The 57671-nt window shown below is 41.0% G+C and carries 36 protein-coding genes, 4 tRNA genes, 3 rRNA genes, 1 pseudogene and 1 riboswitch (2 of these 45 only partly in view); of the genes and pseudogenes, 14 read left to right on the top strand and 30 right to left on the bottom strand.

Annotated features, from left to right (window positions below; all coding sequences use genetic code 11):
- From ACDG22_RS03210 to ACDG22_RS03185, 6 genes are all read right to left on the bottom strand, one after another.
- Positions 1–1939, bottom strand: the 5' portion of a protein-coding gene (locus ACDG22_RS03210) for a SusC/RagA family TonB-linked outer membrane protein (RefSeq protein WP_270230508.1). The gene continues 1259 nt to the left of window position 1, outside the view; 1939 of the gene's 3198 nt are visible here — the first part of the coding sequence; its start codon is at positions 1937–1939; the stop codon falls past the left edge of the window.
- A gap of 985 nt (positions 1940–2924) precedes the next feature.
- Positions 2925–3033, bottom strand: a 5S ribosomal RNA gene (rrf, locus tag ACDG22_RS03205).
- Positions 3034–3119: 86 nt separating this feature from the next.
- Positions 3120–5999, bottom strand: a 23S ribosomal RNA gene (locus ACDG22_RS03200).
- 104 nt (positions 6000–6103) lie between these two features.
- Positions 6104–6180, bottom strand: a tRNA-Ala gene (locus ACDG22_RS03195).
- Between the two features lie 81 nt (positions 6181–6261).
- Positions 6262–6335, bottom strand: a tRNA-Ile gene (locus tag ACDG22_RS03190).
- Between the two features lie 124 nt (positions 6336–6459).
- Positions 6460–7987: ribosomal RNA gene (locus tag ACDG22_RS03185) — 16S ribosomal RNA — on the bottom strand.
- The 16S, 23S and 5S rRNA genes sit together here with 2 tRNA genes alongside, the layout of an rRNA operon.
- A gap of 1021 nt (positions 7988–9008) precedes the next feature.
- Between ACDG22_RS03185 and ACDG22_RS03180 the strand changes: the two genes are divergently transcribed.
- Positions 9009–10298, top strand: a complete 1290-nt coding sequence (locus ACDG22_RS03180) for a ligand-binding sensor domain-containing protein (RefSeq protein ID WP_270231150.1) — start codon at positions 9009–9011, stop codon at positions 10296–10298.
- 43 nt (positions 10299–10341) lie between these two features.
- On the opposite strand, the gene istB is transcribed toward ACDG22_RS03180, so the two are convergent.
- A complete protein-coding gene (gene istB / locus ACDG22_RS03175) occupies positions 10342–11064 on the bottom strand; it encodes an IS21-like element helper ATPase IstB (protein ID WP_040311749.1) in 723 nt (240 codons plus the stop codon).
- Positions 11065–11070: 6 nt separating this feature from the next.
- Positions 11071–12678, bottom strand: coding sequence for an IS21 family transposase (istA, locus tag ACDG22_RS03170; RefSeq protein ID WP_007566682.1), 1608 nt, complete (start codon positions 12676–12678; stop codon positions 11071–11073).
- Between the two features lie 304 nt (positions 12679–12982).
- On the opposite strand from istA, the gene ACDG22_RS03165 reads away from it, so the two are divergent.
- On the top strand, positions 12983–15799 hold the full coding sequence (locus ACDG22_RS03165) for a sensor histidine kinase (protein ID WP_370858770.1): 2817 nt from the start codon (positions 12983–12985) through the stop codon (positions 15797–15799).
- 7 nt (positions 15800–15806) lie between these two features.
- On the opposite strand, the gene tnpC is transcribed toward ACDG22_RS03165, so the two are convergent.
- From tnpC to ACDG22_RS03150, 3 genes are all read right to left on the bottom strand, one after another.
- Complete coding sequence (gene tnpC, locus ACDG22_RS03160; protein WP_143723011.1) at positions 15807–17567, bottom strand: IS66 family transposase; 1761 nt, start codon at positions 17565–17567, stop codon at positions 15807–15809.
- Between the two features lie 88 nt (positions 17568–17655).
- Entirely contained in the window at positions 17656–18000 is a 345-nt protein-coding gene (tnpB, locus tag ACDG22_RS03155; RefSeq protein WP_007567398.1) for an IS66 family insertion sequence element accessory protein TnpB, read from the bottom strand.
- Between the two features lies 1 nt (position 18001).
- Entirely contained in the window at positions 18002–18370 is a 369-nt protein-coding gene (locus tag ACDG22_RS03150; protein WP_009131422.1) for a hypothetical protein, read from the bottom strand.
- 150 nt (positions 18371–18520) lie between these two features.
- Between ACDG22_RS03150 and ACDG22_RS03145 the strand changes: the two genes are divergently transcribed.
- Positions 18521–18937, top strand: coding sequence for a helix-turn-helix domain-containing protein (locus ACDG22_RS03145; protein WP_370858769.1), 417 nt, complete (start codon positions 18521–18523; stop codon positions 18935–18937).
- Between the two features lie 77 nt (positions 18938–19014).
- Here ACDG22_RS03145 and ACDG22_RS03140 read toward each other — a convergent pair whose 3' ends face one another.
- From ACDG22_RS03140 to nadA, 6 genes are all read right to left on the bottom strand, one after another.
- A complete protein-coding gene (locus ACDG22_RS03140; protein ID WP_270231038.1) occupies positions 19015–19965 on the bottom strand; it encodes a pectinesterase family protein in 951 nt (316 codons plus the stop codon).
- A gap of 64 nt (positions 19966–20029) precedes the next feature.
- Complete coding sequence (locus ACDG22_RS03135) at positions 20030–21562, bottom strand: RagB/SusD family nutrient uptake outer membrane protein (RefSeq protein ID WP_040312155.1); 1533 nt, start codon at positions 21560–21562, stop codon at positions 20030–20032.
- Between the two features lie 23 nt (positions 21563–21585).
- Positions 21586–24219: a SusC/RagA family TonB-linked outer membrane protein gene (locus tag ACDG22_RS03130; protein ID WP_270231036.1), complete on the bottom strand. Its 2634-nt coding sequence runs from the start codon at positions 24217–24219 to the stop codon at positions 21586–21588.
- A 565-nt stretch (positions 24220–24784) separates the two neighbouring features.
- On the bottom strand, positions 24785–25738 hold the full coding sequence (locus ACDG22_RS03125) for an IS110 family RNA-guided transposase (protein WP_007566304.1): 954 nt from the start codon (positions 25736–25738) through the stop codon (positions 24785–24787).
- An 81-nt stretch (positions 25739–25819) separates the two neighbouring features.
- Positions 25820–26188 carry a carboxypeptidase-like regulatory domain-containing protein gene (locus tag ACDG22_RS03120; RefSeq protein WP_270230852.1) on the bottom strand — a complete coding sequence of 123 codons (369 nt, stop codon included), beginning with the start codon at positions 26186–26188 and terminating at the stop codon, positions 25820–25822.
- A 299-nt stretch (positions 26189–26487) separates the two neighbouring features.
- Positions 26488–27480, bottom strand: coding sequence for a quinolinate synthase NadA (nadA, locus tag ACDG22_RS03115; protein ID WP_007570703.1), 993 nt, complete (start codon positions 27478–27480; stop codon positions 26488–26490).
- 455 nt (positions 27481–27935) lie between these two features.
- On the opposite strand from nadA, the gene ACDG22_RS03110 reads away from it, so the two are divergent.
- Complete coding sequence (locus ACDG22_RS03110) at positions 27936–28469, top strand: RNA methyltransferase (protein ID WP_040312161.1); 534 nt, start codon at positions 27936–27938, stop codon at positions 28467–28469.
- A gap of 94 nt (positions 28470–28563) precedes the next feature.
- On the opposite strand, the gene ACDG22_RS03105 is transcribed toward ACDG22_RS03110, so the two are convergent.
- Complete coding sequence (locus tag ACDG22_RS03105; protein WP_177593262.1) at positions 28564–29166, bottom strand: DUF4294 domain-containing protein; 603 nt, start codon at positions 29164–29166, stop codon at positions 28564–28566.
- A gap of 86 nt (positions 29167–29252) precedes the next feature.
- On the opposite strand from ACDG22_RS03105, the gene ACDG22_RS03100 reads away from it, so the two are divergent.
- Positions 29253–31304 (top strand): helix-hairpin-helix domain-containing protein, encoded by a 2052-nt coding sequence (locus ACDG22_RS03100; RefSeq protein ID WP_302452043.1) that lies wholly within the window; start codon positions 29253–29255, stop codon positions 31302–31304.
- A 49-nt stretch (positions 31305–31353) separates the two neighbouring features.
- Positions 31354–32133 carry a radical SAM protein gene (locus ACDG22_RS03095; protein ID WP_118483457.1) on the top strand — a complete coding sequence of 260 codons (780 nt, stop codon included), beginning with the start codon at positions 31354–31356 and terminating at the stop codon, positions 32131–32133.
- Positions 32134–32408: 275 nt separating this feature from the next.
- On the opposite strand, the gene ACDG22_RS03090 is transcribed toward ACDG22_RS03095, so the two are convergent.
- Positions 32409–34109 carry a SulP family inorganic anion transporter gene (locus ACDG22_RS03090; protein ID WP_270213150.1) on the bottom strand — a complete coding sequence of 567 codons (1701 nt, stop codon included), beginning with the start codon at positions 34107–34109 and terminating at the stop codon, positions 32409–32411.
- A gap of 218 nt (positions 34110–34327) precedes the next feature.
- On the opposite strand from ACDG22_RS03090, the gene rbr reads away from it, so the two are divergent.
- From rbr to ACDG22_RS03075, 3 genes are all read left to right on the top strand, one after another.
- A complete protein-coding gene (gene rbr / locus ACDG22_RS03085; RefSeq protein ID WP_007570715.1) occupies positions 34328–34906 on the top strand; it encodes a rubrerythrin in 579 nt (192 codons plus the stop codon).
- Positions 34907–35064: 158 nt separating this feature from the next.
- Positions 35065–36345, top strand: a complete 1281-nt coding sequence (gene eno / locus ACDG22_RS03080; protein WP_040312163.1) for a phosphopyruvate hydratase — start codon at positions 35065–35067, stop codon at positions 36343–36345.
- Positions 36346–36727: 382 nt separating this feature from the next.
- A tRNA-Asp gene (locus ACDG22_RS03075) sits at positions 36728–36801 on the top strand.
- A 214-nt stretch (positions 36802–37015) separates the two neighbouring features.
- Here the strand turns inward: ACDG22_RS03075 and ACDG22_RS03070 are convergent.
- The 7 genes and pseudogenes from ACDG22_RS03070 to ACDG22_RS03040 all read right to left on the bottom strand — a co-directional run bounded on the left by ACDG22_RS03070 (position 37016) and on the right by ACDG22_RS03040 (position 45289).
- A complete protein-coding gene (locus ACDG22_RS03070) occupies positions 37016–38245 on the bottom strand; it encodes a DUF5074 domain-containing protein (protein ID WP_270672768.1) in 1230 nt (409 codons plus the stop codon).
- A gap of 62 nt (positions 38246–38307) precedes the next feature.
- Positions 38308–39765 carry a DUF5074 domain-containing protein gene (locus tag ACDG22_RS03065; protein WP_270669107.1) on the bottom strand — a complete coding sequence of 486 codons (1458 nt, stop codon included), beginning with the start codon at positions 39763–39765 and terminating at the stop codon, positions 38308–38310.
- 28 nt (positions 39766–39793) lie between these two features.
- Complete coding sequence (locus ACDG22_RS03060) at positions 39794–40822, bottom strand: PKD domain-containing protein (protein WP_270669108.1); 1029 nt, start codon at positions 40820–40822, stop codon at positions 39794–39796.
- Between the two features lie 28 nt (positions 40823–40850).
- Positions 40851–41999, bottom strand: a complete 1149-nt coding sequence (locus ACDG22_RS03055; protein ID WP_270243669.1) for a YncE family protein — start codon at positions 41997–41999, stop codon at positions 40851–40853.
- Between the two features lie 11 nt (positions 42000–42010).
- A pseudogene (locus ACDG22_RS03050) lies at positions 42011–43961 on the bottom strand (TonB-dependent receptor).
- Positions 43945–44937, bottom strand: a complete 993-nt coding sequence (locus tag ACDG22_RS03045) for an ISAon1 family transposase (protein WP_155162804.1) — start codon at positions 44935–44937, stop codon at positions 43945–43947. Before ACDG22_RS03045 ends, ACDG22_RS03050 begins: the two are co-directional and overlap by 17 nt.
- Complete coding sequence (locus tag ACDG22_RS03040) at positions 44903–45289, bottom strand: ISAon1 family transposase N-terminal region protein (RefSeq protein ID WP_007565224.1); 387 nt, start codon at positions 45287–45289, stop codon at positions 44903–44905. The genes ACDG22_RS03045 and ACDG22_RS03040 overlap by 35 nt, the downstream gene beginning before the upstream one ends.
- Before the next feature lie 198 nt (positions 45290–45487).
- Positions 45488–45687, bottom strand: a riboswitch (cobalamin riboswitch).
- Between the two features lie 126 nt (positions 45688–45813).
- Between ACDG22_RS03040 and ACDG22_RS03035 the strand changes: the two genes are divergently transcribed.
- A complete protein-coding gene (locus ACDG22_RS03035; RefSeq protein ID WP_007570732.1) occupies positions 45814–46323 on the top strand; it encodes a flavin reductase family protein in 510 nt (169 codons plus the stop codon).
- Between the two features lie 12 nt (positions 46324–46335).
- Here ACDG22_RS03035 and ACDG22_RS03030 read toward each other — a convergent pair whose 3' ends face one another.
- Positions 46336–48075: a tetratricopeptide repeat protein gene (locus ACDG22_RS03030; protein ID WP_270243670.1), complete on the bottom strand. Its 1740-nt coding sequence runs from the start codon at positions 48073–48075 to the stop codon at positions 46336–46338.
- A 324-nt stretch (positions 48076–48399) separates the two neighbouring features.
- Between ACDG22_RS03030 and ACDG22_RS03025 the strand changes: the two genes are divergently transcribed.
- From ACDG22_RS03025 to ACDG22_RS03015, 3 genes are all read left to right on the top strand, one after another.
- Positions 48400–49053: an outer membrane beta-barrel protein gene (locus tag ACDG22_RS03025; protein WP_270243672.1), complete on the top strand. Its 654-nt coding sequence runs from the start codon at positions 48400–48402 to the stop codon at positions 49051–49053.
- Between the two features lie 553 nt (positions 49054–49606).
- Positions 49607–49978, top strand: a complete 372-nt coding sequence (locus tag ACDG22_RS03020; protein ID WP_270212580.1) for a hypothetical protein — start codon at positions 49607–49609, stop codon at positions 49976–49978.
- 54 nt (positions 49979–50032) lie between these two features.
- Entirely contained in the window at positions 50033–50482 is a 450-nt protein-coding gene (locus ACDG22_RS03015; protein WP_007565689.1) for a hypothetical protein, read from the top strand.
- 109 nt (positions 50483–50591) lie between these two features.
- On the opposite strand, the gene mutS is transcribed toward ACDG22_RS03015, so the two are convergent.
- Positions 50592–53183 carry a DNA mismatch repair protein MutS gene (gene mutS / locus ACDG22_RS03010; protein ID WP_022126178.1) on the bottom strand — a complete coding sequence of 864 codons (2592 nt, stop codon included), beginning with the start codon at positions 53181–53183 and terminating at the stop codon, positions 50592–50594.
- 174 nt (positions 53184–53357) lie between these two features.
- Positions 53358–53428: transfer RNA gene (locus tag ACDG22_RS03005), tRNA-Gln, on the bottom strand.
- Positions 53429–53560: 132 nt separating this feature from the next.
- Between ACDG22_RS03005 and ACDG22_RS03000 the strand changes: the two genes are divergently transcribed.
- Positions 53561–56818, top strand: coding sequence for a S41 family peptidase (locus tag ACDG22_RS03000; protein WP_270212581.1), 3258 nt, complete (start codon positions 53561–53563; stop codon positions 56816–56818).
- A 64-nt stretch (positions 56819–56882) separates the two neighbouring features.
- Here the strand turns inward: ACDG22_RS03000 and ACDG22_RS02995 are convergent, their stop codons facing one another.
- A protein-coding gene (locus tag ACDG22_RS02995; protein WP_007565692.1) for a Ppx/GppA phosphatase family protein crosses the window boundary here: on the bottom strand, positions 56883–57671 show its 3' portion. Its footprint extends 132 nt past the window's final position; the window shows 789 of its 921 coding nt (coding positions 133–921); its start codon lies beyond the right edge, outside the window; its stop codon occupies positions 56883–56885.

Raw genomic sequence — 57671 nt, 5'->3', positions numbered from 1 at the left:
AAAGTCTCCATCCTAATGAAGCAGAAGGGAAAAAGCCCCAACGATGACCTGGACGGAATTTCCATGATCCATCCCAACGACCAATAAATTCTACTAAATATCGATCAGCATAATTATAATTGACTCGTGCCAAATACCCCATACGGGCTTCTGTACCTTTTCCTGTATCATTAAATTCTACAATCTCATTTAGACGAATCAAATCCATAGCATCTGATGTTGGAGTAGAATGAATCCACATTTTAGGACGATTACGCTTAGTTGCCTCAAAGCCAGCAACAACATTTATTGCGTGTTTCCCAAATTTTTTATCATAATTTAATTGGATATTGCTCGTCAGATCTTCTACTCTATCACGATTTCTTTCTCTATAAGGATTTGTCATACGATCGGTTACATAGTACTCCCCTGTTTTTTCATCGTATGCATACAAATTAAATTTATATTCCTGATTTTCAAGTTCTTGAAGACCAAAATAATATCCTAACATAGCTTTTGCCTTCAAGCCATCCAGTATTTCATATTCAGCATTACCATTCAATTGAATTACTCGCCAAACATCAGAAACACGTCCACTTGTATTGTAATTCAGCAATGCAAAGTTTGTTTCAGGTTGGTCAGATACCTTTTGTGGATAATTAGGATTATCATTAGCAAAAGGACGTTTAGTTGGCTGATTTTTCAAAGTTGCAAAACGAGGCAGCCACGTATCATCTACACCTGGCACTCCAGGATGACGCCGATCTTCGATACGTCCATTCATACTAGCCCCAATTTTAAACTTCTCATTTACATTCATTTCAATATTTATCTGGGCATTCGTTCTACGGAATCCACCATAGTTCCGAATAGTAGCATCCTGATTAATATGTGAAACAGCTACATAATAATTTGCCTTATCAGTTCCTCCTGAAAAATTAGTATTAATATAATACTGAGGAGCACTAATCCATATATAATCTCCCCAATCCCATCCTTGATAAGCCGGTGTTGCACCTGCCATCCATTTATCATATTCTTCTCTGCTATAACGTCTGTTTCCATCCGTTCTTCCTGAAAAAGTTTCAGCTGTAGTATAAGCATGAACATACTCTTTTACATCAGCTGGATCTACAAATTTTGAATTTTTCTGCCAACCATAATATGCATCAACAGATACTGTATTTCGCGTATTTCTTTGACCTTTCTTAGTTGTAACAACTATTACACCATTTGCCGCACGTACTCCATATAAAGCAGCAGAAGCATCCTTTAGAATAGATATATTTTCTATATCATTAAAGTCCATATTATTGAACTGACCTTCATCAGAAACAACACCATCAATTACAAACAAAGGAGTACCCATATTACGAATCTGTAAAGCGGTTGTTGCTCCCGGTGCACCTCCTTGCTGACGTGAATTTAAACCAGCAATTTTACCAACCAATGCACCACTGGCTGTCACAGCAGAAGATCTTTCTATATCTGTTGATTTTACAGAAGATACCGCTCCTGTCAAAGTAGCTTTTTTCTGAGCCATACCAAAACCAGTAACTACCACTTCATTTAAGACCTCTGTTTCCTCTTTTAATGTAATCTGTATAGAAGAAGAGGAATTTAATTTTACTTTTTGCGTAGAATAACCTATATAAGAAACTTCAAGTACAGATTTTGAGTCAACATTTAATTCGAATTTTCCATCCATATCGGAAATAGTTCCATTAGTTGTACCTAAAATCTTAATAGTCGCACCTATAATAGGAATACCATTCTCATCAACTACAATTCCTCTGACAGTGCGTTGCTGTTGTAAAGTTTCAACCGGAGTATTAACTGCCATAACATTAGCTTCAGCATAGCAATTACCTTTAGGAAACAATGTAAATGCAGCAATACATAAAGGTATTCGCCACATATTGCCATGCAACAAAAGATTAAATTTGTCTTCTTTACTCATAGTAACTAAATTTTATTGGTCAAAAATTTATTGTTTAATATTAATTTTTAAGACTTTTCAAAACTAGTAACCAATGAATATTTTTATAGATAAAAACTATCCAAAAAACGGTAATAACTATTCAAAAGAAACAATCAAATCAATTTATAATTATATAAGGCCTTTAAATTATTTCTTATTCCTAGATATCACATTATTTAAAAACAATAGACTATATATCATTCATAAATTTCAAACGGATATTCAAAAATGGTAATCAAACAGTTTCCTATTTTTCTCCATCACTATGTGAAAAACTTCTGCGAGATAAAAGTCTAACAATACTTTCTGTGCTAATAAAAATCTCTTTGAAAAGCAATATCACAATAACATGAGTTGAAAGTTACTTTATCACATAGAAAAATAGATTCTCTCTGAAAGAAATATCAACATATTTGCAAAAATTGAAAAAGTATATCTGTTCATGTATAAACTGTATAAGATTCTTGTATATAAAAAGAAAAGAGTACAAAAGATATTGTTATTATAAACACTGATACAAAAATTTTCTTTTCAGCCTGATTACAGTTAATCATTAAGCAAAATAAGTCATTATAAAGACCTATATTCAATGATACCGCATTGATAAGGTTTGCAAAATGGATATAACAAGATAGATAAGTCATCCATACTTATAGAAGAGTGGCAGGATTCATACAAACATAGTCTAGAAATCAAACTTCTTCCTCTGAGAGGTATTTCACAGATGCTACATAAATCTTTTAATGCCTCAAAAGAACTTTCGTTCACTGTTTAGAGGAAGTAAAATAAGACTTTCTTTTTTATTCAGACTGGCAAAAATTTATATTTCTCAGCTTTTACATCAAGTCGGCATCGACTCGTCGAAGGGCACTCTCCAGAAGGGCAAGAGCCGGCGGCGTTTTTTCTGCCCTCATGCAAAAAAAGAAAGCCCCGCGGCACTTGTGATGCTGCAGGGCTTCTCCTAAGACGGCGACTACCTACTCTCCCACTTGCGCAGTACCATCGGCGTGACGAAGCTTAACTTCTCTGTTCGGAATGGGAAGAGGTGGAACCTTCGTGCAATAGTCACCTGAATATCCTTTATGTATTCATGACTAACAAGCAGGTAATTCAAGCACTTCTCAAGAAGCTGAAAGTATATATCACCCATCCTTCCTGACAAGGAAAGCATACGGGCAATTAGTAATGCTCGGCTTTGGTATCTCTACCTTTACACCTGCATCCTATCAACGTCATCGTCTTTGACGACCCTGAGAAATCTAATCTTGTGGCCGGCTTCGTACTTAGATGCTTTCAGCACTTATCCGATCCCGACTTAGATACCCGGCGATGCACCTGGCGGCACAACCGGTAAACCAGAGGTCGGTCCAACACGGTCCTCTCGTACTAGTGTCAGAGCCACGCAAATTTCATACGCCCACGATAGATAGAGACCGAACTGTCTCACGACGTTCTGAACCCAGCTCGCGTGCCACTTTAATGGGCGAACAGCCCAACCCTTGGGACCTTCTCCAGCCCCAGGATGTGACGAGCCGACATCGAGGTGCCAAACCACTCCGTCGATATGAGCTCTTGGGAGGGATCAGCCTGTTATCCCCGGAGTACCTTTTATCCTTTGAGCGATGTCCCTTCCATACGGAAACACCGGATCACTATGCTCTAGTTTCCTACCTGCTCGACTTGTCTGTCTCCCAGTCAAGCGCCCTTCTGCCATTACACTCTGCGGACGGTTACCGATCGTCCTGAGGGCACCTTTAGAAGCCTCCGTTACGCTTTTGGAGGCGACCACCCCAGTCAAACTACCCACCAAGCAATGTCCTCTTACCAAGAGTTAGAATTCAAACAAACAAAGGGTCGTATTTCAACAGCGGCTCCACAAACACTGGCGTGACTGCTTCAAAGCCTCCGACCTATCCTACACATCGCGTGCCCAAATTCAATGCTAAGCTATAGTAAAGGTTCACGGGGTCTTTTCGTCCCATCGCGGGTAATCGGCATCTTCACCGATACTACAATTTCACTGGGCTCACGGTTGAGACAGCGTCCGGATCATTACACCATTCGTGCAGGTCGGAACTTACCCGACAAGGAATTTCGCTACCTTAGGACCGTTATAGTTACGGCCGCCGTTTACTGGGGCTTCAATTCAATGCTTCTCTTGCGATGACATCTCCTCTTAACCTTCCAGCACCGGGCAGGTGTCAGGCTGTATACTTCTACTTTCATATTCGCACAGCCCTGTGTTTTTGTTAAACAGTTGCCTGGACCTATTCTCTGCGCCCTCTCTTGCGAGGAGGGACCCTTTATCCCGAAGTTACAGGGTCAGTTTGCCTAGTTCCTTAACCGTGATTCACCCAAGCGCCTTAGTATATTCAACCCGACTACGTGTGTCCGTTTGCGGTACGGGTACCTCTGAAGTTATGTTTAGCGGATTTTCTCGGCAGTCTGATTACCTGCGCTGTTGGATTGTCCCGAAGGACGCTCCATACTGTCAAGTTCGGCTCTTTCCGTGGATTTGCCTGCGGAAATCAACGCCTACACTCTTTAACGGGCTATTCCGTCAGCCCGCGGCAGTGTCACTACTGCTTCCCCACGTCACCCTCAAAGGTAGTAACGGAATATTAACCGTTTCTGCCATCGGCCTCGCCGTTCGGCTGAGCCTTAGGACCCGACTGACCCTGATCCGATTAGCGTTGATCAGGAAACCTTAGTCTTTCGGCGAGGGGGTTTCTCACCCCCTTTATCGTTACTTATACCTACATTTGCTTTTCCATACGCTCCAGAATGGCTCACGCCACGCCTTCGACGCGGAATGGAATGCTCCCCTACCGATCATTGCTGATCCCACGGCTTCGGTAGACAACTTCATACCCGATTATTATCCACGCCCGATTCCTCGACTAGTGAGCTGTTACGCACTCTTTAAATGAATGGCTGCTTCCAAGCCAACATCCTAGCTGTCTTAGCAATCAGACTTCGTTAGTTTAACTTAGCTGTCATTTCGGGACCTTAGCCGGTGGTCCGGATTCTTCTCCTCTCGGGCACGGACCTTAGCACCCATGCCCTCACTCCTGCGGTAGAACTGATGCGCATTCGGAGTTTGTCAGGACTTGATAGGCGGTGAAGCCCTCGCATCCAATCAGTCGCTCTACCTCACATCAGTAACCCGCAAGGCTGCACCTAAATGCATTTCGGGGAGTACGAGCTATCTCCAAGTTTGATTAGCCTTTCACCCCTACCCTCAGCTCATCCAGAAGCTTTTCAACGCTTATTGGTGCGGACCTCCATCTGGTGTTACCCAGACTTCATCCTGGCCAAGGGTAGATCACTTGGTTTCGCGTCTGCCGCCGCTGACTTGACGCCCTGTTCAGACTCGCTTTCGCTTCGGCTGCGGGACTCATGTCCCTTAACCTTGCCAAAGACGGCAACTCGTAGGTTCATTATGCAAAAGGCACGCCGTCACACTTTCGTGCTCCGACCGCTTGTAGGCGCACGGTTTCAGGTACTATTTCACTCTTCTGTTCGAAGTGCTTTTCACCTTTCCCTCACGGTACTGGTCCACTATCGGTCTCTCGGGAGTATTTAGCCTTACCGGATGGTCCCGGCAGATTCACGCAGAATTCCTCGTGTTCCGCGCTACTCAGGATACCGCTATGCTTCGTCTTGCTTAGAATACCGGGCTGTCACCGTCTTCGGCCGAACTTTCCAGATCGTTCTTCTCGCAAAATTTCTTGCAACGACGCGGTCCTACAACCCCGTCCATGCCGTAACATGAACGGTTTGGGCTCTTCCCCGTTCGCTCGCCACTACTGGGGGAATCATTGTTATTTTCTTTTCCTGCAGGTACTAAGATGTTTCAGTTCCCTGCGTTAGCCTCCATCATTGATGGATGTTACCTCTTCAAGGTAACGGGTTGTCCCATTCGGAGATTCACGGATCAAGGGTTATTTGCACCTCCCCGTGACTTATCGCAGCTTATCACGTCCTTCATCGCCTCCGAGAGCCAAGGCATCCGCCATGCGCCCTTTCCTACTTTCCTTATCACGTGCACACTATATATTATAGTGCGGGATGATATATACTTTTAGCTTTCGTACTAAAATTACTTTTTGCTTGTTACATCATGTCATAGACCTATCTTTATGGTGGAGAATAACGGATTCGAACCGTTGACCCCCTGCGTGCAAAGCAGGTGCTCTAGCCAGCTGAGCTAATCCCCCGTTTTTTGCGGCTGCAAAGGTAAGCGTTTTCCTTCGTTACTGCAAATTTTTAAGGAAGTTTTTTTCTTCCTTCCTTTCGGGTAGTCCCAGGCAGAGTTGAACTGCCGACCTCTACATTATCAGTGTAGCGCTCTAACCAACTGAGCTATAGGACTAGCTTTTGTGATTCAGTTCAACCTAGTCTGTTACCGACTCGGCTTCATCTTTCTCTCTTCTATATCGTTAAACAAACTCCCATGCAGCACAAGGGACAAAACCCTTATTCAGGTCACGCTCCAGAAAGGAGGTGTTCCAGCCGCACCTTCCGGTACGGCTACCTTGTTACGACTTAGCCCCAATTACCGGTTTTACCCTAGGGCGCTCCTTGCGGTTACGCACTTCAGGTACCCCCGGCTTTCATGGCTTGACGGGCGGTGTGTACAAGGCCCGGGAACGTATTCACCGCGCCGTGGCTGATGCGCGATTACTAGCGAATCCAGCTTCGTGGAGTCGGGTTGCAGACTCCAGTCCGAACTGAGAGAGGTTTTGGGGATTGGCATCCCGTTGCCGGGTAGCAGCCTTCTGTACCTCCCATTGTAACACGTGTGTAGCCCCGGACGTAAGGGCCGTGCTGATTTGACGTCATCCCCACCTTCCTCACATCTTACGATGGCAGTCTGGCCAGAGTCCTCAGCTTAACCTGTTAGTAACTGACCACGAGGGTTGCGCTCGTTATGGCACTTAAGCCGACACCTCACGGCACGAGCTGACGACAACCATGCAGCACCTTCACAGACGCCTTGCGGCTTACAAGTTTCCTCGTAATTCGTCTGCAATTTAAGCCCGGGTAAGGTTCCTCGCGTATCATCGAATTAAACCACATGTTCCTCCGCTTGTGCGGGCCCCCGTCAATTCCTTTGAGTTTCACCGTTGCCGGCGTACTCCCCAGGTGGGATACTTAATGCTTTCGCTTGGCCGCTGACAGTATATCGCCAACAGCGAGTATCCATCGTTTACCGTGTGGACTACCAGGGTATCTAATCCTGTTTGATACCCACACTTTCGAGCATGAACGTCAGTTACAGTTTAGCAAGCTGCCTTCGCAATCGGGGTTCTTCGTGATATCTAAGCATTTCACCGCTACACCACGAATTCCGCCTGCCTCAACTGCACTCAAGGAAACCAGTATCAACTGCAATTTTACGGTTGAGCCGCAAACTTTCACAACTGACTTAATCTCCCGTCTGCGCTCCCTTTAAACCCAATAAATCCGGATAACGCTCGCATCCTCCGTATTACCGCGGCTGCTGGCACGGAGTTAGCCGATGCTTATTCATACGGTACATACAAAATCCTACACGTAGGAAACTTTATTCCCGTATAAAAGAAGTTTACAATCCGTAGGACCTTCATCCTTCACGCTACTTGGCTGGTTCAGGCTCTCGCCCATTGACCAATATTCCTCACTGCTGCCTCCCGTAGGAGTTTGGACCGTGTCTCAGTTCCAATGTGGGGGACCTTCCTCTCAGAACCCCTATCCATCGCAGGCTAGGTGGGCCGTTACCCCGCCTACCACCTAATGGAACGCATCCCCATCGTTTACCAATAAATCTTTAATGGTGCCATCATGCAATCTCACCATACTATCAGGTATTAATCTTTCTTTCGAAAGGCTATCCCTGAGTAAACGGAAGGTTGGATACGTGTTACTCACCCGTGCGCCGGTCGCCATCAAACTTAGCAAGCTAAGTTCATGCTGCCCCTCGACTTGCATGTGTTAAGCCTGTAGCTAGCGTTCATCCTGAGCCAGGATCAAACTCTTCATTGTAAAATATCTTTTTCACTCTTGCGAGTACTTTTTGTCTCTGTTCAGGTGACCGAATGTTTCTTGATTATTTAATCAGATTGACGGTTTTATCACTTCATCACGGATACACATTATATATATCACATGACTACTGCTTGTACTACATTTCGTTTGTTTATCCAAAGTCTTTCAAAGAACTATCTCTTATTTCTAAGCTTCCGTTTGTTAGCGAAAGCGTTTGCAAAGGTAAGAGGTTTTTTCTTAACCACCAAATTTTTTCGAAGTTTTTTCGAAAAAATTTTCCAGCGGTCAGAAACCGGAACCGCAAGCCCTTCTCGCTCCCTTAGCACCGCTAAGGTAAGATACAAGGCAACAACCGATAAACCGGAAACCTCACGTTCACTCTGTCAATGCTTCAGCGCGTTTCTCTCTCGAAAGCGGGTGCAAAATTACGCACTTTTTCGCAAACTCCAACTTTTACACGACTTTTTTTTGACCGTTTCCCAAAGTTTTTTCGTAAGACACTGGAAAACAGCTATGTTACGCGGCATATTTTTTTACCGGACGCAGAAGGAGGAGGAAAACATGCACAATAATATTTATTGCGCGGGCGGGCGCATGTGCGCGAAGAAAAATACACCGCATTATCCGCAAAAAGCGACACGGCGCCAAAACAACGCCTTCTCTTCATCAAAACAACGGCATCTTTTCACTAAAAATACACCTTCTTTTTTAAAAATTACAGCATATTTTTTTCAGCATAACGAACAGACTGATTATCAGTACCGACGGAAATGCACAAAGCGGCACTGTTTCTTCAAGTAAAAATATACCATTCATGTCCGATGAATATGCAAAAAAACAAGTATGTATTTAAGAATCTCGTGTCGCTCTAAACCGGAATTCTACAAATAAACATGACGAACACGCAATAAAAAACAAAAGATAAAAATCTTCATATTATCAATAAATTCAAGAAATATCATTCATGTTAATTAAAAAATTAACTTTGCAATGATAAACACAAACACTATAAAAACACATGAAAAATATAAAATTTATCTATCTTTTAATTTTGTTATGCTGTACTATTTGTAAAATAGATGCACAACCTCCTCATACTTTTACACAATATAAGACATCCGATGGATTATATCAAAAAACGATTATGCATATTCTCCAAGACACCAAAGGATTTATTTGGTTTGCCACTTGGGATGGAATTTATAAATTTGATGGTTATCATTTTAAAAATTACAAAAACAGAAAAGGAAATAATAATGGATTCAATAACAGCCGAATAGACTATTTAGCGGAAGGAGAACAGTCATATCTATGGATGATAAGCTACGATTTACAAGTATACCGCTTCGATATGGAAAACGAAATTTTCTTGTCATTACCATATTCTAACTATCAGGCAGAATCAATTCATCCATCCCACTACGGCCATACATGGATTATAACAAACAAAGGAGACCTTATTGAAGCTTATAATTCTACAGATAGAAAAACATTACGTGCTTATAATTTTTTCGATAAAAACCATTTATCCAAAAGCAAAGTATATAACTTATTGGAAGATGATAAAAACAATTTATGGATTCTTTCACAAGCAGGAATCTATAAATTAATATTCAACAAGAATCATTTATATACCATTCATTACTACAAATTACCTAATTCTGTGTACGATGCAACTGAAACAGATACAGATATTTACTTCTCTGGAAGCAAAGGTCGCATCTGGCAGTATAATAAGAAAAATAATAAATTTACATTATTTTATACTGCAACCCAAAGTAATATAAACATTATACGCAACATAGGTTCCAATAAATTATTTCTCGGTACAAAAGACGACGGAATATTAATATATGAAATATCCCAAGGAACTACTGCACATTTCACAGCTCAAACAAACAAAGAACTTAAAAATAACTACATTAAAGAAGTCTTTATAGATAGCAGGAATGAAGTTTGGATACGTTCCGCAAATACATTGGGAATAACTCATCTTTCTTTTAATCCAGTTCCACAACTGAAACACTTTACCATTAAAGATAGGTATAATGAGCAGACAGTCAACTCCCGACCTGAAATGTACGTGTGTGAAGACATAAATCACAATCTATGGATACATCCTTCAGGAGGAGGATTAGGATATTATGAAAGAAAAACAAATATACTTAAGCCATTTTTCAATACTGAACGCCAATCAGGATGGGATTCAGAAAATAAAGTCACAGCTATATTCTCTGACAGACAGGGAAATCTTTGGCTTGGCTCTTATTGCATATTCCGGCGGATACCCGTTCAGCATTTCCGGTGATATCCGTTCAGTCCCCAGTTAGTATTCAGTGTTGTTGGCAAAGTTAATACTTCTTTCTTAGGCTCTCTCCTTTAAGGTCAAATTTTATTGCCTTATGCACGATTCTGTCCAGACAGGCTTCCGCAATGAGCTCGCTTTGGAACACATCATACCAGTCTGCAACGGGAAGCTGGCTGGCCAGGATGAGTGCCTTCCGGTTGTACCGGTCATCTATGATCTGTTCAAAGTCATGCTGTATCTGGCCGTCCAGCTTGACCATCCCAAAGTCATCGATAATCAGCAGGTCATGTGCGTTCAGCTTCCGGAAGAAGTTTGTTTCCCGTCCTTCCAGATGTGCAAGCTTCAGGTTCTCGATGAGCATGTTCATCGTGAAGTACAGTACCTTCCGGCCGTTCCTGCATGCCCTGTCACCCAGGGCACAGGCAAAGTAGGACTTCCCGGTTCCTGCCGGTCCGGTAATGATGACCGTCATTCCGCCCGTGATGTAATTTCCGGTTGCAAGGTCGGCTGCAGAGCAGGTCTGTATGCCCCTTGCCGTGTCCGTTTCAAGTTCTTCCATCGAGGCTCTCAGACGGAAGCCGGCATTCTTTATAAGACGCTGGATGCGGTTGTTCCCTCTCGTGTCACGTTCGTACTGGAGCATGATCTGCATGCCTTCACGCAGGGTAAGCTTGTCCAACTGATGTGTTTCTTCCAGAGAGCTCCAGCAGCTTGCCATTCCCGGAAGCTTCAGCTCGTGCAGTGTTCTTTCTGTTTCGTTGCTCATAATCATTTATTGTTGTTGGTTTATGTCATTTCCTGTAAAATAGTCTTTTCCGCGCATGTTCCCGTGGTTTGACGGTGTAGGCGCATGGAAGATTACCGTCTCGTCTGCGGATGCATTCATGCCGTTACGTCTGAGTATGGCTTCAAACTTGCTGTAGGAGTAAATACCGTACTCCATGCACTGACGGCAGGTAAGGTCAAACGTGGCAAGGTCATACTTCCTTCTGAGGCTGACTATGGAGTTGCACAGCTTGTAATACACCTCTTCAGGCTGTGCGGTACGTTTGGGGTCAAAGATTCTTTTTACATATTCATGGCAGTCAGGTGATATATCTTTTGCTTTCTCCACATAATAGGCTGCCGAACGCTCCATAATCACCCTGCAGCTGGATGCGAGATGTTCCCTGACTGTGGTATAGCCGTATGTATGGCTGCGGATATGTGAGGCCACCAGTTTCTGCTCCACATAGACCTTGACCCATGAACGCGTAAAGACTACTCTTGCCTGTTTTCCTACATGGATATAGGGGACGGAGTAAAAATGGGTCACCTTGTCCTGTCTCAGCTCCACATGGCAGTTTGCCTGTACTTTCAGATCGGCATACAGGCGCATCTCATAGGGTTCCGGTTTCAAGGGTTTCAGCAGCTCCTTCTCCATGGCATGAAAACGCTCCTCACGGCTGTAGGGACGCTTCTGCATACGGGTCTGGTTGTGCCTTTCCATCAGCTCCCATACGGCACGGTTCAGTTCCAGGAGTGAATGGAAGGTACGGTTACGCAATCTGGCATAGACACGGTTATATGTAATCCTTACGGAGTCCTCTACCAGAGCCTTCTGTGTCGGCGATGCCGGGTCGCATGGCAGTACCACGAAATGGTAGTAGTTGCCCATGTCCTCAAGAGCCTTGTTCAGCTTCGGCTCATGCCGGTCATTGCTGATTACAGCCGATTTGAGGTTGTCAGGAGTCAGTATGGAAGGTACACCGCCCAGATGTTCCAGACACATCCTTATGGCATACAGAAAGTCCTCCGTCTTCTGCGAAGGTACACATACCACATAGGTATAGTCGCTGTAAGGCATGCAGGCGACAAACACCTCCACCTTGACAATTTCTCCGGTTTCGGCATCCACATAGCTGAGCTTGTCACCGGCAAAGTCCACCATGAGCTTTTCACCCGGTTTGTAGGTGTTGGCCAGTACGGCCGTAACATCCTTCTTCGCAACGAGATTCTGCTTCAGATGGTAATAGAACTGTGACTTGCCGTAACCATCGGGATGAGTCGCACGGTATTCATCGAACAGGACCTGACGGCTTACATGGGATTTGGGGTCCGCCAGCAGTTCCCTGTATCTGGGTAGCAGGATCAGAAACTCTTCCATTCTCCTGTCCGTATATGCCGGAGAACCAGCATGGAACATCCGTTCCAACTCGGGATCGTCAATCTCAAGGAGGTCGCTGATGTTCCATCCGTTGGCTTTTACTGTATTCACATAACCGTTGACGGTTTCCTTGTCAATCGGTAACTTGCGGCTTACACCGCGGTTGGATTCTCCGGCCTGCTTGAGCTGGAGTACTTGTTTTATCAGACTCATATCCTTTGTTGTTCCTGCCATGACTGTGCTGTTTCTTGTTAGCTTACCAGCACAAAGGAAACTGAAACCGGGGAAAGAATGAACGGATATGCTCCGGAAACGAAGATATACGCTCACAATTCCATGCACGGCTGAACGGATATACTCCGGAAAATCTGAAAGCATACGTCTAAAGTGAACGGGTATGCTCCGGAAAAAGGGTGCTACAACCTGCAATTCTCGGAGGTGAACGGATATGCTCCGGAAAAATTGAGATTTTAATGTCTGGTTATCCATTTTTTCATCCTTTTAGGGGATGAACGGATAAAAATTACGCTTTTAAGGTATGGTTTTATACCCTAATAAGCTGCCGGAAAGTGAACGGGTATGCTCCGGAATATGTAGCTCTTATAATAATGGATTAGAAAAAGTCACATTTAATACTAACCCATTTCATCTATATCAAAATGTCCCTTCAGATAATGAATCACTTGAAAATTACACACGTGCAAATTTCCAAGATAGCAAAGGAAATATATGGATGGGAATAAAGGACCAAACCATACGAATATATGACAATAACTTACATTTTAAAGGATTTCTCACCAAAGATGGTTCTATATCACCTTTTCAAAAAGATAAAATTGGAACAGCATATTGTTTTACAGAGGACCATAAAGGGCGTATCTGGATAGGAACAAAAGGAGATGGAATAATTATAGCAACTCCTCTGCAAAAAAATAAGTACGCATTAAATTATCACATGCATGAAACGACAAATTTGCATAGTTTAAGTGACAACAATGTATATAGCATGTGTGAGGATAAATACAAACGTATGTGGATAGCCACTTTTGGAGGAGGAGTCAATTATGTAAATTTAAATACTAATGACTATATATTCTATCATTCTGCCAACTCTCTAAAAAAATATCCAATAAATCTTTGCAGTCGTGCTCGATATGTAATAAGCGATAGCATAGGAAGAATATGGATAGGAACAACCAACGGATTACTACTTACAGATGTAACCTCAACTCGTGCAGAAGATATAACCTTCAAACATTATACATACGATGATACAAATCCCAATAGTCTTAGCAACAATAATATACACCAAATTTTATTTAGTAAAATAAATGGAAATATTTATCTTGCAACTTTTGGAGGAGGACTAAACAAAGCAATACAAGATAATAATGGGAACCTGCTTTTTCAAGCATATACTACCCAAAATCATTTACCTGCAAATGTTATTTTATCCATAGAGGAAGATAATAAAGGCAACCTATGGTTAGCTACAGAAGAAGAATTATGTAAATTCAACCCTTCTACTAAAGAAGTTATAACATACTCATCCTGGGATCTTCCCACTTATTTTAAATTTAATGAAGGAGAAGCATTACATACTCCAAACAACTATTTACTATTCAATACATTCAAAGGTGCACTCTATTTTCACCCCGACTCAATTCGAAATAGTGAATATATTCCTCCTATTGTATTTACCCAATTTCAATCAGGAGAGAAAATCATAACACCTTCTGATAGTAGCTTGATTCATAAAAACATAGATGATATCTATCAAATAACATTACCATATCACCAAAATGCATTCAACATTCAGTTTGCTGCATTAGACATGAAAAATCACGATAATCTGTTTTATGCCTATAGACTGGATGGATTCGAAACAAACTGGAACTATATAGGACAAGAACGTTCGGCCAACTACACCAATCTCCCTAAAGGTCATTATATTCTAAAAGTCCGCTCTACAAACAGTGACGGTATTTGGGTAGATAATACTCGAAGCATAGACATAACAGTTTTACCCTCATTTTGGGAAACACCATGGGCATATCTACTATATACACTTCTTATTTCAGTAATAATATTTATTACTTCCTATATTTTATTTGTTATCTATCGACTAAAACATAAGGTTTCTATCGAACAAGAAATATCTGATATCAAATTACGTTTTTTTACAAATATATCTCACGAACTTCGTACTCCACTTACACTAATAACGGGACCGGTAGAACAGTTACTAAACAATAAAACCATAGAAGATAAAGCTCGTGAACAATTACTTATCATAGAACGAAATGCCAATCGAATGCTTCGTTTGGTCAATCAAATTCTTGATTTCAGAAAAATACAAAATAAAAAGATGAAAATGCATGTACAGCAATTTGATCTCCTTCCTTTCATACGCCAAATCATGGAGAATTTTAATTATTTGGCAAATGAGCAACATATTAACTTATCATTAAATGCTCCTGAACACCCAGTTATTTTATGGGCTGATATCGACAAATTGGAAAAAATCATTTTCAACTTAATATCAAATGCTTTTAAATACACTCCCAAAGAAAAAAATATTATAGTAAAAGTAACAGAAAATGAAAAAATCATATCTATCAGTATCATAGACCAAGGTATTGGAATGACTAAAAATCAGCTAAAACGCTTATTTATACGTTTTGAAACCTTTTCCGACCAACATATCCATACTCAAGAAAGTACAGGAATAGGATTATCGCTAACCAAAGAACTTGTAGAAATGCATAATGGAACTATTACAGTAGAAAGCCAACCTAACGAAGGAAGTTGTTTTACTGTAAATCTACAAAAAGGTAACGGTCATTTCAGTCCTAATACAGAATTCATAGTATCCGATGATATTATGAATAAAACCATAAAACCAATAATGGCCAATAATACGATTATTACAACCACAGAAGATTCAGAACAAAAAACAGAAGAAAACAAAGATTCAATTTTGTTGGTAGAAGATAATGATGAGCTTCGCCGCTTTCTTAAAACAATATTAGCGGAATCTTATTCTATCTTAGAAGCAGACAATGGAGAAACAGGTATAAAAATTGCTTTAGAGCAATTGCCCGATATTATCATTAGTGATATCATGATGCCTCAAAAGAATGGTATAGAACTATTGAATGAACTAAAAAACAATATATCAACCAGCCACATTCCTATAATTTTACTTAGTGCTAAATCGTCTATCGAAAGTAAACTAGAAGGGATGCAATATGGCGCAGACGACTATATAACCAGTAACCATTCTATTTTCCGCCACGACAATTTTATCGGCTGTTTTTCAGCCGATAAAATAAAAATGTCCGCAAGAAAATAGTTTAATTTTAACATTCCGATTTATAAAAACATGGCAGAAGGACCTTCTTGTCGCAGTCCTTACCATGAAGAATACATTCAAACAAGTGCTTCAGGTAATCCTGAGGGGCTATATCATTAAGCTTGCAGCTTTCTATCAGAGAAAAGATGAATGCCGAGTTTCCTGCTGCATCCTCACTGCCTATGTTCATACAGTTCTTGAGCAGCAGCTTTACAGGTTTCATCCTTTGCTCACAGAGGTTGTTCGATATTTCCGCAGAACCGTCCTTGAGGATATTTTTCAGGGATTTCCACTGGTTTATCGTATAGTTCACAGCCTTTCTCATCAGTTCGTTTGCCATGAGTTTGGTATCCTGCATCATCATGACCACCTTATGATGGATACGTTCAAGAATAGGTCTCGTAAGCTTAAGTCTTTTTTCCTTAATCTGCTCACCGCTGAGTTTCATTGTGCGGAACAAGTCTTCATTTCTGAACATATCACCGATAGGGTCTATTATATCCATCGCAGTTCTGTCTGATGGCAAGGCATCGACCCACAGCCTCCTGCAGTGTGTCCAGCATCCTATATGAAGCACCTTTGAGTCTTCTCCGTCGAACATCCTGTAAACCGTATATCCGTCTGTAGATACAGATCCCATAAAATGTTCAAGGAAGGTCTTTGCTACATCAGAGGCTCTGCTGCCGTTATTGTAATGATAGTAAACCAACTTGACATGCTTTGCAAAAAAAGCCCATAAATACTTTCTCCTGTAAGCCTTGCCTTCCGGTGTTTCAACTCCGACAAGCTCGGTCGTCTCGTCAACCATAAGGTATTTTGCCTGTTGTACAAACTCCTTGAAGACATCTTCCATAAACTCCCTAAGCCTGGAGATTCCGTTATGGATATAGCCGTTCAGCGTGGTATTGCTTATGTGGATGCCTTCTCTTGCAAGCAGTCTTATCTGTCTGTTCTCAGGCATACTGAAGTCATATTTCAGACAAAGCAGACGGGCAAGCAAATCAGGGGAAAAGATTCCTCCAAGGTTTTTCAAGGGATGCTCCATCGTGTTAGTGAAAGTGCCGTCTGCAAGCTTTACCCTTGCCACCTTGTACACATGCTCCACGTTATGAGCACGCACATGTTCTATAAACCTGTATTCCCACACATCAGCCATTCCGTTACGCTTCATAAGCCTTGCACCATCCGGGAGTTGGTAATAGTCTTCTATTTCATGAACAATTACCTTATCCACCTTCAGCCTGGTCTTTGCTGCACGGGGAGCAGTTTCCTTTTTCCTTGAAGGCCTGCAGTTCTGTGCAGGTACGTTACCGGAAGAGGTATTGCTGCCGGTACCGTTACCATCGGTCTTATTATCATCATCACCTTTCTTGCCAGAACCGTCGTACTCGGACTTCTCCATTGCAGACTTGTCAATGTTACGGTTGTTCAGCAGCCTTCTTTGCTCTGAGGTACGGCCGAAACGGTGTTTCCTGCTGTCCTCAAGTTGAAGCCTGAGATTGGATATCTCATTTGCAAGCATCATGTTCACCTCGTCTTTTGCCTCAAGCTGCTTTCTCATAAGTTCCATTTCCTTTCGATTATTCTCGACTGTTGTGGACAACTCATTGATTGTATCAACCAGAGCCTTGGAGTTCTCTTTGTTTGATTCTTCAATAGCCTTAAGCCTCGCAATCAGTTCGTTTACCTGTTTGCGAAGCCCCGCCTTTTCCTCATTCGCCAGACCCAGTTGGCAGCAAAGTAACTCGTATGCCCTTTCATCAATCATGATATAAAGGTACGAAAAATCAGGCAGTTACGCAAACTTTTTATCGTTTATTCTTATATTATTTTTATTGATAATCAATGTATTAATATTAATCTTTCGGACTGACGTACATCTTGTCAACTACTATACTTTCCGTAAGATAGGCCATGTCCGACCATTGTATCCGGTAGCATTTGGAGACTTCATCAAACACAGGTTTCTTGAATCTCCCCATGACAGGACGTTTCTCGTAAAGCACATAAAATCCGCGTTCATAATGAAGTATTTTCACAACTTTTCGGTTCCTGGACATGAACATATATACATTGGATGCATCGCTCGGGTCAAGTGACATCTCTTCCCTTATACTCTCACACAGGCGGAAGATTCCTTTCCGCAAATCCACATTACCGTTGAACAGGTAATAGTTCAGGTTAGCGCTAAGTCCAAGCATATCATCCTATCATTTTATTAAGCAACAGACTCAAATCAAGAACTGTGGTATTTCTTAGGAACAATGTGGCACCTGATGTCAATTGCAGTTTTACCCACTTAATCGGAGATTCACCTTCAGGTTGTTTCACCTCCAACTTTACGGTTGGACTGTTGCAAGGCTTGCCGGTTATCCGGACTTTGGCAACCTTGGGCTGCTCAACCTGGACTGTCTTGCCTAACTTTTCGCTCCATAGCTGATGACGCTGCCAGTTCATGAACTTGTCGTAATTTACTCCATAATCCGCACAGAACTCACGAAGATCCTTGGTCTCACTGCATAACTGATAGAGGTCATATACCTCCTGGTAGTTTACTTTTTCTTTTGCCATAATCATTGTTGTTTAAGGGTTACGGCGCAAAGGTAGGTTTAGGGAACATGCGTGTCAAGGCGGAAAATAGAATGGTTACATATAACCAAGCCATTTAGTGCAACTTACTTAAAAGCCCGAATACACAACCTAGTAGAACAACGCAAACGTTTGCAACAAATTTATTGTCAGACACTGTTTTCTCCAAAATCAGAAAAGAAATCCGTAAAAGAGGAAAATATGCCTGTATTATCTGCATCAGACCAGAAATTTATGGATAAACTTATCCAAACAATAACAGAAAACATGGATAATTGTGATTTTTCTGTGGACAATATGGCTTTATCTGTTGATATGAGCCGTTCAAACTTTTTCAGAAAACTAAAAGGCATAACAGGACAATCACCTATTGATTTCTTAAAACAAATGAAAATGAAACGAGCTTTACAATTAATAGAAAATAAAGAATATAATATTTCAGAAATAGCTTATATGGTAGGATTCAATGACGCCCATTACTTTAGTAAATGTTTCAAGCAAACCTATGGCATATCTCCTACCGAATATAAAAATAATATTGATAGGTAATATTTATTATCACTAGACTTTATACAGAAATACAGGCTGATTATTTGAAACCTGTATTTCTGTATAAAAATTATTTCTTACTTTCCAGAATAATAAGAACTCCATTCTTTTAAATCTGGAAAAACAACATCTATTTTTATACGATCAGCTTCATCACGAGTCAAAACTTTCGCCCAAGATACGCGTCTGGAAATATCAGCCCCTTCACCTCTATTATTATATTCCAAATAACGAGCAGTCTGTTCATTCTGAGGATTCCCCCAATTATGCCACCCTTCAGGACGGATATGTTTTCCCAGATAACAATTCATAAACAAGGTATAGGCTGCTTCACGCCAGGGACGCCCTAAGTAAACTTTCAAATCATCTTTTCCCGTCAACTTACATTCATTAAAAATATATCCAAATGGATGTGAAGCAGGAGTAGATGCAGCCGTAATATAAGAATCAGCCTTACTGTGTATAACACAATGTTCGAACCAGCAAGTAGCAGGACCAAAAATAAAATCGGTAGTTCCTTCTATATAAGTATTGTAAAAATAAAAACGTCCATATTTGTTTCCTGTAAATACTGTATCCTGATTTCCCAATAAACGACAATTTATAATAACCGATTCTGTTCCCTCTAAATGTAAGGCTACCGCTTGTCCCTGCATTTGAGAAGCATTCTCAATTGTCAGATTTTCTAAACGAATACCATCGCCATGTACCAAAACAGTGTACGAACTGAATGTCCCCATGTTATTTTTATTAGCATTGTCGTCATAAGATATTATGGTATTTGCCGGATCATCTCCTATCAGACTTATATTACACCATGCAGCCGGAATAACCAGTTTTTCACGATATATGCCAGGCTTTACTTTTATGACACTACGCTGCTCCTGGTATACAAGAACTGAATTTACGGCTTCTTGAATTGTCAAATAATCACCACTGCCATCCTGAGCAACAACTTTATAATATATAGATTCAGGAAAAGCTTTTATAGAAAAAAAGATACATATTAATCCCACTATAAACTTCATAATACAAAAAATTAAATGCCAAGTTACATATCACATCAGTATCTATGTAACTTGGCTGTATAAATTAATAATTAGGATTTTGTTCCAAATTCGGATTATTTGTTATTTGGATTGCTGGTATAGGATATATACCTCTCCAAGATTCAGTTTTTTCTGTTTTGTAAAACCAAGTATTATTAAAGAAAGATCCGAAACGAATCATATCTCTTCTACGCTGATTTTCCCAAATAAATTCACGAGCACGTTCTTCTTCTATTTTTTGTAAAGTCAAATCAGACCACTCAGGACAATTACTACGACGACGTACTTGATTTACTAATTCTAATGCAACATCCAAATCCTGATTTAACCGGAACAAAGCTTCTGCTTTCATTAAAAGAACATTAGAGTAACGTTCCAATACATAATCATTATCTCCTTTACTTCCGGCCCAAACAACTCCAACCGGAGAATATTTTAAAACACGATATCCCTCATTTTCTTGTGCAGAAATCATATCTTTAATAGTAGTTAAAACCAACTGATTTCCATTTTCATCACATAAAGGTGTTACTCCATCTTGATAATACTGTGGTCCATATTCTAATAACTCCAAACGTTCATCACCCTTCTCATATCTATTTAAAGCTTCATCCGTGAAACAATAACCATTCGCCGGTGCAAAAGGAAGATCATATTTTTTTTGGTCTAAGGCATGTTGCGCATACAATATAAATTCATTACCATCTACTCCTTTGGAAGGATCTACAGAGAAAGCTGTAATAATTTCCTTCGAATTAGCTTCATTTGTAGCCAAGAAACAATCGCCAACTCTATCTTCCAATTCATAACTATTGGTTTCAATAACATTGTCACACATAGTTACAACCTTATCATATTGTGCAGTTCCAGAATAAACTTCAGCATTCAAATATAATGAAGCTAAAGCTGTATAAACTGCTTCTTTTGTCAAACGAGGATAGTAATCTGTTTTATTAACCTCTTTAATAGAAGGTAAATCCTTTGCTGCTTCAGTAAATTCATCCACGACAAATTTAAAAACTTCTGCACGAGGAGTCGTTTTAGGCAAATTATTGGGATCAACACGAGCCTCAGTAAAAACAGGAACATTTCCCCAATAATCCATAGCATAGTAATACCCATAGGCACGTAAAGCACGAACTTCTGCAATAAGTGGTTTTAAGCTTTCAACTATTGGAGAAGCTTCTAAACTAGCCATAACCGCATTTGCAGCACCAATACCCGGAAATACATAAGTTCCCCAACAAGTAGCTATACGCTCATTATTAGGTGTTACTTTATGCGACATCATCTCCATATTACCTTCATCATACCATCCTCCACTAGCTCTACCTGGACAGAAAAATTCATCTGTACCAAATTCTCCAATACGCCATCCGTCACCACCAGCTCTTGACATATACGAAAGATATGAATAAACACCAACAACCGAAGACAATGCTTCTTCCTCTGTTTGATAATAAGTTTCAGGAGATAATCTACCGTATAATTCTTCATCAAGATCTAAACAAGAAGTTAAAGAACCAACTCCTAGACAAGATAAGAATATTAGTTTTATTATATTTTTTGTTTTCATATGCTTACTTATTTTAAAGATGATTAGAAAGAAAGATTAATACCCATGCTAAATGTTCTAGCTTTAGGATAACTTAAATAATCAACTCCCAATGGAGCAACTCCTGTACGTGATATTTCCGAATTGACCTCAGGGTCAGCACCAGAATAACCTGTAATAACAAACAGATTTTGTGCAGAAACAAATACTCTGGCATTTGAAATATATAATTTCGGTAAACTAAAATTATATCCCAAAGAAAGATTATCCAAACGCACAAAAGAACCATCTTCAATAAATCGTGAAGAATAAACTTTTGCCTGATCACGATTAACACCTGAGGTTACAGCTTCTTTTAATACATTTCTACCAGGAAGATTACTTAAATATGCCAAGTTATTGGCTGTGCAATTATATACATCATTACCTATACTTCCTCGGAAATTCAATGATAATGTCCAATTTTTATATTGAAGATTTGTTCCCAATCCAAATGTCAAGTCTGGTTGAGCACACCCAATAACCTCCGGTTCTCCATCGTTAGCAAATTGCTCTACTCCATCTACTACACCAATGAATCGTTTACCATAAAATGTACCTATCGGTTGTCCTGGCATAATCAATTGAGCATATGTACCAGATAATCCTTGTCCTTGACACGGCGCAACTTGCATATTATCTCCTGTCCACTGGCCATTAGACAAACTTACCACCTCATTTTTATTATGACTTAAATTCAAGTTTGCATCCCAAGCGAAATTTTTTGTACGCATTAAATCAAATGACAAATCTAATTCAATACCTTGATTAGTAACTGTTCCAACATTCGCTATTTGTGTAGTAATTAATGAAGGAGAAGGAACTGCTACAGATAAAAGAAGGTCCGTTGTCTTTTTATAATAATAATCTATACTACCTCTAATTTTTCCATTAAGAAATCCAAAATCAATACCTATATCAGTTTGAGCAGTTTGTTCCCACTTCAAATCAGGATTTGTATATTGTTGAGGTAGTACTATAGTTATCTTTTCTCCTCCAACTAAATAACCATTGGTACTTGCTCCCAAAGTACTTAAAGAATTATAATTACCTATTTCCTGACTACCTGTGATACCAAAACTAGCACGAAGTTTCAAATCAGACATTATATCGTTCTGAAAAAAATCTTCTTGTGAAATACGCCAAGATGCAGCAACAGAAGGAAAGATACCCCATTTATTACCAGAACCAAATCGGCTAGATCCATCTCGACGAACTGTTGCTGTCAACAAATATTTATCTGCATAGTTATAATTTATACGTCCATACATAGATATCAAGGTATTACTTTCAGCATAACTGCTAACAGATTCAACTGTCTGTGCAGCTGCCAGACTATACCACTTAAAATTATCAGATAAAAATCCATAAGCTTTTGTAGTCTGTCCTTCGCTATAAAAATATTGCCAAGAATATCCTACCATCGCATCAATATTATGTTTTCCAAAACTTTGATTATATTTTAAAATGGTTTCCAATAGCTTTGAATAATCAGATAGTTTCTGCACAGTCACATATCCATTATTACCGTTTCCCAATAAATTACTTTTTGAAATATAAGAATTACGATTTATTGTATTCTTATTATATCCTGCATTTACCTGCAAGGTAAAAGGCTTATAGAAATTCCAGTCAGCAGTAAGATTTCCTAAAAATTGACTTGTCGCACGTTCATCCAATAATTCTTTAGAGAATGAAGCTGGATTTACACGATATGGAGGCACATCATAATAATCACCTTCTTCATTATAAATTGGATAAGTGGGATTGAAAACATAAGCTTCATACAGCATACTACTTCCCATTTCACTACCTACAGTATTTGAAACAGGAGCCTGATCTGAATTTGTTTCTCCATAACTAATATTCATATTTAGTTTCAACTTATCATTTAATGCTTTATGATTGATATTCATACGAGCATTAGCACTTTTCATGCCAGAACCCTCCATAACACCATTTTGATTACTATAACCAGCAGAAGCACGATAGCTAGTATTCTCACTACCACTCATAAAAGAAACATAATGATTTTGGCTAATCGCAGTACGGAAAATAACATCTTGCCAATCCGTATTTTGTCCTTTATCATCCAAAGTCAAACCTAATTCAGATACAGTCTTACGATACTCATCACCTGTTAAAACATCCAGCTTTTTTGCAACAGTAGAAACACCTAAATTAAAACTATAATCTAGTTGACGCATTCCCGCTTTTCCTTTTTTGGTAGTAATCATAATTACTCCATTAGCACCTCTAGAACCATAAATTGCAGTAGCAGAAGCATCTTTCAATATATTTATAGATTCAATGTCATTAGGATTAATATTAGATAGCGGATTTATAGGCTCTTGATCAAAAAAATCAGTAGTGGAGGACCCTATATTACTTTGGTTTACTCCGGCAGAAGTTGAAATAGGTACTCCATCAATTACATATAAAGGGTCATTCGAAGCAGTAATAGATGTTCCTCCACGAACACGAATCGTATTAGAACCTCCAGGTTTACCACTATTCTGGCTGATATTCACACCTGAAAATGCTCCTTGCATTAACTGCTGAGGAGTTAAATCTGTACCTAATTTAAAATTATCACTAGTAATAGAGGAAACAGAACCTGTTAAATCCGATTTTTTCATACGTAAATATTAAGCGTCCTACACACAAAGTAGGACAGGTTTATACTAAAATTGATATAAATCCGAGGTTTTGGATAAAAGAAAGATTAGCACTTATGAGAACACAAGTGCGGCTATTGTACAATAATAAATAGCAACAGCTAAGAATTTAAAAGTTTCATACACGTGTACATAAGTCACAATCTTTGGCGCTTAGCTGTTGAGACCAATTTCATTGTCGGGCTATGGTAATTCCAGTAAAAGTCGGCCTTTGGTCTATATTATTAGTTCAGTGTTACAGCTTGTGGAACTTTAGTAAGTGAGACATTGTATCCAAGCTTTTTAAGTTCAGAAGACAAATATACCTTGCGTTTCTGCTCTATCTTGGATTGCATATATTGTGCTCCAAGTTCATGGTAACGGGACCCTGTACTCAGTATCAGATAAACGGATATCAACTGAGAATGTCCCACTGCAATCAAGGCACGTTTCTTTCCTCTGCGGGCAGCTATACGATGGTATCTCTCACTAAAAAACGTATTCTTTGTACGGGTCGCAGCCCATGCGGCTTCTGTGATTACCGCCTTTACCTGTTTGTTTCCGTGAGTGATTCGTGCGCTTTTTTTTTACCCGCACTCTCGTTGTTGCCCGGAGAAAGACCGGCCCAGGACGAAAGATGCTTTTCAGAAGGGAAGTGGGACATGTCAAGACCTATCTCAGAAACCAGATCCTCTACAACCTTGGTGCTAAAACCGGGAATCTCCCTGAGAAGTTCAAGGACATTCTCGTACTTGGACAACAGTCTCTTTATACGTTCGGACAAATCATCAACCAAAGTCTGAGTCTGGTCTATATCCTTTCGGATCATCTGAAGAAGATAAATGTGATGCTCTTCAACAAAACCGGTACACGCCTCAAGCAATTCTTCAGGACTGGCTGACAGTTTACCGTGATAAACTGAATTTATATCATCAAGAGTAAGGACTTTGCCTTCACAAAGCATATCAATAAGAGAAGTAGCTGTCGTACCGCTTGTATTACTTACTACACTTGAAAGCTTGATGTTGCAGTCTTCAAGAATACGCATCATACGGTTCTTCTCTGAAGCTATCTGCTGAATAAGCTTGTTCCGGTAACGCGTCAGGTCACGAAGCTGACGCTGCTCCTTGGGAGGAATATAGCTCGGTTTGAGAAGACCTGCCAGAAGAAGCTTGCAGATCCATTCGCTGTCCATCTTGTCTGTCTTGTGACCCGGAACATTCTTAATGTGACGGGCATTGACTATCCAGACATTGGGAATGGAATCTTCAAGAACCTTATAAACCGGCTTCCAGTAAACACCGGTACTCTCCATTCCCACATGCGTTACACCATTGGACAATAGCCATTCTTTCAATTCATTCAAAGAACTCGTGAAGGTTTTGAATGAGCGGGTCTCGCGTTGGATGCCTGCTCCGTCAATTGTCGCCACCACAACCTTCAGGTGGACGTCGATACCGCAAGCGCGCTGTATCAACTGAGGGAATGTCACTTCTGCCATAACTGATACATTTTAGGGTTACACTATACAAAGGTAACTTCAGCTTGACTATTTACATTCTCTTGGGCGTGATTTTTTATCTCATGGGTATTTCATTGTACCATATCCTACTACTACAACTTCTTCCAAAGCTTGCATATCATCTTTTAAAACGATATCTACTACCGACCGATTACTGACCTTTACTTCCTGAGTAGAATATCCTATATAAGAAAATACTAAAACAGAATTACCCGATGGTATTTCTAAGCTATATTTACCATCTATATCTGTAATGGTTCCTGTTGTAGAAGCATTTTTAATAGTAACATTAACTCCAATCAAGGGTTCATTCTTTGAATCAGTGACGATTCCAGAAACGGTTCTTTTCTGTGCCATGATATTTTGCACACAAAGTATCATCAGAATAAAACTAACAATACTGAAATGTTTGATTAATTTGTTTTTCATTGACTTAAGATTTAAAATTCATATGGGCAAATTTATGCTATAAGCAAAATAAGAAAAGGTAAAAACTGACCAAAGAAGTAGAATAAATGATATTCAGCAAGAATTTCGTAACGTATGGACATAAAAAAAGGAGTACCGCTGTACTCCAACCTTTGTTAACCTTAAATCTAATACTATGAAAAACACAGTGCAAAGATACGGACTTTCTGGAAACTAACAAAAAAAGAGATAAGAAAAATATGCTTTATAACACGTTTTAAGAAAAGCATGAATTTCTCATCTCTTTTTTAACAATTTGTTTATAATCCAAGCTTTGCAGAAATTTCCAACATTTTCTTAATAGGTCGGATTGCCTTATCGGCGATTTCATTATCAACTATTACTTCAGGCCACTCATACTTCAATGTATTATACAATTTTTCGAGTGTATTCAAACGCATGAAGTTACATTCATTACATGCACAAGTACTGTCTTCGGGAGGAGCCGGAATAAAATTCTTTTCCGGACATTTCTTTCTCATTTCATAAAGAATTCCACTCTCCGTAGCCACTATAAAGTTCTTTTTGTCACTAGCAATAGCATGCTTCAACAAACCGGCTGTTGATCCTACCTTATCGGCAAGTTTAGCCACTGCACCTTTACATTCAGGATGCACCAGCACATCCGCATCAGGATATTGCTTTTTCAGTTCGATAATTTTCTCAACAGAAAATTTTTCATGTACATGACAAGCACCATCCCAAAGTAACATGTTCCGGTTAGTAATAGAGTTAATATAATTACCCAAATTTTTATCAGGACCAAAAATTATTTTTTGTTCCTTTGCAAAACTCTCTACTATCTGCTTGGCATTAGTAGATGTAACCACTACATCAGTCACTGCCTTTACCGCAGCACTGGTATTGACATACGAAATAACAGTATGATCAGGATGCTCTTTGACAAACTGAGAAAACTTATCAGCTGGACAACTGTCGGCAAGTGAACATCCGGCATTGAAATCAGGAATCAGAACTTTTTTATCCGGACACAATATTTTAGCAGTTTCTCCCATGAAGTGTACTCCACACATCACAATTATATCTGCATCTGTTTTAGCAGCCCATTGTGCCAACGCAAGACTGTCTCCAATAAAGTCAGCAATTTCCTGTATTTCGTCAGCCTGGTAGTAGTGCCCCAGAATTACGGCATTCTTTTCTTTACGCAACTTGTCTATCTCAGCTTTCAGATCAAGCGTCTTATCTACGGGTTCAGTAACATAACCCTTTTTCAACCATTCTTCTTTATTCATTATTAGATTATATTTTTTCTTCTTTTTTGAAAGAATATATGATAGTTATAATAGCCCGTTAATAGTGTTAGTAAAAAGAATACCGGATTTCTTGCTTTTTAGGTTATAAATATCCGAGCATGAGATATTAAATAGCCATTAACAAGCTTATGTCTTGATATTACACGATTTACCGCTTCTATTAACTATTTGTTGATATGTCGCAAAGTTAAAAACTTTCCCCTTATTCATTTCCGATTTTTGGCTAAAAAATATGTTTAAACTTGTGATGAAACTTTCTGTTAAGTTTCTTGGAATGTTTGTTTTGTGAAAGCTATAATGTTTTCTTCGGATAATACAAGATTTATTTTTTATTTTCTTTGCTTAGGTTTTTTACACCTTTTCCACCGTTTTCAACAAGGTTATAAATATAGTTTCTATCTTTGTGAACGAATAAAGATTGAATTATGTCTGAATTGAGAAAACTGAAAATAACTGAAATGAACCGCTTGTCGGTGGAGGAATTTAAGGAAGCTGAAAAACTTCCATTGGTAGTTGTACTGGATGAAGTTCGTAGCTTGCATAATATAGGTGCTGTATTCCGTACTTCAGATGCTTTTTTGGTTAATTGTATTTATTTATGTGGCATTACTGCTACACCTCCTCATCCAGAGATGCATAAGACGGCCTTAGGAGCTGAATATACTGTTGATTGGAAATATTGTAAACAGACACAAGAAGCTGTAAATGAACTTCATGCAGAGGGATATACTGTACTGGCTATTGAACAGTGTGAAGGGAGCACAATGCTCGATCATCTGGTTTTAGACCCCAATAAAAAATATGCCATTGTTATGGGAAATGAGGTAAAAGGCGTACAGCAGGAAGTTGTAGATATGTGTGACGGATGTATTGAAATACCTCAGTACGGTACAAAGCATTCACTGAATGTATCTGTTACTACTGGCATTGTTTTATGGGAGTTTGCCAATAAAATGATGAAAAGATAAAAAGATACATCTTGGTTTCAGACAGTTAAAACCAGGATGTATTATTGTTGATAAACATATTGATAACTTGTTAATTTATTGATTTACAGCATTGTTATAATTGTCCGTTCTCAACAAGAGTAACAATTCTTTCTATCATCTTGTCTTCATCATCCGGATGATATTCTTTTTTCAGACTGGCTCCAAACAATGCTGCAAAAGCTTGGTAAAATCCAGCTTTGAATGGTCCCATAAATGCTTTTACCAACTGATAAGATGACTGATTACATTCTCTGTTAACCAGTTTTATCAGTAATTTACCTTGTGCGAAGGTAAGTTTCTTCATTCTGGGGGTATATTGTTCTTTCAGTCCTTTCTCTACCATTTTTATATGACGTGTGCGGGCTTTGTCATTAGGCAAGGTTTGCAAATACTCGTAGGTTTCTATAACGGCTCTGTTAATTTCTTTAGCCAGAGGGAGAGTTTTCTTTACGTCCCTTACAAGCTTATAATAATATCGCTCCTGTTTTTTGCTTTTAAATCTCAGACGTGGGTATACATATATATTTCTCAGCGTTATACAAGGTATAGTATCTCCCTGATATACACAAACGGGAACCATATATCCCTTTGTTTCCGATTGGGAATGCTTTTGTGCGTTGGCTTTCAGTGCAAAAGCTGTTAGCAGAAATAGTAATATGTATACACTATTTTTCATGAACGCAAAAATACGCATAATAATGAAGTCATGTCTGATAATACGAATTTTTAACTTATAAAGGTCGTTGAAAAGCTGTGAATAGGATGTTGATAAGAGTGTTTATTGTTTGTATATTAGTAAGTTATACTGTCGTTAATCTGCAAGCTCAATCCAATTGGATTGAATGGAAAGAAGATGTTTCTGAAGCAGAGGAAATGAGTGGATGGCAAGAACAATACGAATTTTTGAGTGAACTGGCTGAACATCCTTTTAATATTAACACAATAACGAAAGAACAACTGGAGCAACTACCTTTCCTTTCCGATAAAATCATAGAAAATATCTTGTATTATATATATAAATATGGTCCCATGGTGAGTAAGAAAGAGTTGTTGGGTATAGAAGGTATGGACTGGCAGACCAGAAGATTTTTAGAGGACTTTATTTATATTGGAGCGTCTGATAAAGAGGAAGATAAAGTTTATTGGAAAAATGTGTTGAAGTATAATAAACAGGAGTTGTTAACACGTGTGGATATCCCCTTGTACATGAAATCCGGATATGCTGATCATAGCGAAGAAGTCTTAGAAAAATATCCTAACCGTAAGTATTATGGTAATCCGGTTTATCATAACTTACGTTATCGGTTTCAGTATCGAAATCAATTATATATGGGGCTGACTGCTGAAAAAGATGCTGGAGAGCCTTTCTTTTGTAAATACAATAAAAAAGGATATGATTTCTATTCTGCTTATTTCTTTTTACAGGACGTAAAGAAGTTGAAGTCGTTGGCGATAGGTAATTATCGGGTAAGTTTTGGGTATGGACTGGTTATTAACACAGGAGGGTTTAGTTTTGGTAAGTCAGGTTCATTAGGAACCATGAACCGGTTTGGGCGGGGAATTGCTAAATATACTTCTACGGATGAAAATAATTATTTGCAAGGAATCGCTGCTACTTATAAGTTGAAAAAACGTTGGACATTGTCTGCTTTTTACTCATTTCGTAAAAAGGATGCACGAGTAGAAGATATGTTTATAAGATCGTTGAAAACAGATGGGTTTCATCGGTTGAAGAAAGATATGGAAAAGAAAAATATGGTAAACAATCAATTGATTGGGAGTAATTTAACATATAATGGAAAAACTGTTGAATTGGGTTTAACAGGTGTTTATACAGTTTTCAACAAGGTGTTGAATCCTGATTTACGTCCATATAATTTGTATTATCCTCGAGGAAAATATTTTTTCAACATAGGAACAAACTACAAATTTTTTCTCCACAAATTTATATTTTCAGGAGAGACAGCTTTCGATAAATCAGGCAAGATTGCTACATTAAATATGTTGAGTTATTCACCGGCTGTTCATACTAGTTTATTACTTATTAACCGATATTATGACAAGCGTTATCAGGCTATTCACGCAAATGCTTTCGGAGAAAACTCACAGCTTCAAAATGAAACAGGCGTTTATATAGGGTTGGAATCTAGTTATTTAAGGAAATTGAAAATCTTATGTTATGCCGATTTCTTTCATTTTTTCTATCGGAGATATCAGGTTGATAGAGATCATACATCCGGTATTGATGGTTTGTTTCAATTAAGTTATTCACCTCTTAATTCACTGGTGATGTTAATAAAGTATAGTCATAAGAATAAGGCAAAGAATTACACTTCAGACAGTGACGGAAAGTACGTGTTACCTTATATCCGTCAACGTATACATTATCAACTTTCTTATAAACCTTGTGAAATATTCTGGTTAAAAACTGCCGCAGAATATGTGCGTACTTCTTATTATAAGAATGTCAACAGTTCGAATGGAGGATTTGTTAATGGTACACTTGGTGCAAAACTGTCTTTTATTCCTATGCAAATATCATGTAGCGGGGCTTGGTTTCACACACAAAGTTATGATTCCCGTATTTATATGTATGAGCCAGGATTGTTATACGCCTTCTCTATGTCCTCTTTTTATGGCAGGGGAAGCCGTTGGGCAGTCAACTTAAAATATAGTTATAAAGATCGGTTTATTATTCAGGGGAAATGGGGGATAACTTGTTATAATGACCGTGATAAAATAAGTTCCGGAACTGAAGAAATTCAGGGAAACCGTAAAGCTGATTTACAATTACAGTTGAAAGTAAAGTGGTAATCGAAATATATTGTGTACTTTTGCTTGTGAACTAAAACTAATATGACTTATGTCAACAGTTATTTATCCTTCTCCTATATTTGGTCCCGTGCATAGCCGGCGACTGGGTGTTTCGTTGGGAATAAACTTGCTTCCTGCCGATGGTAAGTTTTGCACATTCGACTGTATCTATTGTGAATGCGGATATAATAAAGATCATCGTCCTAAACAGAAACTTCCTACTCGCGAAGAAGTGCGCGAGGCGTTGGAACATCGTTTAATCGATATGCAAGCAAACGGTCCTGTTCCTGATGTACTGACATTTGCAGGTAACGGAGAACCTACGGCGCATCCTCACTTTCCGGAAATAATAGACGACACATTAGCATTGCGCGATAAATATTTCCCTCATGCAAAAGTCAGTGTGCTGAGTAATTCCACCTTTATTCACAAGGAAAAAGTGTTTAATGCACTGAATAAGATAGATAACAATATATTGAAACTTGATACGGTTGACGCAGAATATATTCAGCGGGTAGACCGTCCGTCGGGAGCTTACGATGTTAATAAGATTGTTGAAACGATGAAAGCTTTTAAAGGAAAGCTGATCATCCAGACTATGTTTATGAAGGGAAAAACAGACGAAGGTAAAGATGTCGATAATACATCCGATCGTTTTGTACTTCCCTGGATTGAGATTGTTAAACAGATTGCTCCCCGTCAGGTAATGATTTACACAATAGACCGTGAAACTCCCGATCAGTCTCTGCAAAAAGCTACACACGAAGAACTGGACCGTATCGTGGAACTGCTTAAGAAAGCAGGTCTGAATGCTACAGCCTCTTATTGAAAAAAGATATAAGTTGTGTTGAAAGAAAGCTATTTCAATGAATAAAGTTGGAATAGCTTTTTTTATTTGATAAGCGATTCTTTACAAGAAGGCATAAAAAAAGGAGTACCGCTGTACTCCAACCTTTGTTAACCTTAAATCTAATACTATGAAAAACACAGTGCAAAGATACGGACTTTCTGGAAACTAACAAGCGAAACTCATTAAAATCTATGCTTTATAACATGTTTTAATAAGTTTCGCTCGTTTGCTAAAAGGTTTTAACAATATAAGGTCTATTTGTTACCTTCATCGAATTCTGCTATTTCTCTTGTAGCGACCTCCAGTGCTTCATTAATGTTGCTACAGATATTTTCTTTACCCAGCAGTTCATAAAATCCGGATTTTTCGAGTACGGCATGTACACGTTCGTTTACTCCGGAAAGGATAATATGTATATTTTCCTTTTGTGACATTTCACACAGTGTTGTCAGGTTATGAATACCTGTCGAATCGATGAACGGAACTTTACGCATACGGATGATACGAATTTTTGGTCGGTCACCCAAACGTGCCATTATTTCTTCAAATTTGGTAGCAATACCAAAGAAATACGGACCGTTTATTTCGTATACCTCTACCCCATTAGGAATGATAAGATGCTCTTCGTGTACTTCCAGGTCTGATTCTTTATTCGGATCTATCTCGTCGGTGATAACAGAAATCTGTGTTGTTTCCATAACACGTTTCATAAACAGTACACAAGCTATAACCAGTCCGACTTCGATAGCTACAGTCAAATCGAAGATAACGGTCAGGAAAAAGGTTATCAACAAGACAGTCACATCCGATTTCGGGTTTTTCAACAGTCCCTTGAACACACGCCATCCACTCATGTTATACGATACGATAACGAGAACACCGGCCAGACATGCCATCGGAATATATTGTGCAAGCGGCATCAGGAATAATAAGATGAGTAACAGAACTACCGCATGAACGATACCCGAAACAGGCGATTTACCTCCGTTGTTGATATTCGTCATGGTTCTCGCAATAGCACCTGTTGCCGGAATACCTCCGAAAATAGGTGATACGAAATTGGCTATACCCTGTGCAATCAATTCTGTATTCGAATCATGACGGTCGCCGATTACACCATCTGCTACTGTAGCCGAAAGCAAAGATTCGATAGCTCCCAGTACAGCAATGGTAATGGCTACCGGGAAAAGATTCTTGATAGCTTCCCAGTCTAATGCGGGTACAGCAGCTGCGGGGAGTTGTGCCTTGATGCTGAAGCGGTCGCCGATTGTATCGATACAAGTGATTCCTCCATACATTTTCAGCAGATATACTCCTACAGTTACCAGTATGATAGCAATTAAAGAGCCTGGAATCTTTTTAGAAAACTTAGGAGTAATGGCAATGATAAAGATACTTACTAAGCTCACTATTACATTCCACCAGTTTACAGTGTCAAAATGGTGGAAGTATAAAATCCATTTTCCTATAAAATCCCCCGGCATCTTTTCACCTCCGAACTGTAGTCCGAAGATATCTGCTATCTGAGTAGTAAAGATAGTTACTGCAATACCGCTTGTAAATCCTACAATAATGGGATAAGGAATAAATTTAATGATTGTCCCCAGCTTGAATACTCCTAATAATATAAGGAGTACACCAGCCATCATCGTGGCAACCATCAGGCCTTCGATGCCATATTCTTGGATGATACCGTAGATGATAACGATAAAAGCACCGGTTGGTCCTCCGATCTGTACCTTGCTTCCCCCAAGAAACGAAATGATGAATCCTGCAACAATCGCTGTGATAATACCCTTTTCAGGACTTACTCCTGAAGCTATACCGAATGCGATGGCAAGAGGCAATGCTACTATACCTACAATAATACCTGCCATCAGGTCGGTAGTAAAGTCTGTTTTCGTATAATTTTTCAGTGTAGAAAACAGTTTAGGCTGAAAATCCAATTTTACCATATATGTGTTTTGTTATAAATTATAAAAAGAAGTGCAAAAGTATATATTTATTTGAATATTTGGGCTGATAATAAGGTTATTATTTATATTGCATGAGTGAAATTTATTAATAATACTTAAATAAAAAGTTGTAATGATTACAAATTTGAATAAAAGTATTACCTTTACAATATCAAATTAAGAATATACATGTTTAACCAATTAAATAACTAACGATTATGGGAAAAAGTATCAAAGGAACAAGAACAGAGAAGAACTTAGGCATTTCATTTGCTGGTGAATCACAGGCAAGAATGCGCTATACATATTATGCTAGTGCAGCAAAGAAAGAAGGTTACGAACAGATTGCTGCCATCTTTGCTGAAACTGCTGATCAGGAAAAAGAACATGCAAAGCGTATGTTCAAGTGGCTGGAAGGCGGTATGGTAGAAATTACAGCCAGCTATCCTTCAGGTGTAATCGGAACAACACTCGAAAACTTGAAAGCTGCGGCTGCAGGTGAAAACGAAGAATGGTCGCTCGACTATCCTAAGTTTGCAGACATTGCAGATGAAGAAGGTTTCCCTGCTATTGCGAAGATGTATCGTGAAATTGCTGTTGCAGAAAAAGGACACGAAGAAAGATACCTTGCTCTGGCAAAGAATGTAGAAGAAGGAAAGGTATTCAAGAAAGACGCCGAGGTAGTATGGCAGTGCCGTAACTGTGGTTACTTATATGTAGGTACGGAAGCTCCTGAAACTTGTCCGGCATGTTTACATCCACAGGCATATTTCGAAGTAAAGAAAAATAATTATTAATATTGGATATGTATGACTAAAGCGCAGAACTTCCGAATATGAGTTCTGCACTTTTTTTATACACGTAAAAAATACCTATTTTGAGGTATTGTGGTGTTTATCAGAATTTATGATTTTTGTAACACTGAGAAATACTAATCATTTAAATAAAAATGAATATGAAAATAAAATCAATTATAGGTCGTGAAATACTCGATTCACGAGGAAATCCTACGGTAGAGGTTGAAGTAAGACTGGAATCTGGCGTGATGGGACGTGCATCTGTTCCTTCCGGAGCATCTACCGGTGAACATGAAGCTCTCGAACTTCGTGATAAAGATTCTAACCGTTACGGTGGAAAAGGTGTGTTGAAAGCTGTTGAAAACGTAAATAAGGTTATTGCTCCGGCTTTGACTGGATGGTCTGTTCTGGAACAGCGGGCTATCGACAAGAAAATGCTTGAGCTGGATGGCACGCCAACCAAGTCGAATTTAGGTGCAAATGCTATTTTAGGAGTTTCTCTTGCAGTGGCAAAGGCTGCGGCAAACTATCTGGATATACCTTTATACCGTTATATAGGTGGAGTAAATACATTTGTAATGCCTGTTCCGATGATGAATATTATCAACGGAGGTTCACACAGTGATGCGCCTATTGCCTTTCAGGAATTTATGATCCGTCCGGTGGGAGCACCTTCTTTCCGCGAAGGTCTTCGTATGGGGGCTGAAGTTTTCCATGCTTTGAAGAAAGTATTGCATGATAGAGGTCTGAGCACTGCTGTAGGTGATGAAGGAGGTTTTGCTCCTGCACTGAATGGAACAGAAGATGCGCTGGAATCTATTCTTGCAGCTATCCGGCAGACAGGTTACGAACCGGGCAAAGATGTGATGATCGGTATGGACTGTGCTTCATCCGAGTTTTATAGAGATGGACTGTACGATTATACAATTTTTGAAGGTGAAAAGGGCAAGAAGCGTACATCAGAAGAACAGATTGCCTATCTGGAAGAACTTATCAACAAATATCCTATCGACTCCATCGAAGATGGTATGAGTGAAAACGACTGGGAGGGATGGAAAAAACTTACCGAACGTATCGGTGGACGCTGCCAGCTGGTAGGCGATGACCTGTTCGTTACAAATGTAGAATTCCTTTCGAAAGGTATTGAGCTGGGATGTGCCAATTCCATCCTTATTAAAGTAAATCAGATCGGCTCACTCAGTGAAACACTGGATGCAATCGAAATGGCTCATCGTCATGGATATACTACGGTTACCTCTCATCGCTCAGGAGAAACTGAAGATGCTACGATTGCCGATATAGCTGTTGCTACCAACAGTGGTCAGATTAAAACCGGTTCATTGAGCCGTTCAGACCGTATGGCAAAATACAATCAGTTGTTGCGTATCGAAGAAGAACTGGGTGACCTGGCTGTATATGGATACAAGCGTATCAAATAAAAAAGTTAGTCATATTTGAAATTCTAAATTGTAAAGGCTGTTGTCTTCGGACAGCAGCCTTTTCTTTTCGTAAAAAGATGCTGAAGTTTCCTCCTTTTTTTGTACAAATTTTGAAAAGTTTTGTACAATATCCTGAGATACTTTGTACAACTTCAGAAATATTTTGTACGAATTTTGCTTAAGATTTCAGCATGTTTTGGTGAAAAGATCGAGAAGAATAAAAAAAGGAGGCGGTTTGAGGCTATGAAATGGTATGTTAAGGAGGAAAATCACAGAAAAATGAAGAAAATTTGAAAAAAAGTTATGCAGAATGTTTGGAGGTTTCAAAAAAAGTCGTACCTTTGCAACCGCAATCGAGAGAGAAAGCGACAAAAAACTTAATGGTGCGTTAGTTCAGTTGGTTAGAATACATGCCTGTCACGCATGGGGTCACGGGTTCGAGTCCCGTACGCACCGCGAAGGAGTTCCGAATTTATTCGGAACTCTTTTTTGTTTTATAATCTGAGAATTGCTTTTTTAAAACTATACTTTGTCAGGAAATCTAGGAATGGAATAATTTAAAACTGCATCATGATATATAAAAAGAAAAATCACCACAGATTGAGTACTTCATTAATAGCAGAATCAATCTGTGGTGAATATAAGCTGTGTCTTAGGTTCTATTCAGCCGTTATTTATAGAATTTCGACATCGGATAAATTCCGACAGGATAGCTTGTCTTGTTTTCGATGTTTTTTACTAGTACAGGAGTTTCTCCGCTACAGTCGTATACCAGCAGGTTTCCGTTTGAAATAGTTGTTTCATAATATTCATCCGAAATGGCAACATAAAGATACTTCTTTATCGGATCGGCTATAGCATTGCAGTTTAAATATTTGGCATTCGGAGCATCCTTTGTCAGGTCTATGATATTTTCCTCCACTTTCCATGTCTTGAGTGAAATACGGCTGACGCTGGTTTTTCCGGCACAGAAATAAACATAATCTCCCGCAAGAGCAATGCCCGGAGTATCGAAGAACTCGGCTGATATGTCGGCCGAAACTTGTTTTTCCTTTACGATTTCCCAGGTATCAAGATTTACAAATATAAAATAGCTCTTAGTAGATTCCGAACGTCCGCATGTGGCAATCATGATTTCACGCTTTCCTGTCTGGCATACACCACTGATGAATTCTCCTTTGAGATCTGGCAAGATACGGGTTGCCTTGTTTTCTCCTTTTTTAAACTCCAGCAGTCTTGTACTGGCCCAGAATCCTCCTCCACCGGTATATATATAGTCGCCAATGACAACCATACCTTGAGTGCCGGCAACAGCTTCAATTGTATTTCCCTGATTACCGAAATGGTAGGAATCTTCTACTATATTTAGTTCTCCGGTCGTACTGTCAAATCGGAAAAGTGCTTTCTGGTCTGAGAAAAATATGTTTTTTTCGTCGATGACTACAATATTTCTTAGTGGAGTAACTAGTGGAAGAAATTCATTTTCGTCTAATGAACCTTCTGGACGAGGGTATTTTAGTTCGTCGAATTTAAATACTTTCTCCCGTTTCAGTGTCACGGCATCGGCTATTACCTGTGTGCCGTCACCTTCGTGTTTCTGATATACATCCTTATTGGTGCTGAGAATATAAAGTTTCCCGTTATGCATATAGAGGTCTTGTCCCCCATGACCGAAAGCCGATCCGTTGACTTTCTGATATACGTTCTGTTCGATATTTCCTTCGGGAGTAATGTAAGTCAGTGAACTGTTTTCTATTGCAGCTCCCTGATTGAGAATCAGTACTCCGTCAGGATCAGCATATCCTCTCAGATATGCAGGAGGTTCGGGATTGGTCGAAGGTGGTTGTGTACCCGGATCTTCCGGGTTGTCCGAGATCCTGAGAAAATCAGCAGTCCGCAAAATGCCGGAACGATGAGGTTATTCAAGAGTTTCATGATTCAATGTTTTTAAGTTTACTGTTTTTATTTGCCGGGTGCAAAAAAGAATCCGGCAGGGAAGTTCGTATAGTTCTCATATTTGGCAGCAGGATTTTCTGCGCTATTGTTAAAATCGAAAGACCAGATTGTATTCTGAGTATACTGGGCAAACGATTTGATCGTGTTGATATATACATTTCCTGTTACAGGATGAACTCCCAGTCCATTATAAAGCAATCCTGCATTGTTGTCGATGGCAGACAAGTCGGTTAAAGTTTCTTCTGCATCAAGACCTGATGCTGCATTAAGTGATTCGTCTTCATCGAATTTAAGGCGGTAAATTGTTGTGCCATCTGCATAATAAATGTTGTTGTCATAACTTGCAAATGCTACTCCAGAGCTTCCTACACTCGGTTTTACATTGATCTGGCGCTGTATTATTTTTTTGCTTTCAACATTGAATTTGTTCATGGCCGATTTTTCGAATCCAAAAGACATTACCCAGATATCTCCGTTTTCGGCAGCCTGGATGCCCAAAACTTCATTGATGGAGATCTCTACTCTATATGGGAAATTTATTTTGGTCGCATTGTCGTTTTCCGGAGAAATTTCTATAATACCGTTTAACGTACCTGCTTTGTATGTGTATACTTTACCGTTCATTGTTACAAAACGACTTTTGGGAGCATTGTCGGTTCCGCTGACGAAAGTTAGTTCTTTCGTGTTTGTGTTAAGGCGGTAAACTCCTTTATTGTCGCGGATGTATACATGTTCCGCATCTAGTGCGGCAATATGTGTAGGCCAGTCGAGAGTAGAAAGATCACTTCTGCTGAAAGCCATTTCCTTTTTAAGTGTCTTGGCATTTACGACAATAAGCATACCGTCGTTTTCGAGTTTTGTACCTACGGCATTTTCGTCACCGTTTTGAGTGATTATATAAATTTTGCCGTCACAGAAAGCCATGTCTTGAGCTACATTACCCAGTTCTGTGCCGTTGACTGTCTTATAAGCATCGTCGAAAACATATCCATCCGCAGTAATGTAGGTCAGTGAGCCATTTTCGGTTGTCATGTTACCTTCATTCAGAATGAATGTACCTTTTGTGTCATCGAAGAAATTCAAGCATTGGAGAGTTATTTCCTTCGATACTTCTTGTGCGCTTGCATTGGTTGCGGTAATGATAAGAGTTGCTTTCGATGCAGCTTCAGAAGTAGCTTTTATATTGATGCTGTTTTCGCTTTCCTTTACCTCCGCAGTCCATCCTTCTGGCAGCGTATTGGTAGCGATAGACTTGATGTTTTTTGCCGTATACTCTAATTTGAAGGTTTGATCGGGTACGATAAACAGAGGTTCTGTTTCGCTGATTTCTGTTACCAGTTCAAATTCCGGAGCCGGCTCGATGACTGCTTTGTCATCATTACTACAACTGCCGGTAAAAAGACATAGAGTCAGCAGCAATATCCCGAATAAGATATTGGTCTTCATAAATTTAGTTCTTTTCATTTTTCAAAAGTTTTTAGTAGGTTGATTATTAATTCTTTATAGTCTGGCTTTTTATGCTTACATTGGTCAGGTGCAGGTCTGTTACTCCCATGATTTCAGTCGAACATTCGCCCAGCCATCCGTTTTCCTGATTCACTCCTGTATGTATGCGGATGAAGTTAACTCCCGGAAGGTTTGCCGGCTGTCCTTTCGAGTCTACCGCCCAGTCGATGTCAATAGCCGATGCATCCTTGTCGTTCAGTTCATTGTCCGCATAGCCGTAACCAAAGCGGTAAAGAGCGAAGTACGTACCTTTTCCACTCTGGTCTATTCCGTTTTGAGGAAGACGTGTTCCGGCAAACGTAATCTTGTCTTCTTTTATCCATTGTGGAAAATAAGACTGCAAGTGAGTAGCGTTCATAGCCTTGTAGCCACTTCCCCCCTGATTATCTTCCCAGCGGATATACTGCTCGGTAGGAGCTCCGGGTTCTGCTGACGGACGGTAGTAAGTTATTTCATAATCCAGTATCGTCTGGGTATCGTTTCCTGCCTGAGTTGCCAGATCAATCCAGGTTTCTTTTCCGTCAGGGTAAGAACTTCCGGCAATTTCGTACCATCCGTCGTCGGGAAGTCCGTTTCCGTTTGCATCATAGCATACCTGGATGACTCCGGGTTCACTACTTCCATAATCCGATGCTCCGTTGGCATAAAACGCGTTTCCCAATACACGGAAGTCGCATAAACCGGACTTGTTTTCAATGGTATGGTCGAATCCTACAACGATATATCCGCCGAAGCCTCCCAGTGAAACCATACCCATCTTGTTATTTCCGATAGCTTCGAGGACTTTACGGTTCATATCCTCCTGAGTATCTCCTTCCTTGTATTCAGGAAGCTGGTTGACAAACTGTCCGACAGCCGGACGGAAATCGAGTACACGGGTTATATAAGGTGATTTTTCACCTGTTGTCGGTGGAGTTTCCGGATCATCTGTATTACTACAAGATGTAAAAACTCCGGAAAACATGATAAGCGAGAAGCTTATCGCCCACATGGATTGTAATGTGAATTTTTTCATCTTTAAAAACGTTGAAGTTATTTATTGATTAATAGAACTTTTCTGTCGAAAAAGCGATGTGTGCAGGAATGTCGCCGGTACGGACTTTCCACTGGAACTTGCCTGCCGGCGAAAAACAGTAGAGATATCCCGGAGTGACATAGTTTGTGGCATCGCATACATATATTTCCTTGGTTTCCGGATTGACGGCAAGTCCGTAGGGCAATGTGATTTCCTTTTCCGTTCCGTCAGTTATGAAGCTGCGTGATACGATTTCCTGTTTTTCCGTATCGTAGACAGCATACGAAATCTGGTTCTTCCCTGTGTTGTAGTTCCATTCGGTGCTGATGGTGTACAGCCGGTTATCGTCCATGCACATTTCGCTTGCGGCGATACCCAGCTTGCCGGTTACTTTTTCCGTATGAGAGTCGATGACATAGATGTCAGATCCTACACCGTAATAATCTCCGCGTGAGCTGACATAAATCCGTCCCTGCTTGTCTATTTCCATTCGGTGCAGATTGATAGCCACATCAATCGTGTTGACTACCTGAAACGATTGTAGATCGACTACCGAAACCGTACGGTCGTAATTGGGGAAACGATATCCACCGGAATTTGCCACATACAGCCGTCCGTTGTTGATAACCATCTCTTCCGGTTGATAGCCAACCACTACTTCCCGTGTAATCTGAAGTGTTTCGAGGTCTATTTCCACTACTTTTCCCGGGCGTGTGTTCGGATCTATCTGTACCGGACCGGCATACGAACTGACATATGCCTTGTCGCCGTTGAAAACAATGTAGCGGCAGTTAGGAATAGTCACGCTGCCGATATGCTCTGCCGTGTGCACATTCATCACCTCCACAAAGTTGGAACAGTTCACTACGACATACAGCCGGTTGCCGTAAATGCCGATATCGTTGCCCACATCCCCAAGCTCCTTCACCACATCAGGGTTCCGTTCCGGATAAATATTGCGGAAATAACTTCCTGTACGTGCGTCAAAATGACCGATTGTACACTTGTTGCTTCCCATATTCCCTTCGTTGACAAGAAAGAATCCTTCTACAGACTGCGGGTCCGAAGGCATGGTGACATATTCCACTTCCGAACGAATCATCGGAAGTTCCTGACGGCATCCGCTCAGGAAGCATAAAATCAGGCAAACGGTCAGGTAAAAACGATAGTTGTTCATGGTCCGAATGATTAAAAGTTATATTGGGCAATCAGCTTGAAGTTGGTTCCGGGCATCGGATAGCAGGTCACTACCTCATATTGCTGATTCAATAAGTTGTTTACTTCCAGCGTCAGTTTCAGGTCACCCTTCCATACCTTCAGTCCTTTGGAAACCGAGAAGTCGCTGGTGTACCACGGCAACTGATAGTTATAAGGAATATTCGCCTGCGAAGAATAACGCTCTCCGGTATAGATAAAGCTGTAGCTGGCTTCCCATGAGCGCCATTGCAGGTTTACCACAGCCGAACCGCTGTGCCAGGGGATATACGGAATCTGCCCTCCGTAAAACTCACTTTTAGGGTCGGTAAAGTCCTGTGCCCGCTGGTAGGTATAATTGATCCGGTTGCTTACCGTCAGCTCACGTCCGATCTTCCAGCCGGTCTGAAGCGCAACATCTACCCCTCTGATTTCCACATTTCCCAGATTGACCATCGTCCAGCGGAAGAAATTTGATGTAGGAGTGGCTACGATTTTATTCTCCACCTCATTGTAATATACGTCCGTCTGGACTTCCAGCGAGCGTAGCCACGTACCGTTGAAAGTACGGCTGTACGTAAATCCTAAGTCGTACTGCGTAGTGAACTCCGGTTCCAGATTGATATTTCCTACAAACGTATAATACAGGTCGTTCAGCGTAGGCATCCGGAAGATACGTTTATAAAAACCTCTCAGATTGAGTCCGCTTTGCGGGAAAGGCCGCCACGATACGAAAAATGAAGGAGTAAGCTTCTGCTTGTCGGGAGCAGGTGTCCCCGAACTCGTATCGTGTACGTACGTTTCGAGCAGACTGGCCTGAAGTTCTACTTGCTTGAAGCGCAAGGCCGTAGCGATGGACGCCAGCAGTGTATGCCGGCGCGGATACACAAAGTCACGCAAGTCGGCATTCAGCAGATTGAACTGATAATCTGCCGAAAAGCTTGCCTCCCACCACGGAAACAGATTAAAGCGGTTGGCTACCGATGTGTACACTTCCTGCTGGTAATAATGATTGTTGACATACATCAGCGACTCGTCTTTGTTAGGATCGGCCTGGTAATGCAGGTAGTCGTATGCATATTTTGCATTGGCAAGCAGGCTGTACCACTGTGTAAAGTCCTTCTTGAATGTACCCTGAGTAAAGAAATTCGTATCCCACTGGCGGTCCTCGTGCGAGAACTTGTTGCGGACGATAGCTCCCGGATATCCCCGTTCCGAGTTGTACAGATAAGCTTTCGCTTTCCAGTATCCCTGATTAATTCGTCCGAACAGCCCTCCTTCCACGCGCAAAGCATTCAGATCACCGTTCTGCCGTACCGCTGTCGTATCATATCCCTCCTGCATGCGGTAAGTAAACTTGTACTTGCCCGACGAGTGAAGATACTCGGCACTGAACGAACTGCTTATCTGTTCTCCAAGCTTTTGCTCCCATAGTATGGATGGATTTGCCACACCAAACGAACCTGTCTTGAACGAAGCCTTTACGTTATACTTCTTTCCTTCTTCGAACTGAGGCGTCCGTGTCTGTAAATAGATGGAACCCGACGAGCCGAAATCCTTTGCCGGCTGGAAGATGGCACTCTTTTGCCCGTTGTACAGCGTGACAGACTCCATGTTGTCGAGCGAGAATCTTCCCAGATCGACCGTACCGTTTTGTGCGTTTCCCAGCTCGATGCCGTCGTAGAACACACCTACATGGTTGGTTCCCATACTCCGGATATTCACCGTTTTCAGTCCCCCCTACTCCTCCGTAGTCCTTGATCTGTATGCCGGAAAAATAGCGCAATGCGTCGGCCACGTTGTGCGAACTGAGCTGATGAAGCTGCCTGCCCGATAACTCTTGTACCGGAAAAATCTCTTTCTGTACGGCACGCGCCGTCACAACAACCTCGTTCAGATGTTGAAGACTATCTAGGGTCAGTAGAAATTTAGTGGGGATACGCATATAGCTTCGCAATGCGGAATAAAAAGAACTTCTTATCAGCTACTCCTCTTAGATTTGCTCTGAACAGTTTAATTTTTGCATTGAACGATTCTGCCATCGCATTTGAAGAACGATGGTTGTAGAAATTCAGTATTTCATCATAGTGCTCATAGAAAGTAGCAGCAATGACATTAAAAGAATGCATCCCTGCTTCTTCTACTTTATTATACCATCGTGCCATAGCCAGACGTGCAGCGTCCTTTATGGTGTTCTTAGAGAAAATCATCCGCAGGGAATGGCACAAACCGTATGCCTTTTTGATGTCAGGGTATTCCTCAAATAGGATTGCTGCCCTTTGCTTCTGTTTTTCTGTCCATTTATCAGCTGACTTGAAAAGCAGATACCGGGAGCGTATAAGTAATTCCCTACGGGTATCGCCATTGGAATATCGGTATGGGACATAATCTTCGTTCTTCCGCTTAGCTTCTTCCATTTCCTCATTGGCCTGCTGTATGGCATCCCAACGGTGTTTGATGCGTAATTCCTGCACAGCATCACAAGCTAATCTCTGAATGTGAAAACGGTCTATCACACGGCTGGCTTCAGGAAATGCAGTCCGTACAATCTTGCGCATGGAGTCTGAAAGGTCAAGTGTCACTTCTTTAACGGCATAACGGCTTTCCTCGTCAATTCGTTGCAGTACAGCTATTACATCCTCTGATTTAGTTCCTGCCACGACAGCTACCAGGGAGCACTCTCTCGTACAGGCATCACGGTTGGTTACAAAGGTGTAAAGTTCACCGTTGGAGAGTGAGGTCTCGTCAATCGCCAGATACGGTCCCATATTTTCCGGAAACAGCATCCATTCACCGGCATGGGATAACTGTTCCCAATTACGATATCCGCTGAGAACCTCCTTGTACTGTTTTTCAAATGTATGACCATCTATATGATAGAATTCCTCAAGCGTACGGCAGGTCACTGGGGATGTCTCCATACGTTTCTTTTAAAAAAGCCCCAAATTCTTTGGAGTATCTGGTTCCCTTGGCTACAACATCGAGGTCGATGGGAATACTGAAACTTTTACCTGTGCGCAAGTCCGTCCAACGACGACGTCTGATCTTGAGGATTACCTTATGGTCCCGTATGGGAAAGTCTGTCACATTAACAGCTTCCATAAAACCTTTGGATTCAAAATGTTCGTCATTGCTTAACTTGGAATTCATCTTTTCATCCAGACTAATATGAATCTCTTGAGAGGTTTGTTCAACTCCAGAGATAAGAAAGTAATCTAATATCTGAGCCGGCAACACGAGGCTGGCTAGCATATTCAAATAATCGTTTTTCATAATGCGAAGTAAGCAATACTTTACGAGTATAAAAAATAATCCCCACTAAATTTCTACTGACCCACTATCTAACTTATTTTGTGCATGTACGGGTGCACACATGTTTATACCCCACACCAGCAGGGTAAACATTACTGAATAGCAAAGTTTATTAAGCATTATGTAAAACGTTCAACCGTCCTATCCCCCGAGTTCGGTTAATTAATAAAAACGATGGCAGGTCTTCTGACTGACTCACACGCTTTGACACCTTCCCGGTTTTATCCAGTGGCAATGAGTAATTGTCAACGTGCTTGATGAGCTTCACAGCAGCGGGACTGTTCGGGACTTTCACCCGATTCCCTTTTAATCCGTCGGGTCGAAACAACCTTCCGGAACCAATCGATGGCAAAGATAATTTATTTTTCTGAATTTTAATACAGTTTTTTTGTTTTGAAAATGTTTTTGTATTAAGAACTCTTTTGTCGGAGAATACCGATAATTTTAGTAGTTTTGTCTGAATGAATCATTAAATATATGCATGTATGAAAGAAATAAATGTATCGGAACTGAAAGATAACATGTTCGACGCTATCAGTAAGGAATGGATGCTGGTAACGGCCGGAACACAGGAAAAGTTTAACATGATGACGGCAAGCTGGGGCGGAACCGGTGTTTTGTGGGCAAAGCCCGTAGCCTTTATTTTCATCCGTCCCGAGCGTTATACCTACCAGTTTATTGAAGAGGGAGAAACGCTTACCCTGTCTTTCCTGGGCGAAGAGCATAAAGATATACATAAAATCTGTGGTTCCAAATCTGGGCGCGACATTGATAAGGTAGCGGCTACCGGACTGAAACCTTTTGCCACTCCCGAAGGAAACATTGCCTACGAGCAGGCACGTATGGTACTGGAATGCAGAAAACTGTATGCCGATATGATAAAGCCCGAGCAGTTTATCGATGCCTCACTGGTAAGCCGCTGGTACGGCGAAGGACATGGCGGATTCCATAAAATGTATGTCGTAGAGATAGAACATGTATGGGTGAAAGAGTGAGCATAATGCTTGTCAGAATTCCATGATAAACTCATCCAGCGAATCGTTTTCGTCCATACCCATCTTGTCGTGTTTGAGGCGGTTTTTCCGTTTCTTCAAGGCGACCTTATTGGTTTCGAGCAGGTAAAGCATGTTGCTGTTTGAGATGCCGATTTTGATAAGGCAGCAAAGCGAGATGTCCGCCTTTGTCAGTGTCGGGAACTTTTTCCAAAGCCGGTCGGTAAAGTTGTTGTAGCAGATGTTTATAACTTCCGCCAGATTGTCCTGTTCCTCGTCGGAGAGCACTACCGACCGGCTTTGTATTTTATCCTGCTGGCTCATTTTATTGAGCTGTTCCATTTTTCTGATGATTTCGCTGTGGCGCAGGATTTCCTTTCTCATGGCAGCCTCCTTTGAAGAGTATTCGCTTCTCATCTTTTCCCTTTGTGAAAGTTCTTTGTCCAGAGCTGTTTCCTTTTCGATGATTTTTTCCTGTGCAGCATGCAGGTCGATGGTCTTTTCTTGCAGTTGCAGCCTCATTTCCTTCATCAGGTCGTCTTTTGATTGCATCTGTTCTGCCAGTTTACGCTTCTCTTCCCTGCGTTTATAGAAGAATATAACAGCTACGGTCAGTACCGCCATGCAGATGGCTGTCAGTGATATATACAGTCTTTGTCGTTTGATTTTCAGCAGCTTGTTTTCACTCTGAATCAAGGAGTAGTCGTATTTGTGCTGGAGGTTTGCCACTTTAGAATCCAGCCGTTCTTGATAGATGGTATCCAGCAGTTCGGCATACCGCTTGCTGTATTCCAGCGCTTTGGGAAGATTTTTTATTTTTTCTTCGTATATACTCCAGTCTAAATAGCGGGATACTCTGAAATATGGATCATAATCTCTCGTATCCTTGCTTAAATAGAAGTGTGCCGAATCGTATTGGTTCATCTCCAGCAAGATTTTTCCCTTATTACCCCATAACGGATATAGCTCGGTGGAATCCTTTGCGAGCGATAAACTGCGGTTTACCAGTTCCAGTGCCCGTTTGTAATCTTTTCTTTCTCTTGCCGTTAAAGATAAACGGTTTAATAGATATTTGTCGTAAATTCGGTCTTTTGTAGTTGCGGACAATGTTAATCCGACATTAAATAGGCTGTCTGCACGTTCATCCTCTTCTTTTAGCAAACAACACCATCCCCATTTTCCATATAGGTTTATTTGTTTTAAGGTATCTTTCAGTAAAATAGCGTATCTGTTTGCCGTTTGATATTTTTCGATTCCCTTTTCGTAGGCATCTTCGTTAGTTAATAGACCTGCCCAGTGTAAATTGAGCAGGAACTTGAATTGATTGTTTTCTATATTCCGGCTTGCTATATTCGCCTGCTGAAAATATGAGAGTGCTTTTTCCTTTTCATCCGAATCCCTGTAATACTGTGCCAAATAGAAAAGTGTCCATGCCTTGTGCAGGGAGTCGCTGCTTGTCCGATAGTATGCTTCCGCTATCCGGAGCAGTGAATCGCTTTTCACCGGAATGTGGTTTTTATATTGTGCCTGCGTGAATAGCAGTGCATGGAGTGCCTGTTCCTCTTTACGTACCTGCGAAATGGGTGGCATGTGTTGTAGTATCTTCCAGGCACTGTCGGGTCTTTCATACATCAGTTGCTCAATTTGCAGTAGTGAAGCATTTATCTGGTGTGTCCTTTTCTGGTAAATGCCGAGTGAAAGGGCGGCTGCGGTTGCTGTTATGATGACAATGATGATGAGTGTTTTATTTTTCATACTGAATGTTTGTAAGACTATTACAAATATAAATAATTTGATTGTTTTATTGGTGAATTGCTTGAAAATTGCTTAAAATACACCTTAAAAAGCAGTACGCGCACTCGTTCTTTTCATTGTGTCTACCTTTTTCTTTGAAAAATTATTTATTGTTTTGATTATCAATATATTGGTTCTTTGTCGATGTCTACCTTTTGTCACCCTCTTTTCCTTGTATGATGTTTATTAATATGGTATTTTTGTGATAACGAACAGTGGTAATCAGAAACTGTTTATATGACAGCGATATATTGCTCCGGCATATTAAATCAAATCATTATACATATGAAAAACGTTTATCTAGTAGTTCTGTTTACTTTTCTTGCATGCTCCTTGCATGCCCAAGTTAAATCATCCCACGCTGAAAAGGTAGAAGTTTCCGCAGGAATAGGTTATGGCTGGTTGCTCAATTCGAATCTATCTCCGTACGGATTGCATTATCGGGGTAATTATGATGGAGGCATTCAGGGCAGTGTGGATGCCTTTTACAAGTTTTCCAAAAGGTTTGGTATAGGAGCCTTGTACACCAACTTCTCTACTTCTGGCAATTATTCGGTAGGTCCTGCACTGGTATCCGAAGATATTCAGGTTAACTACGTGGGTCCCCAGATGAAATTTAGTTGTGATATATCCGACCGCTGCATCTTGTCTGTCAGTTACGGAGGCGGTTATCTGTGGTATACCAATAAAGGTTGGCAGGACGAAACGGAATATAAGGTGACTGCACACTCCTGGGGAGTAAATATAAATTGCGGTGTTTCTTACCGTGTGTTGTCTCATTTGGATGTGTTTGCCAATATCGGTTGCTTTGGAACGACTGATATCAAGAAGAGTAAGGTGGAATCGCAAGGTACAACTACCGAAGAGGAGATGCACGACCCGTATAAGCTGAGTTTCAAGAGCATCGGACTGATGGCGGGCATACGGGTTCCGTTTTGAGTTTAAGTGTAGTAAATAAGCATTCCCTGTGTTGCCGGAGTATTGTTTTCCGGCAGCACAGGGTTGTCCGGCTGAAAAAATTCAGCTGCATTCCTTAGGATGTTTTGAAAGGAACAGTATATAAGGTTATTATTAATAAATTCTACCCTAATTCTAAATTACCTTTCGATGAAAAAGTTTCTGATTTTTGTTTTATGCGGTACATTTCTTTATGTGGTTGTATCTATAGGTTTATCTTTTTTGAATTTAAGTAGAGATTGGAATGTAATAATATCTGCTGTTTCGATTGGATTGATACAAGGTTATATTGGATTTTTGATCTATGGAAAGGGTAAGTTCAATTGATAATTAACAAATACGATAAATTTATGTGGTCTATAGTTTTACTTCTTTTGCTGTTGATGGATGTAGTTTATGTCACTTCTTTCATTGGCGACTACTTATTATTCTAGATTTGGAATAACTTTTTATTAATAATTTGAAAATTAAAATTCCTAATGGATTTGAATATCCGGCAGATGTTAGAAGTGAAACGTTTATTTCTATCTAAAATATGAAAATTAGATTTATTATAAATGGATTGGGAGTGGTATTATTGTTTCTAAGCTTACTCTTTTCTTGTAGTAAAGAAAATTCGATAAAGATTGAGGTTTTAAATGTAGAAGCCTATAAGGAATTATTTTATCTGCTTCCTTTTGGAGGGGCACAAGACTACGGATATGTTGTGACCGATTCTGAAGGAAATCGCTTTCATATCTCTAATATAGAAGGTTTCGATGAACAATACGAGGAAGGTTTTGAATATATGATTAAGGTTTTTGTTAGACATATTTCTCCTGACTGTAAGAATTGTCCTGATGCTTTGGGTTATGATGAATATACTTTGGTGGAAATAATCAGTAAGAAATGTAAATGCGAGTCTTAACATGAGTTCTAAGAATTCACCAAGTATATTCTCCTGGTTATATGTTAATAATTTATGTTTTATACATTTATGTGGTTTATAGCTTTACTTCTTTTGCTGTTGGTGGATGTAGTTTATGTCACTTCTTTCATTGGCGACTACTATCCTGAATTTGAATTCTTTTATTGGGTTGTCGAACTGGTATTGCTGATACATCTTATTTTTCTCATAAAGAGAAAGACGTACACATGGGAGAAACTGTTTTTCATCGATTCTATTGAACGTTATTTTCCGGCGTTGTGCGGTATGAATCGCGGTTTAAGACAGATTCTTCGATTTTGTATGGTAGTGTATTGGATATTATTGCCGCTTGTTCCGACTTTAGCTGTAGCGCTGTCAATGCAACTTGGGTATAGTTTAGGGTGGATGTCTGCTGTTTTGTGTGTGCAGTGTGTATTGACTTTGCTGCTGTTTGTTGTATTCCAGATAAAGAAATGGAAATTGCAGGGAGAAAGAAACAGGTAATGAGCCGGGTTTACTTTTTAAGTTCAGGTGTGACAAATAAACATTCCCTGTGTTGCCGGAGTATCATTTTCCGGCAGCACAGGGAATCATAATATGCAGGTAGAGGGTATTATTTCCCCCTTACTATCTTCTTTATATCGTTCAGCTTGTTCAGCGCCTCCAGTGGAGTCAGGTTGTTTACGTCCAGATTCAGTATTTCGTCACGTATCTGGCACAGTACAGGGTCGTCGAGCTGGAAGAAACTCAGCTGTACTCCGTCCTGATGAACTGTTTTAGGTTCTACCTTATGATGCGATGACATGCCTTCCTGTCGGTTTTCTTTTTCCAGCTGGTGCAGAATCTCGTCGGCACGCTTCACGATGGTCTTGGGCATACCTGCCATCTTTGCTACGTGAATACCGAACGAGTGTTCGCTTCCTCCACGTTCCAGCTTGCGCAGGAAGATGACCTTGTTGTCTACTTCCTTCACCGAAACGTTGTAATTCTTGATACGTGGGAAGCTCTCTTCCATATCGTTCAGCTCGTGATAATGTGTGGCAAAGAGCGTACGGGCACGGGCGCGCTTGTGCTCGTGTATATGTTCTACGATAGCCCAGGCGATGGAAATACCGTCGTAAGTAGATGTACCGCGTCCCAGCTCGTCGAACAATACCAGACTGCGTGGCGAAAGGTTGTTCAGGATATCTGCCGCCTCGTTCATTTCTACCATGAAGGTTGATTCGCCCACCGAGATATTGTCGCTGGCTCCCACACGGGTAAAAATCTTATCCACCAGTCCGATATGCGCACTTTCGGCAGGAACAAAGCAACCTATCTGCGCCATGAGGGTGATAAGTGCCGTCTGTCGGAGCAAGGCAGACTTACCTGCCATGTTCGGTCCGGTGATGATAATGATCTGCTGCGTTTCCGTATCGAGATACACATCGTTGGCAATGTATTTTTCTCCTGCCGGAAGCTGTTTTTCGATGACCGGGTGACGTCCTTGCTTGATATCGAGGATATCGTCGTCGGCTACCACCGGACGGATATATTTGTTGGCCCGGGCTGCATTGGCAAACGACAGCAGGCAGTCCAGACGGGCTATTTGCGTGGCATTGATCTGGATGGCGGGGATGAAATCGGCAAGCTCTGCCACCAGTTCGTTGTACAGACGGGTTTCCAGAATCAGAATCTTGTCTTCCGCTCCCAGAATCTTTTCTTCGTATTCCTTCAGTTCTTGCGTGATGTATCGTTCTGCATTGACCAGTGTCTGCTTGCGTATCCAGTCGGCCGGAACCTTGTCTTTATGTGTATTTCTTACCTCGATGTAATAGCCGAACACGTTGTTGTAGGCTATTTTCAGGCTGGGGATGCCTGTCAGTTCGCTTTCGCGCTGTTGTACTTGCAGCAGGTAATCCTTGCCCGAGTAAGCAATGTGACGCAGTTCGTCCAGTTCCTGATTGACTCCGTCAGCAATCACTCCTCCCTTGTTGACCAGCAACGGAGGATCATTGTTTATTTCTTTGGCAATCTTGTCGCGGATGGAAGCGCAGAGGTTCAACTGTTCTCCTATTTTTCGCAGGCTTTCGTTGTCGGCATTCAGACAGGCATTCTTGATCGGCTCTATCGCCTGTAAGGCTACTTTCAACTGAACGACTTCACGCGGAGAGATACGTCCTACGGCAGCTTTCGAAACAATACGTTCCAAATCGCCTATCAGATGTAATTTCTCTTCGATAAAATCCTTGAAATCCGGTTCGCGGAAGAAATATTCCACTACATCCAGTCGTTCGTTGATGGGCTTCACGTCTTTCAGCGGGAAGACAATCCACCGCTTCAGCAGGCGGGCTCCCATTGGACTGATGGTATGGTCGATGACGTCGAGCAGGCTGGTTCCGCCTTCATTCATACTGCCTATCAGCTCCAGGCTGCGTACCGTAAACTTGTCGAGGCGTACATACTTGTCTTCTTCGATGCGCGCCAGTGAAGTGATGTGCCCGATCTGGTAATGCTGCGTCATATCCAGATATTGCAGAATGGCTCCGGAAGCAATGATACCATTCTTCAGATGTTCCACTCCGAAACCTTTCAGGTTCTTGGTTTCGAAATGTTTCAGCAGCTTTTCACGGGCAGACGCTTCGGTAAATACCCAGTCGTCCAGCTCGAAGGTAAAGAACTTACTGCCGAAGTTACCTTCGAACATCGGTTTCTTTCCCCGTTCGAACAAGACTTCTTTCGGGGCAAAATTATTCAGTAACTTGTCGATATAGTCGAAAGGCCCTTCAGCGGTAAGAAACTCTCCCGTCGAAATATCCAGGAAAGCGACGCCGCAAGCTGTCTTGCCGAAGTGTACGGCAGCCAGGAAGTTGTTTTCCTTATACGATAACACATTATCGCTGATGGCAACACCCGGAGTGACCAGTTCGGTGATACCTCTTTTTACCAGCTTTTTTGTTGTTTTCGGATCTTCCAGCTGGTCGCAGATAGCTACACGTCGGCCGGCGCGAATCAGTTTCGGCAGGTATGTATCGAGCGCATGGTGCGGAAATCCTGCCATCTCCACCGTCTTACCCTGTCCGTTGGCACGTTTGGTCAGCGTGATTCCCAGGATTTCGGAAGCTGTTACGGCATCTTCCGAATACGTTTCATAAAAGTCGCCACACCTGAACAGCATAACTGCATCGGGATGTTTTGCCTTTAAGTCGAAATATTGTTTCATCATGGGGGTTAATACCACGTCATTGTCCTTAGCCACGGTTAATCCTTTCTTCTTAGTTATTGTTTATAATCACGTTGTAAAATCGGTGCAAAGATACGTAAATATTTTTAAGGGAGGTATATAAAAGAAAATCCCCGAAAGAATAATCTTCCGGGGACTCCTCGTGGCTGTTTTCCGTTGGACTACCAGGATTCGAACCTGGACAAACAGAACCAAAACCTGTTGTGCTACCATTACACCATAGTCCAAACTTTCTTTGTTTTCTCTCGAAAACGCTGCAAAGATAAGTGATTTATCTAATATATTCCAAATTATTTTTCACTTTTTTTTCTCTTCATGCTTTAATCCTTATCTTTGCGAAAACCATAAAATATATGTTCATGAAAAAACTGTTAGTAACTTTAGCTTTGGGAGCTAGCTCTTTTTCAGCATTTGCAATCACTCCGCTTTGGCTGCGTGATGTAAATATTTCTCCCGATGGTAAAGAAATTGTCTTTTGTTATAAGGGGGATATTTATAAAGTAAAAGCCGCCGGAGGGGAAGCTGTGCGCCTTACTTCTCAAGATTCGTATGAGTCGAACCCTGTGTGGTCACCCGATGGTAAGCAGATTGCTTTTGCCAGCGACCGCTTCGGAAATTTTGATCTGTTCATAATGCCTGCCGACGGAGGCACAGCCAAGCGACTGACTATGAATTCAGCTTCTGAAATACCGTCGACTTTTACTCCTGACGGAAAATACGTTGTGTTCTCGGCTTCTATTCAGGACCCGGCTTCGAGTGCGCTTTTCCCGAAATCGGGAATGACTGAGCTTTATAAAGTACCGGTAGCGGGTGGACGTACGCAACAGATGCTTGGTACACCGGCTGAAATGGTTTGCTATGCTCCGTCGGGCGATTTCTTCTTGTATCAGGATCAGAAAGGAGTAGAAAGTGAATGGCGTAAGCATCATACATCGTCCATTACTCGCGATGTATGGATGTACGATACAAAGACCGGCAAGCATACTAACCTGACTGAAGTAGCTGGTGAGGACCGTAATCCGGTATTGAGTCCTGACGGCAAACAGGTTTATTTCTTGAGTGAACGTAATGGCGGATCGTTTAATGTCTATCGTTTCCCTTTGGATAATCCGAAAGAAATACAGCCTGTCACCTCGTTTAAGACTAATCCGGTGAGATTCCTCTCGATGGGAAATGACGGAACGCTTTGTTATACATACGATGGGGAAATCTATACACAGCCGGTGGATGGAAAACCGAAAAAGGTAGCTGTTTCGCTGGTTCGTGATGATGAGGAATTGCCTGTTTCTTATAGTTTCACTCGTGGAGCTTCGGAAGCGGTTGTTTCTCCCGATGGCAAGCAAGTAGCGTTTATTGTACGTGGAGAGGTATTTGTGACTTCTGTTGAATATGGAACTACCAAACAGGTTACTCATACTCCGGAAGCAGAGCGTGGACTTTCTTTCGGAGCAGACAACCGTTCGTTGGTATATTCCAGCGAAAGAAACGGTAAGCGTGATTTGTATATTGCCAAAATCAGCCGGAAGGAAGATCTGAACTTCCCTAATGCTACTCTGATAGAGGAAGAGCCACTGATACATGATAAGAAGCTGGAACGTGATTATCCGCAGTTCTCTCCCGATGGTAAGGAAGTTGCCTTTATAGAGGACCGTAATCGCTTGATGGTCGTTAATCTGGATACGAAGAAGGTTCGTCAGGTGACAGACGGGTCTACCTGGTATACCCGTTTCGGAGGATTCGATTATTCCTGGTCGCCCGACGGCAAATGGTTTACACTTGAGTTTATCGGAAACAAGCACGATCCGTATTCGGATATAGGTTTGGTCAGTGCCGACGGAAAGGGACAGATCATTAACCTGACAAACAGCGGCTATACAAGTGGTTCTCCACGCTGGGTGATGGGTGGAAATGCCATCTTGTTCATTACCGAGCGTTACGGTATGCGTAATCATGCTTCATGGGGTTCGCTGAACGATGTGATGATAGCTTTCCTCAATCAGGATGCATACGATAAGTTCCGCCTGAGCAAGGAGGATTACGAATTGCAGAAGGAACTGGAAAAGGAGCAGGAAAAAGCTGCCCAAAAGGATGATAAGGCTTCTAAGAAAGACAAAAAATCGGACGATAAGGATGCCAAGGAAGAAAAGAAGGTGAAGGATATTGTGGTAGAAACGGAAGGTATCGAAGACCGTATCATCCGTCTGACTCCGAATTCTTCTGACTTAGCTTCGGCCATTATCTCGAAAGATGGGGAGAAATTGTATTACCTGTCAGCATTCGAAGACGGGTTTGATATGTGGAAGATGGATCTTCGCAAGCGTGAAACTAAGTTGCTGCATAAGATGAATGCCAGCTGGGCTGACATGGAAATGGATAAGGAAGGTAAGAATATCTTTATCCTGGGCGGAGGTACTATGCAGAAAATGGATGCTTCATCCGAAGGACTGAAGCCGGTTACATTCAATGCCCGCATGAAAATGTTGCCTTCTGCCGAACGCGAATATATGTTCGACAATGTATACCGTGAGGAAAAGGCACGTTTCTATAACGTAAATATGCATGGAGTAGACTGGGATGCCATGACTGCTACTTACCGTAGGTTCCTGCCACATATCAACAATAACTATGACTATGCTGAAATGCTGAGTGAACTGCTGGGCGAACTGAATGTTTCTCATACGGGAGGACGATATTATCCGGATATGAAAACGGAAGCAACTGCCGAACTGGGACTGTTGTACGACTGGGATTATACCGGTGATGGTCTTCGCATTGCTGAAGTGATAGAAAAAGGACCGTTCGACCGTAAAACGACTCGTGCGAAAGTTGGAACCATCATCGAGAAGATTGACGGTGAATCCATTCAGGCAGATCAGGACTATACATCGTTGCTGAATGATAAGGTCGGAAAGAAAATTTTGGTTTCATTGTACGATCCACAGACCAAAGAACACTGGGATGAAGTTGTACGTCCTGTAAGCAAGGGAGTGCTCAGTGATTTATTGTATCAGCGTTGGGTAAAACAGCGTGCAGCCGATGTAGAAAAGTGGTCAAACGGTCGTTTGGGCTATGTGCATATCGAATCGATGGACGATGGAAGTTTCCGTACGGTTTATTCCGATATTCTGGGCAAGTACAATAATTGTGAAGGTATCGTCATCGATACACGCTTTAACGGAGGCGGACGTCTGCACGAAGATATCGAGATATTATTCAGCGGAAAGAAATACTTTACTCAGGTAGTCCGTGGACGCGAAGCCTGCGATATGCCGAGCCGCCGCTGGAACAAGCCTTCTATTATGGTGCAGTGTGAGGCAAACTACTCGAATGCACATGGTACTCCGTGGGTATATAAGCATCGCGGTTTAGGCAAGTTGGTCGGAGCTCCTGTTCCGGGAACAATGACTAGTGTCAATTGGGTGAGAATGCAAGATCCGACACTGGTGTTCGGTATTCCTGTAGTAGGTTACCGTTTGCCGGATGGAAGCTACCTGGAGAATGCAGAACTCGATCCTGATATCTACGTGCTGAATGCCCCTGAAACAATTGTCAAGGGAGAAGATACACAGCTGAAGGCTGCGGTAGACGAATTGCTGAAGGAAATAGATAAGAAATGATATCAGACTATGGTCAATAAAAAAATGCGGTGGATTACACCGCATTTTTTTATGTCTGTCTGCTTCAGGCAGGTTGATTGTTTTTGTTTTGCAAGTAAAGTTCGTCGATGATTCCGTCCGACAAGCCGATAACCGGAACATGGATATAAGAGGCTCCGATAATATTGGCGATGGTCAGGAAAATTTCACCAGCCGGAATGATTACATCCGCGCGGTCGGGTTTCATGCCGAACTGTTCCATACGTTCTTCCAGAGAAAGCGCTTTCAGGCGTGTGTGCAACTCCTGTAAGACGGAAACCTGCATGGTCATTTTCTTCTTGTTCTTCTTGTCGGCAAGACGGTATAGCTTATTGATGTTACCTCCCGAACCGATGATATTGGTCTGCGGGTACGACTTAGCTAGTTCGGCCAGATCATTTTTCAGACGCTCCCATTCACTGTCCTTCACGGCATTGTTCAGCATACGTACCGTACCGATGTTGTACGACCGGCTGCAAACCAGCTGGCCTTCCGACAGCAGGTTGATTTCCGTACTTCCTCCTCCTACGTCCACATACATGTAGTTGCCCTTCTGGTCTTCCATGTGCTCCACATGATTGTTATATATAATCTTAGCCTCTTCCTGTCCGTCGATAATATCGATATGCACACCGGTCTTTTTTTCTATCTGTTTGATGATATCCATACCGTTCTTGGCATCACGCATAGCCGAGGTAGCACATGCACGGCAGTGTTTTACATCGTAAATCTTCATCAGATGGCGGAAAGCCTTCATCAGCCGGATCATATTTTTCTCCTTTTTTTCTGAGATTTTTCCGATATCGAATACGTCAAATCCCAGACGGAGTGGAAC

It is taken from the genome of Phocaeicola coprocola (genome assembly GCF_041333015.1).
Classification (GTDB): Bacteria; Bacteroidota; Bacteroidia; order Bacteroidales; family Bacteroidaceae; genus Phocaeicola; species Phocaeicola coprocola.
Note: the sequence above shows the minus strand (reverse complement) of the source record. Positions and strands in the feature narration are given on the sequence as shown.

Bases quoted from the DNA above. Each gene is read 5' to 3' on its own strand.
- ACDG22_RS03180 (WP_270231150.1), top strand. From the start codon at position 9,009: ATGAAAAATATAAAATTTATCTATCTTTTAATTTTGTTATGCTGTACT.
- istB (WP_040311749.1), bottom strand. From the start codon at position 11,064: ATGAGCAACGAAACAGAAAGAACACTGCACGAGCTGAAGCTTCCGGGA.
- istA (WP_007566682.1), bottom strand. From the start codon at position 12,678: ATGGCAGGAACAACAAAGGATATGAGTCTGATAAAACAAGTACTCCAG.
- ACDG22_RS03165 (WP_370858770.1), top strand. From the start codon at position 12,983: ATGGTTTTATACCCTAATAAGCTGCCGGAAAGTGAACGGGTATGCTCC.
- tnpC (WP_143723011.1), bottom strand. From the start codon at position 17,567: ATGATTGATGAAAGGGCATACGAGTTACTTTGCTGCCAACTGGGTCTG.
- tnpB (WP_007567398.1), bottom strand. From the start codon at position 18,000: ATGCTTGGACTTAGCGCTAACCTGAACTATTACCTGTTCAACGGTAAT.
- ACDG22_RS03150 (WP_009131422.1), bottom strand. From the start codon at position 18,370: ATGGCAAAAGAAAAAGTAAACTACCAGGAGGTATATGACCTCTATCAG.
- ACDG22_RS03140 (WP_270231038.1), bottom strand. From the start codon at position 19,965: ATGAAGTTTATAGTGGGATTAATATGTATCTTTTTTTCTATAAAAGCT.
- ACDG22_RS03135 (WP_040312155.1), bottom strand. From the start codon at position 21,562: ATGAAAACAAAAAATATAATAAAACTAATATTCTTATCTTGTCTAGGA.
- ACDG22_RS03130 (WP_270231036.1), bottom strand. From the start codon at position 24,219: ATGAAAAAATCGGATTTAACAGGTTCTGTTTCCTCTATTACTAGTGAT.
- ACDG22_RS03125 (WP_007566304.1), bottom strand. From the start codon at position 25,738: ATGGCAGAAGTGACATTCCCTCAGTTGATACAGCGCGCTTGCGGTATC.
- ACDG22_RS03120 (WP_270230852.1), bottom strand. From the start codon at position 26,188: ATGAAAAACAAATTAATCAAACATTTCAGTATTGTTAGTTTTATTCTG.
- nadA (WP_007570703.1), bottom strand. From the start codon at position 27,480: ATGAATAAAGAAGAATGGTTGAAAAAGGGTTATGTTACTGAACCCGTA.
- ACDG22_RS03105 (WP_177593262.1), bottom strand. From the start codon at position 29,166: ATGAAAAATAGTGTATACATATTACTATTTCTGCTAACAGCTTTTGCA.
- ACDG22_RS03100 (WP_302452043.1), top strand. From the start codon at position 29,253: ATGTTGATAAGAGTGTTTATTGTTTGTATATTAGTAAGTTATACTGTC.
- ACDG22_RS03095 (WP_118483457.1), top strand. From the start codon at position 31,354: ATGTCAACAGTTATTTATCCTTCTCCTATATTTGGTCCCGTGCATAGC.
- ACDG22_RS03090 (WP_270213150.1), bottom strand. From the start codon at position 34,109: ATGGTAAAATTGGATTTTCAGCCTAAACTGTTTTCTACACTGAAAAAT.
- rbr (WP_007570715.1), top strand. From the start codon at position 34,328: ATGGGAAAAAGTATCAAAGGAACAAGAACAGAGAAGAACTTAGGCATT.
- eno (WP_040312163.1), top strand. From the start codon at position 35,065: ATGAAAATAAAATCAATTATAGGTCGTGAAATACTCGATTCACGAGGA.
- ACDG22_RS03065 (WP_270669107.1), bottom strand. From the start codon at position 39,765: ATGAAAAGAACTAAATTTATGAAGACCAATATCTTATTCGGGATATTG.
- ACDG22_RS03060 (WP_270669108.1), bottom strand. From the start codon at position 40,822: ATGAAAAAATTCACATTACAATCCATGTGGGCGATAAGCTTCTCGCTT.
- ACDG22_RS03055 (WP_270243669.1), bottom strand. From the start codon at position 41,999: ATGAACAACTATCGTTTTTACCTGACCGTTTGCCTGATTTTATGCTTC.
- ACDG22_RS03045 (WP_155162804.1), bottom strand. From the start codon at position 44,937: ATGGAGACATCCCCAGTGACCTGCCGTACGCTTGAGGAATTCTATCAT.
- ACDG22_RS03040 (WP_007565224.1), bottom strand. From the start codon at position 45,289: ATGAAAAACGATTATTTGAATATGCTAGCCAGCCTCGTGTTGCCGGCT.
- ACDG22_RS03035 (WP_007570732.1), top strand. From the start codon at position 45,814: ATGAAAGAAATAAATGTATCGGAACTGAAAGATAACATGTTCGACGCT.
- ACDG22_RS03030 (WP_270243670.1), bottom strand. From the start codon at position 48,075: ATGAAAAATAAAACACTCATCATCATTGTCATCATAACAGCAACCGCA.
- ACDG22_RS03025 (WP_270243672.1), top strand. From the start codon at position 48,400: ATGAAAAACGTTTATCTAGTAGTTCTGTTTACTTTTCTTGCATGCTCC.
- ACDG22_RS03020 (WP_270212580.1), top strand. From the start codon at position 49,607: ATGAAAATTAGATTTATTATAAATGGATTGGGAGTGGTATTATTGTTT.
- ACDG22_RS03015 (WP_007565689.1), top strand. From the start codon at position 50,033: ATGTTTTATACATTTATGTGGTTTATAGCTTTACTTCTTTTGCTGTTG.
- mutS (WP_022126178.1), bottom strand. From the start codon at position 53,183: ATGATGAAACAATATTTCGACTTAAAGGCAAAACATCCCGATGCAGTT.
- ACDG22_RS03000 (WP_270212581.1), top strand. From the start codon at position 53,561: ATGAAAAAACTGTTAGTAACTTTAGCTTTGGGAGCTAGCTCTTTTTCA.